General features: G+C 70.8%; 63 protein-coding genes (2 of these 63 running past the window's edge). 24 read left to right on the top strand and 39 right to left on the bottom strand.

Annotation, left to right across the window (positions count from 1 at the left end):
• Window positions 1–305, bottom strand: partial view of a GH12 family glycosyl hydrolase domain-containing protein gene (locus tag IEY88_RS12830; protein ID WP_189154914.1) — the 5' portion only. 823 nt of this gene lie to the left of the window's left edge; 305 of the gene's 1,128 nt are visible here — the first part of the coding sequence; it begins with the start codon at window positions 303–305; its stop codon lies beyond the left edge, outside the window.
• A gap of 112 nt (window positions 306–417) precedes the next feature.
• On the opposite strand from IEY88_RS12830, the gene IEY88_RS12825 reads away from it, so the two are divergent.
• The 5 genes from IEY88_RS12825 (at window position 418) to IEY88_RS12805 (ending at window position 4,445) form a co-directional block, all read left to right on the top strand.
• Window positions 418–1,185, top strand: coding sequence for an IclR family transcriptional regulator (locus IEY88_RS12825; RefSeq protein ID WP_373294075.1), 768 nt, complete (start codon window positions 418–420; stop codon window positions 1,183–1,185).
• A gap of 91 nt (window positions 1,186–1,276) precedes the next feature.
• Complete coding sequence (locus IEY88_RS12820; RefSeq protein ID WP_189154913.1) at window positions 1,277–2,311, top strand: Rieske 2Fe-2S domain-containing protein; 1,035 nt, start codon at window positions 1,277–1,279, stop codon at window positions 2,309–2,311.
• On the top strand, window positions 2,308–2,460 hold the full coding sequence (locus IEY88_RS12815) for a hypothetical protein (protein WP_189154912.1): 153 nt from the start codon (window positions 2,308–2,310) through the stop codon (window positions 2,458–2,460). Before IEY88_RS12820 ends, IEY88_RS12815 begins: the two co-directional genes overlap by 4 nt.
• Window positions 2,457–3,386 carry a PDR/VanB family oxidoreductase gene (locus IEY88_RS12810; protein WP_229693324.1) on the top strand — a complete coding sequence of 310 codons (930 nt, stop codon included), beginning with the start codon at window positions 2,457–2,459 and terminating at the stop codon, window positions 3,384–3,386. Before IEY88_RS12815 ends, IEY88_RS12810 begins: the two co-directional genes overlap by 4 nt.
• Window positions 3,387–3,524: 138 nt before the next feature.
• A complete protein-coding gene (locus IEY88_RS12805) occupies window positions 3,525–4,445 on the top strand; it encodes an extracellular catalytic domain type 1 short-chain-length polyhydroxyalkanoate depolymerase (protein WP_189154910.1) in 921 nt (306 codons plus the stop codon).
• A 53-nt stretch (window positions 4,446–4,498) separates the two neighbouring features.
• On the opposite strand, the gene IEY88_RS12800 is transcribed toward IEY88_RS12805, so the two are convergent.
• Window positions 4,499–6,022, bottom strand: a complete 1,524-nt coding sequence (locus IEY88_RS12800; RefSeq protein WP_189154909.1) for a non-reducing end alpha-L-arabinofuranosidase family hydrolase — start codon at window positions 6,020–6,022, stop codon at window positions 4,499–4,501.
• Between the two features lie 272 nt (window positions 6,023–6,294).
• Here IEY88_RS12800 and IEY88_RS12795 point away from each other — a divergent pair, with 272 nt between their 5' ends.
• Window positions 6,295–6,786, top strand: a complete 492-nt coding sequence (locus IEY88_RS12795; RefSeq protein ID WP_189154908.1) for an SRPBCC family protein — start codon at window positions 6,295–6,297, stop codon at window positions 6,784–6,786.
• 10 nt (window positions 6,787–6,796) lie between these two features.
• Here the strand turns inward: IEY88_RS12795 and IEY88_RS12790 are convergent, their stop codons facing one another.
• Window positions 6,797–6,961, bottom strand: coding sequence for a hypothetical protein (locus tag IEY88_RS12790; RefSeq protein ID WP_189154907.1), 165 nt, complete (start codon window positions 6,959–6,961; stop codon window positions 6,797–6,799).
• Window positions 6,962–7,097: 136 nt separating this feature from the next.
• Between IEY88_RS12790 and IEY88_RS12785 the strand changes: the two genes are divergently transcribed.
• Window positions 7,098–7,307 (top strand): DUF2795 domain-containing protein, encoded by a 210-nt coding sequence (locus IEY88_RS12785; protein WP_189154906.1) that lies wholly within the window; start codon window positions 7,098–7,100, stop codon window positions 7,305–7,307.
• Window positions 7,308–7,321: 14 nt separating this feature from the next.
• Here IEY88_RS12785 and IEY88_RS45060 read toward each other — a convergent pair whose 3' ends face one another.
• On the bottom strand, window positions 7,322–7,456 hold the full coding sequence (locus IEY88_RS45060; protein ID WP_268241230.1) for a hypothetical protein: 135 nt from the start codon (window positions 7,454–7,456) through the stop codon (window positions 7,322–7,324).
• A 162-nt stretch (window positions 7,457–7,618) separates the two neighbouring features.
• On the opposite strand from IEY88_RS45060, the gene IEY88_RS44150 reads away from it, so the two are divergent.
• The gene (locus IEY88_RS44150; RefSeq protein WP_229693323.1) at window positions 7,619–7,768 is read left to right on the top strand and encodes a LuxR C-terminal-related transcriptional regulator; all 150 of its coding nucleotides are present in this window, start codon (window positions 7,619–7,621) and stop codon (window positions 7,766–7,768) included.
• Between the two features lie 16 nt (window positions 7,769–7,784).
• Here IEY88_RS44150 and IEY88_RS12775 read toward each other — a convergent pair whose 3' ends face one another.
• From IEY88_RS12775 to IEY88_RS12765, 3 genes are read right to left on the bottom strand one after another with little or no spacing between them, the layout of a single operon-like run.
• Entirely contained in the window at window positions 7,785–8,852 is a 1,068-nt protein-coding gene (locus IEY88_RS12775) for a spore photoproduct lyase family protein (protein WP_229693322.1), read from the bottom strand.
• A 42-nt stretch (window positions 8,853–8,894) separates the two neighbouring features.
• Window positions 8,895–9,554 (bottom strand): response regulator, encoded by a 660-nt coding sequence (locus tag IEY88_RS12770; RefSeq protein ID WP_189154905.1) that lies wholly within the window; start codon window positions 9,552–9,554, stop codon window positions 8,895–8,897.
• 9 nt (window positions 9,555–9,563) lie between these two features.
• Window positions 9,564–10,517: a sensor histidine kinase gene (locus tag IEY88_RS12765; protein WP_189154904.1), complete on the bottom strand. Its 954-nt coding sequence runs from the start codon at window positions 10,515–10,517 to the stop codon at window positions 9,564–9,566.
• Window positions 10,518–10,834: 317 nt separating this feature from the next.
• On the opposite strand from IEY88_RS12765, the gene IEY88_RS12760 reads away from it, so the two are divergent.
• Together IEY88_RS12760 and IEY88_RS12755 are read left to right on the top strand one after the other, a co-directional pair.
• Complete coding sequence (locus IEY88_RS12760; RefSeq protein WP_189154903.1) at window positions 10,835–11,578, top strand: ABC transporter ATP-binding protein; 744 nt, start codon at window positions 10,835–10,837, stop codon at window positions 11,576–11,578.
• Window positions 11,578–14,037, top strand: a complete 2,460-nt coding sequence (locus tag IEY88_RS12755; protein ID WP_189154902.1) for an ABC transporter permease — start codon at window positions 11,578–11,580, stop codon at window positions 14,035–14,037. The genes IEY88_RS12760 and IEY88_RS12755 overlap by 1 nt, the downstream gene beginning before the upstream one ends.
• A 4-nt stretch (window positions 14,038–14,041) precedes the next feature.
• On the opposite strand, the gene IEY88_RS12750 is transcribed toward IEY88_RS12755, so the two are convergent.
• On the bottom strand, window positions 14,042–14,527 hold the full coding sequence (locus tag IEY88_RS12750; RefSeq protein WP_229693321.1) for a YybH family protein: 486 nt from the start codon (window positions 14,525–14,527) through the stop codon (window positions 14,042–14,044).
• Between the two features lie 80 nt (window positions 14,528–14,607).
• Between IEY88_RS12750 and IEY88_RS12745 the strand changes: the two genes are divergently transcribed.
• The 3 genes from IEY88_RS12745 (at window position 14,608) to IEY88_RS12735 (ending at window position 16,612) form a co-directional block, all read left to right on the top strand.
• Entirely contained in the window at window positions 14,608–15,273 is a 666-nt protein-coding gene (locus IEY88_RS12745) for a TetR/AcrR family transcriptional regulator (RefSeq protein ID WP_189154901.1), read from the top strand.
• 49 nt (window positions 15,274–15,322) lie between these two features.
• Window positions 15,323–15,787, top strand: a complete 465-nt coding sequence (locus IEY88_RS12740) for a hypothetical protein (RefSeq protein WP_189154900.1) — start codon at window positions 15,323–15,325, stop codon at window positions 15,785–15,787.
• An 87-nt stretch (window positions 15,788–15,874) separates the two neighbouring features.
• Window positions 15,875–16,612, top strand: a complete 738-nt coding sequence (locus tag IEY88_RS12735) for a ribonuclease activity regulator RraA (protein WP_189154899.1) — start codon at window positions 15,875–15,877, stop codon at window positions 16,610–16,612.
• A 36-nt stretch (window positions 16,613–16,648) separates the two neighbouring features.
• Here the strand turns inward: IEY88_RS12735 and IEY88_RS12730 are convergent, their stop codons facing one another.
• The 3 genes from IEY88_RS12730 to IEY88_RS12720 all read right to left on the bottom strand — a co-directional run bounded on the left by IEY88_RS12730 (window position 16,649) and on the right by IEY88_RS12720 (window position 20,951).
• Window positions 16,649–18,658, bottom strand: coding sequence for an ABC transporter permease (locus tag IEY88_RS12730; RefSeq protein ID WP_189154898.1), 2,010 nt, complete (start codon window positions 18,656–18,658; stop codon window positions 16,649–16,651).
• A complete protein-coding gene (locus IEY88_RS12725; protein WP_229693320.1) occupies window positions 18,655–20,037 on the bottom strand; it encodes an extracellular solute-binding protein in 1,383 nt (460 codons plus the stop codon). The genes IEY88_RS12730 and IEY88_RS12725 overlap by 4 nt, the downstream gene beginning before the upstream one ends.
• Window positions 20,038–20,207: 170 nt before the next feature.
• Window positions 20,208–20,951 carry a FadR/GntR family transcriptional regulator gene (locus IEY88_RS12720; RefSeq protein ID WP_229693319.1) on the bottom strand — a complete coding sequence of 248 codons (744 nt, stop codon included), beginning with the start codon at window positions 20,949–20,951 and terminating at the stop codon, window positions 20,208–20,210.
• A gap of 71 nt (window positions 20,952–21,022) precedes the next feature.
• Between IEY88_RS12720 and IEY88_RS12715 the strand changes: the two genes are divergently transcribed.
• The gene (locus tag IEY88_RS12715) at window positions 21,023–22,180 is read left to right on the top strand and encodes a mandelate racemase/muconate lactonizing enzyme family protein (protein ID WP_189154896.1); all 1,158 of its coding nucleotides are present in this window, start codon (window positions 21,023–21,025) and stop codon (window positions 22,178–22,180) included.
• Here the strand turns inward: IEY88_RS12715 and IEY88_RS12710 are convergent.
• From IEY88_RS12710 to IEY88_RS12700, 3 genes are all read right to left on the bottom strand, one after another.
• Window positions 22,162–22,335, bottom strand: coding sequence for a hypothetical protein (locus tag IEY88_RS12710; RefSeq protein ID WP_189154895.1), 174 nt, complete (start codon window positions 22,333–22,335; stop codon window positions 22,162–22,164). The genes IEY88_RS12715 and IEY88_RS12710 overlap by 19 nt on opposite strands.
• A gap of 116 nt (window positions 22,336–22,451) precedes the next feature.
• Window positions 22,452–22,628, bottom strand: a complete 177-nt coding sequence (locus IEY88_RS12705; protein WP_189154894.1) for a CsbD family protein — start codon at window positions 22,626–22,628, stop codon at window positions 22,452–22,454.
• Window positions 22,629–22,707: 79 nt separating this feature from the next.
• The gene (locus tag IEY88_RS12700; RefSeq protein ID WP_189154893.1) at window positions 22,708–23,208 is read right to left on the bottom strand and encodes a MarR family winged helix-turn-helix transcriptional regulator; all 501 of its coding nucleotides are present in this window, start codon (window positions 23,206–23,208) and stop codon (window positions 22,708–22,710) included.
• Window positions 23,209–23,266: 58 nt separating this feature from the next.
• On the opposite strand from IEY88_RS12700, the gene IEY88_RS12695 reads away from it, so the two are divergent.
• A complete protein-coding gene (locus IEY88_RS12695) occupies window positions 23,267–24,436 on the top strand; it encodes an FAD-dependent monooxygenase (protein ID WP_189154892.1) in 1,170 nt (389 codons plus the stop codon).
• Window positions 24,437–24,476: 40 nt separating this feature from the next.
• Here IEY88_RS12695 and crtI read toward each other — a convergent pair whose 3' ends face one another.
• Together crtI and IEY88_RS12685 are read right to left on the bottom strand one after the other, a co-directional pair.
• The gene (gene crtI, locus IEY88_RS12690; RefSeq protein ID WP_189154891.1) at window positions 24,477–25,940 is read right to left on the bottom strand and encodes a phytoene desaturase family protein; all 1,464 of its coding nucleotides are present in this window, start codon (window positions 25,938–25,940) and stop codon (window positions 24,477–24,479) included.
• A complete protein-coding gene (locus tag IEY88_RS12685; RefSeq protein ID WP_189154890.1) occupies window positions 25,940–27,016 on the bottom strand; it encodes a polyprenyl synthetase family protein in 1,077 nt (358 codons plus the stop codon). Before IEY88_RS12685 ends, crtI begins: the two co-directional genes overlap by 1 nt.
• Before the next feature lie 143 nt (window positions 27,017–27,159).
• On the opposite strand from IEY88_RS12685, the gene IEY88_RS12680 reads away from it, so the two are divergent.
• Complete coding sequence (locus tag IEY88_RS12680) at window positions 27,160–28,086, top strand: phytoene/squalene synthase family protein (protein ID WP_189154889.1); 927 nt, start codon at window positions 27,160–27,162, stop codon at window positions 28,084–28,086.
• A 10-nt stretch (window positions 28,087–28,096) separates the two neighbouring features.
• Complete coding sequence (locus IEY88_RS12675) at window positions 28,097–29,059, top strand: Rieske (2Fe-2S) protein (RefSeq protein WP_189154888.1); 963 nt, start codon at window positions 28,097–28,099, stop codon at window positions 29,057–29,059.
• 63 nt (window positions 29,060–29,122) lie between these two features.
• Here IEY88_RS12675 and IEY88_RS12670 read toward each other — a convergent pair whose 3' ends face one another.
• The 5 genes from IEY88_RS12670 to IEY88_RS12650 form a co-directional block, all read right to left on the bottom strand.
• The gene (locus IEY88_RS12670) at window positions 29,123–30,661 is read right to left on the bottom strand and encodes an FAD-dependent oxidoreductase (protein WP_189154887.1); all 1,539 of its coding nucleotides are present in this window, start codon (window positions 30,659–30,661) and stop codon (window positions 29,123–29,125) included.
• Complete coding sequence (locus tag IEY88_RS12665) at window positions 30,658–31,353, bottom strand: class I SAM-dependent methyltransferase (protein WP_189154886.1); 696 nt, start codon at window positions 31,351–31,353, stop codon at window positions 30,658–30,660. The genes IEY88_RS12670 and IEY88_RS12665 overlap by 4 nt, the downstream gene beginning before the upstream one ends.
• Window positions 31,340–31,657: a lycopene cyclase domain-containing protein gene (locus IEY88_RS12660; protein WP_189154885.1), complete on the bottom strand. Its 318-nt coding sequence runs from the start codon at window positions 31,655–31,657 to the stop codon at window positions 31,340–31,342. Before IEY88_RS12660 ends, IEY88_RS12665 begins: the two co-directional genes overlap by 14 nt.
• Entirely contained in the window at window positions 31,650–31,973 is a 324-nt protein-coding gene (locus tag IEY88_RS12655) for a lycopene cyclase domain-containing protein (protein ID WP_189154884.1), read from the bottom strand. Before IEY88_RS12655 ends, IEY88_RS12660 begins: the two co-directional genes overlap by 8 nt.
• A 64-nt stretch (window positions 31,974–32,037) precedes the next feature.
• Complete coding sequence (locus tag IEY88_RS12650; protein WP_189154883.1) at window positions 32,038–32,886, bottom strand: YhjD/YihY/BrkB family envelope integrity protein; 849 nt, start codon at window positions 32,884–32,886, stop codon at window positions 32,038–32,040.
• Between the two features lie 21 nt (window positions 32,887–32,907).
• Between IEY88_RS12650 and IEY88_RS12645 the strand changes: the two genes are divergently transcribed.
• Window positions 32,908–33,750, top strand: a complete 843-nt coding sequence (locus IEY88_RS12645; protein WP_189154882.1) for a CDP-alcohol phosphatidyltransferase family protein — start codon at window positions 32,908–32,910, stop codon at window positions 33,748–33,750.
• On the opposite strand, the gene IEY88_RS12640 is transcribed toward IEY88_RS12645, so the two are convergent.
• From IEY88_RS12640 to IEY88_RS12615, 6 genes are all read right to left on the bottom strand, one after another.
• Window positions 33,678–35,150 (bottom strand): phytoene desaturase family protein, encoded by a 1,473-nt coding sequence (locus tag IEY88_RS12640; RefSeq protein WP_189154881.1) that lies wholly within the window; start codon window positions 35,148–35,150, stop codon window positions 33,678–33,680. The two genes, IEY88_RS12645 and IEY88_RS12640, sit on opposite strands and share 73 nt — an antisense overlap.
• Before the next feature lies 1 nt (window position 35,151).
• Window positions 35,152–36,270 (bottom strand): glycosyltransferase family 2 protein, encoded by a 1,119-nt coding sequence (locus IEY88_RS12635; protein WP_229693318.1) that lies wholly within the window; start codon window positions 36,268–36,270, stop codon window positions 35,152–35,154.
• Window positions 36,267–37,082, bottom strand: coding sequence for a carotenoid biosynthesis protein (locus tag IEY88_RS12630; RefSeq protein WP_189155399.1), 816 nt, complete (start codon window positions 37,080–37,082; stop codon window positions 36,267–36,269). Before IEY88_RS12630 ends, IEY88_RS12635 begins: the two co-directional genes overlap by 4 nt.
• A gap of 59 nt (window positions 37,083–37,141) precedes the next feature.
• Entirely contained in the window at window positions 37,142–37,603 is a 462-nt protein-coding gene (locus IEY88_RS12625; RefSeq protein ID WP_189154880.1) for an SRPBCC family protein, read from the bottom strand.
• 79 nt (window positions 37,604–37,682) lie between these two features.
• On the bottom strand, window positions 37,683–38,597 hold the full coding sequence (locus tag IEY88_RS12620; protein WP_229693317.1) for an NAD(P)-dependent oxidoreductase: 915 nt from the start codon (window positions 38,595–38,597) through the stop codon (window positions 37,683–37,685).
• A gap of 11 nt (window positions 38,598–38,608) precedes the next feature.
• Window positions 38,609–40,027, bottom strand: a complete 1,419-nt coding sequence (locus IEY88_RS12615; RefSeq protein WP_189154879.1) for an amidase family protein — start codon at window positions 40,025–40,027, stop codon at window positions 38,609–38,611.
• Window positions 40,028–40,165: 138 nt separating this feature from the next.
• On the opposite strand from IEY88_RS12615, the gene IEY88_RS12610 reads away from it, so the two are divergent.
• Complete coding sequence (locus IEY88_RS12610; protein ID WP_189154878.1) at window positions 40,166–41,947, top strand: N-acetylglutaminylglutamine amidotransferase; 1,782 nt, start codon at window positions 40,166–40,168, stop codon at window positions 41,945–41,947.
• Between the two features lie 34 nt (window positions 41,948–41,981).
• Here IEY88_RS12610 and IEY88_RS12605 read toward each other — a convergent pair whose 3' ends face one another.
• The 3 genes from IEY88_RS12605 to IEY88_RS12595 are packed head-to-tail and all read right to left on the bottom strand — an operon-like array spanning window position 41,982 to window position 44,367.
• Window positions 41,982–42,770, bottom strand: coding sequence for an MBL fold metallo-hydrolase (locus tag IEY88_RS12605; RefSeq protein ID WP_189154877.1), 789 nt, complete (start codon window positions 42,768–42,770; stop codon window positions 41,982–41,984).
• Window positions 42,771–42,790: 20 nt separating this feature from the next.
• Window positions 42,791–43,960, bottom strand: a complete 1,170-nt coding sequence (locus IEY88_RS12600) for a zinc-dependent alcohol dehydrogenase (protein ID WP_189154876.1) — start codon at window positions 43,958–43,960, stop codon at window positions 42,791–42,793.
• Complete coding sequence (locus IEY88_RS12595; protein ID WP_189154875.1) at window positions 43,957–44,367, bottom strand: hypothetical protein; 411 nt, start codon at window positions 44,365–44,367, stop codon at window positions 43,957–43,959. Before IEY88_RS12595 ends, IEY88_RS12600 begins: the two co-directional genes overlap by 4 nt.
• A 144-nt stretch (window positions 44,368–44,511) precedes the next feature.
• On the opposite strand from IEY88_RS12595, the gene IEY88_RS12590 reads away from it, so the two are divergent.
• Window positions 44,512–44,754 (top strand): acyl carrier protein, encoded by a 243-nt coding sequence (locus tag IEY88_RS12590; RefSeq protein ID WP_189154874.1) that lies wholly within the window; start codon window positions 44,512–44,514, stop codon window positions 44,752–44,754.
• Window positions 44,755–44,842: 88 nt separating this feature from the next.
• Window positions 44,843–45,046: a DUF3040 domain-containing protein gene (locus tag IEY88_RS12585; RefSeq protein WP_189154873.1), complete on the top strand. Its 204-nt coding sequence runs from the start codon at window positions 44,843–44,845 to the stop codon at window positions 45,044–45,046.
• On the opposite strand, the gene IEY88_RS12580 is transcribed toward IEY88_RS12585, so the two are convergent.
• From IEY88_RS12580 to IEY88_RS12540, 9 genes are all read right to left on the bottom strand, one after another.
• Complete coding sequence (locus tag IEY88_RS12580; RefSeq protein WP_189154872.1) at window positions 44,980–45,558, bottom strand: TetR/AcrR family transcriptional regulator; 579 nt, start codon at window positions 45,556–45,558, stop codon at window positions 44,980–44,982. The genes IEY88_RS12585 and IEY88_RS12580 overlap by 67 nt on opposite strands.
• Window positions 45,559–45,631: 73 nt before the next feature.
• A complete protein-coding gene (locus tag IEY88_RS12575; RefSeq protein ID WP_189154871.1) occupies window positions 45,632–46,441 on the bottom strand; it encodes an alpha/beta fold hydrolase in 810 nt (269 codons plus the stop codon).
• A 49-nt stretch (window positions 46,442–46,490) separates the two neighbouring features.
• On the bottom strand, window positions 46,491–47,327 hold the full coding sequence (locus IEY88_RS12570) for an alpha/beta fold hydrolase (RefSeq protein ID WP_189154870.1): 837 nt from the start codon (window positions 47,325–47,327) through the stop codon (window positions 46,491–46,493).
• Window positions 47,328–47,392: 65 nt separating this feature from the next.
• On the bottom strand, window positions 47,393–47,920 hold the full coding sequence (locus tag IEY88_RS12565; RefSeq protein ID WP_229693316.1) for a hypothetical protein: 528 nt from the start codon (window positions 47,918–47,920) through the stop codon (window positions 47,393–47,395).
• Window positions 47,921–47,967: 47 nt separating this feature from the next.
• Window positions 47,968–48,627 (bottom strand): response regulator transcription factor, encoded by a 660-nt coding sequence (locus IEY88_RS12560; protein ID WP_189154869.1) that lies wholly within the window; start codon window positions 48,625–48,627, stop codon window positions 47,968–47,970.
• On the bottom strand, window positions 48,624–49,781 hold the full coding sequence (locus IEY88_RS12555; protein ID WP_189154868.1) for a sensor histidine kinase: 1,158 nt from the start codon (window positions 49,779–49,781) through the stop codon (window positions 48,624–48,626). The genes IEY88_RS12560 and IEY88_RS12555 overlap by 4 nt, the downstream gene beginning before the upstream one ends.
• A 3-nt stretch (window positions 49,782–49,784) precedes the next feature.
• Window positions 49,785–50,555, bottom strand: coding sequence for an ABC transporter permease (locus tag IEY88_RS12550; RefSeq protein ID WP_189154867.1), 771 nt, complete (start codon window positions 50,553–50,555; stop codon window positions 49,785–49,787).
• Window positions 50,555–51,472, bottom strand: coding sequence for an ABC transporter ATP-binding protein (locus IEY88_RS12545; protein WP_189154866.1), 918 nt, complete (start codon window positions 51,470–51,472; stop codon window positions 50,555–50,557). The genes IEY88_RS12550 and IEY88_RS12545 overlap by 1 nt, the downstream gene beginning before the upstream one ends.
• Window positions 51,473–51,647: 175 nt before the next feature.
• On the bottom strand, window positions 51,648–52,532 hold the full coding sequence (locus IEY88_RS12540) for an oxidoreductase (RefSeq protein ID WP_189154865.1): 885 nt from the start codon (window positions 52,530–52,532) through the stop codon (window positions 51,648–51,650).
• A 56-nt stretch (window positions 52,533–52,588) separates the two neighbouring features.
• Here IEY88_RS12540 and IEY88_RS12535 point away from each other — a divergent pair, with 56 nt between their 5' ends.
• The 3 genes from IEY88_RS12535 to IEY88_RS12525 form a co-directional block, all read left to right on the top strand.
• A complete protein-coding gene (locus IEY88_RS12535) occupies window positions 52,589–52,810 on the top strand; it encodes a hypothetical protein (protein ID WP_189154864.1) in 222 nt (73 codons plus the stop codon).
• Between the two features lie 14 nt (window positions 52,811–52,824).
• Window positions 52,825–53,457 carry an alpha/beta hydrolase gene (locus IEY88_RS12530; protein ID WP_229693315.1) on the top strand — a complete coding sequence of 211 codons (633 nt, stop codon included), beginning with the start codon at window positions 52,825–52,827 and terminating at the stop codon, window positions 53,455–53,457.
• Between the two features lie 85 nt (window positions 53,458–53,542).
• Window positions 53,543–53,617 carry the start of a PLAT/LH2 domain-containing protein gene (locus IEY88_RS12525; protein ID WP_189154862.1) on the top strand. 351 nt of this gene lie beyond the right edge of the window, so the window shows 75 of its 426 coding nt (coding positions 1–75); it begins with the start codon at window positions 53,543–53,545; its stop codon lies beyond the right edge, outside the window.

Here is a 53,617-nt window from a genome sequence, read left to right as displayed (position 1 = left end):
GACGGGGTGGCGGCGGGCGCACCCTGCGGCGGCACGTCGTGCTCGGCGCTCTCGATCCGCAACGACTGGTCCCCCACCGTCACGCACTGCGGTGTCTCGGCACCCCAGACGTTGTTCTGCGCCAGGTAGTCCCTCCCACCGGCCGGTGCGACGGCGTCCTTCGAGCAGAGCGAGACACTCGCGCTCCCGGACGGCCCGACGTGGGACAGGACCAGGCCGACGAGCGCGGCGACCGACGCTCCTCCCAGTCCGAGCGCCACGAACGCGACGGCGACGCGGAAGGCGATCTGAGCGGCGGGGTTCATCCGTGCTCCTCGGTCGGTGGCCCTGCCAAGGATACGCCCTCACCGCCGGGGAAGTTCACCAGGACCGTGTCCACCCTGGTCAGGACGGTGGTCCACAGTGGAAGATGTCGTGGTGAACGACCGGAGGCGCGGCCGGCCGAGCGGGCCGACGGGCCCGGTGATCAGCCGCGCGCTGCGGTTGCTCGACGCGTTCGACGCCGAGCACCGCGCCCTGACCCTGAGCGACCTGGCCCGCCGCGCGGACATGCCGCTGTCGACCGCCCACCGGCTGGTGCAGGAACTGTGCGCGTGGGGCGCAGTCGAACGCGACGACGACGGGCTCTATCAGGTCGGACTGCGGCTGTGGGAGCTCGGCTCGCTCGCGCCGCGCGGACCTGGGTTGCGCGAGACCGCGCTGCCGTACCTGGAGGACCTCTGCCAGATCACCAGGGAGAACGTGCAGCTCGCGGTCAGGGAGGGCACGGAGGTCGTCTTCGTCGAGCGGATCGCCGGGTTCGGGTCGGTGCCGGTGCTCACCCGCGTCGGCGGCCGGTGGGCCCTCACCTCCACCGGTGTCGGCCTGGTCCTGCTCGCGCACGCGTCGACCGAGGTGCAGGAGGACGTCCTCAACGGACCGATCGAGCACCACACCGCGAAAACCGTCACCGATCCCGTCCAGCTGCGCAGGATGCTCGCCGCGGTCCGGTCGAACGGCTACTCGGTCAGCGACCGCCAGGTCACGATGGACGCGCTGTCGGTGGGCGCGCCGATCCGCCGCGGTGACGGCGAGGTCGTCGCGGCGGTGTCACTGGTCGTGCGGCACGGCAGCACCACCGCGCACGGGCTCGCCGGCCTGGTGCGCACCTGCGCCCAGGCGATCTCTCGCGCTCTCACGCCGTGACCCGGCGAGCCTTCCATTTTCCGGAAACCGCGCTTCGGCTCCGGCGGTGGTCTCCGCCACTCTGTGGCTCCCACCACGAGAAGGAGTGCCGATGTCCTGGTTCCCGCGTGACCAGTGGTACGTCGCCGCCTACGGCTCCGAGATCGCGCACGACCTGTTCACCCGTACCGTCTGCGGCGAGCCGATCCTGTTCTGGCGCACGCGCGACGGCTCGGTGACGGCCATGCCCGACCGCTGCGTCCACCGCCGGTTCCCGCTGTCCCAGCCCTCTTCGCGGCTCGTCGACGACCAGGTGGTCTGCGGCTACCACGGCTTCACCTACGACTCCGGCGGCAAGTGCGTGGCCGTGCCCGGACAGACCCGGATCCCCCGCACCGCACGGTTGCTGCCGTATCCCGTCGTGGAGCAGGACTCGTTCGTCTGGGTGTTCGTCGGTGATCCGGCGAACGCCGACGCCGCGCAGATCCCCCGCGCGCCGTGGCTCGTCGACCCCGCCTACACGACCGTCTGCGGCATGGAACCGTTGGACGCCAGGTACGGCCTGCTCGTCGACAACCTGCTCGACCTCTCGCACGAGACCTACCTGCACGGCGGGTACATCGGGACGCCGGAGGTCGCGTCGACGCCGATCGACACCGCGGTGGACGAGGACGCCGGTGTCATCTCCGTGTCCCGCCACATGGACGACGCGGAGTGCCCGCCGTTCTACTCGAAGTCGACCGGCCTGCAGGGCAGGATCGCGCGCTGGCAGGACATCGAGTACATGCCGCCGTGCCTGTACACGCTGCACAGCCGCATCGGCCCGGTCGGCTCGGTGCCCCGTGCCGACGGGACCGACCCGGACGCGTTCCACGTCGAGGTCGTCTACGCGATCACGCCGGAGACCGAGACCACGACCCACGACTTCTGGGCCGTGGCAAGGGACTTCGCTCTCGGCGACGAGGAGGTCTCCGCGTTCCTCGCGGAGAACAACCGCACCGTCGTCCTGCAGGACGTCGTGGCGTTGAACGTCCTGGAGAAGGTCATCGCGACCGAACCCGAGGGATACCAGGAGCTGTCCATCAACATCGACACCGGAGGACTCGCCGCCCGCCGGATGCTGGCCCGGCTGTGCGAGAAGTCGTGACGACGACCGGCCGGGTGTTCCGCATCCACTGGGTGCCCGGCACCGACCGGCTCCACGCGACGTGCCACTGCGCCGCCGAGCGCGAGTTCGAGGACCCGGTCGAGCTGTGGGAGTGGCTGCTCGGTCACCCGGAAGGGCACACACCGTGAAACTGCTGCTGGACAAGAAGGAACCGGTCGCCGATGGCGTCGTGCTGCTCACGTTGAGGGATCCGGACGACGGTCCGTTGCCCGCGTGGACTCCCGGCGCGCACGTCGACCTGGTGGTCGGCGACGGTGTGGTCCGCCAGTACTCGTTGTGCGGCGATCCGGCGGACAACTCGGTCTACCGGGTGGCGGTGCTGCGCGAACTGGAGGGGCGTGGCGGATCACGGCACGTGCACGACGTGCTCACCACGGGGCAGCTGGTCGAGGTGAGCGAGCCGCGCAACCACTTCGAGCTCGTCGAGGCGAAGCGCTACCTGTTCATCGCGGGCGGCATCGGGATCACCCCGATCCTGCCGATGGTGAGGCAGGCCGAGGCGGCGGGGCAGGACTGGCAGCTGGCCTACGGTGGCCGGACGCGTTCTTCCATGGCTTTCCTGGCAGAACTCGAACACCAGGCCGGCGTCGAGATCCGCCCTCAGGACGAGCACGGGCCACTGGACCTGCAGGCGTTGCTGGGTGACCCGTCGCCGGGGACCGCGGTGTACTGCTGCGGACCGGAGTCCTTGCTGCTCGCGGTCGAGGAGCATTGCTCGGCCTGGCCCCCAGGAACCCTCCACTTGGAACGGTTCTCGCCGAAAACTCTGCTGGTTGAAGGCTCTTCGGACGAGTTCGAGGTCGAGCTGGCTCAGTCGGGAACCGTCCTGCGGGTGCCGGCGGACAGGTCCGTGCTCGAGGTGGTCGAGGACTGCGGCGTGTCCGTGCTGTCGTCCTGCCGGGAGGGCACGTGCGGCACCTGCGAGACGGTCGTGCTCGGCGGCACCCCCGACCACCGCGACTCGGTTCTCACGGCAGCGGAACAGGAGTGCGGTGACGTGATGATGATCTGCGTGTCGCGGTCGCGTTCGACGCGCCTGCTGCTCGACCTTTGAGCAGATCAGGCGTGCTGGGCGCGCCGGTGTTGTTCGTCGAACGCAGTACCCCGATGTTCGTCAAATAATTGACGTCCGTCAGGGATCTGACTACCTTCGGGCCTCTCGAAGATCCGGAACCCTGACCGGAGGTCGAAGATGACCGCACGTGGAACCACCGTCAAAGCACTGCTGGCCGGCGTCCTGCTCGCCGCCTGCACGCTGGTCGCACCACCGGCGTCCGCCGCGTCGCTGACCGAGGTGACGAGCTTCGGCGACAACCCAGGACGCATGCGCATGCACGTCTACGTGCCGGACGTCCGGCCCGCCAAACCCGCCGTCGTGGTCGCGATGCACGGGTGCGGCGGGTCCGGTCCGGGCTTCTACGCGGGCAGCGAGTTCGCCTCGCTCGCCGACCGGCGCGGCTTCGTCGTGATCTACCCGAGCGCCCAGCAGGAGGCCGGGTTCGGCAAGTGCTTCGACACGTGGTCCGCCGCGGCGAAGAGGCGCGGCGGCGGCAGCGACCCGGTGTCGATCGTCTCGATGATCACCTACGTCCAGCAGCGCTACCAGGGTGACCTGAGCCGTGTCTTCGTCACCGGGTCGTCCTCGGGCGGCATGATGACCAACCACATGCTCGCCCTCTACCCGGACGTCTTCAAGGCGGGCGCGGCGTTCATGGGCGTGCCGTTCGACTGCTTCGCCAACGCCGCCGACTACCCGCCGGGCCGCAGCAAGTGCACCGGCGGGAGCATGGACCGCAACCCGAGGCAGTGGGGTGACGCCGTCCGGCGGGTGAACCCGTGGTTCGCTGGCTCGCGGCCGAAGGTGCAGCTGTGGCACGGCGCCGCCGACACGCTCGTGCCGTACTCCCTGCTGCGGGAGTCGATGGAGCAGTGGACCGACGTGTTCGGCCTCAGCCAGACGCCGACGTCCACCGACACCCCGCGCCCCGGCTGGAACCGCAGCCGGCACGGGGACAAGGTCGAGGTCTACAGCATCCAGGGCGCGGGGCACACCCTGCCCTCTGCCGGAATGGCCGCCGTGGCACTGGACTTCTTCGGGATCACCGGCGCCTGACGCCGTGGCCGGAGCGGCAGCCACGAGTCGGCTGCCGCTCCGGTCAGGTCAGGTCAGCGTTGCAGCGTCAGCAGTCCCGGCCGGTACGGCAGGCGGCCGTAGTCACCGCCCGAGTTCGGATCGCGGCCCTGGTAGAGCAGCTGGAGGTTGCAGGGGTCGATGGTCTTGGTCTGGTCGGGGTTGGAGCGGATCAGGTCGCCGTGGCTGATGTCGTTGGTCCAGGTGGCACCGCTGTTGGCCCTGCCGGCGAACGGGTTGCTCTCGGTGGCGGCCTGCGGGGTCCAGGAACCGTTGAGGCTGCTGGAGGTGAACGAGCGGAAGTAGCGCCCGTTGTTCCCCATCGCCTCGACGATCATCAGGTACTGGTTCTGGCCCTGCACCTTGTAGACCTCGACGCCCTCGAACAGGTTCGCCTTGGTGTCGCTCATGATCTGCGTGAACGACGAGCCGAAGCTGCCGGGGAAGTTCCCGATCGGCATGCTCGCGCGGTAGATCCTCCCGTTGTCACCGGCGAAGAACAGGTACATGTTCGTGCCGTCACCGATGATCGTCTGGTCGATCGCGCCCGTGTCGGAGTCGGAGATTCGGCCGGTGAACAGGGTCTGCGGCGACGACCACCCGTTCGCGTTGGTGGGGTCGTTCGAGGTCCGGTAGCTGAAGGTGGTCGATCCCCACTGGTAGGTGAGCACCCAGATGTTCTTCGGTGCGAAGTAGAACAGCGTCGAGGCGACCGCACTGGTGCTCATGCCGTTCTGGCTCGCGGACGCCATGTCCGACCAGTTCGTGAAGGCCCCGAAGTTCATCGAACCCCAGGTCGTCCCGGTGTCGTGCGTGGTCGCGTAGACGATGTGCCTGCCGTTGTGCATGACGTGGGTGAAGTCCTTGAGCGACACCCAACCCTGCTTCGGTTGTGCCAGCGGGCCGGTCGAGGACCAGCGGTAGGTCGACGGGAGCTGGCACGAGCCACCCGGCGTGGTCGTCGTGGTGGTCGGGTTCGTGCCGCCGCCGAGACGGACGAGCTGCCACTGCTGGTTGGCACCGCCCCAGTCGCTGTACTGCACCACGTTGGCGCCGTCCGCGGTCGAGCCGCCCTGGACCTCGACGGCCTTGCCGCTGTTGCGGTTGACCAGCCGCACGTGCCCGCCGTCGGAGTCCGCCAGCCGGAACTGCTGGTTGCTGCCGTTGGAATCGGACCACTGGACGATGTTGCCGCCGTCCGCGGTGGAGAAGTTGTGGACGTCGAGGACCTTGCCCGACAGCCGCGACTTCAGCCGGTAGTAGCCGCCGCCGGAATCGACGAACTGCCACTGCTGCTGGTTGCCGTCGTTGCGGGCCCACTGGGTGATGCGCGCGCCGTCGTTCGTGGCGAGGTTGTACACGTCCAAAGCCTTGCCGCTGTTGCGGTTGACCAGGACGTACCAGGCAGTGGTGTCGACGGTCGCCGCCGACACGGGTGCCGCGCTGAAAGCCGCGAACAGGCCGCCGAGCAGGACGGCGACGGCAGCGGTGATGCCGGCCACGCGACGTCCGCGGGCGCGGGAGACGGAGGTGGGCGGGTGATGGCCTGTTTCGGCCATGGGTGTGCTCCTCTTCGGTGAGGTGGGGGGAGGAATCGCCGGCAGGCGAAGTCCGGTGGACCGCTTGCGCCCAGCGGCCCACCTCGCCCGTTCAAAGCGAGAACGACGGCTCCACGAAGAAGCCACCACGGCGGAAACCGCCGCGTCCTTCACTGTGGTGCAAGGTCTTCGCACGGTCAAGACACGTCGAATCCGTTCGACTGAGGACCCGGACACGGTGCGGCAGCGCTGTTAGCGTGCGTTCGTCGACTCGAGAACCGGAGCGCTCCGCCATGAAGTACACCGTCTCGTTGGAGATCGCCCAGCCGAGGGAACGGGTGGCCCAGCTGCTCGCCGACCCGGAGCAGATGCCGAAGTGGCTGCGGGGCCTGGTGCTGCACGAGCCGCTGAACGGGGAGCACGGTCAGGTCGGCACCGAGTCCCGCGTGGTGCTGAAGATGGGCCAGCAGGAGTTCGAGGCGACCGAGACCATCACCCGCCGGGAACCAGCGGACCTGCACGGGATCCCCAGCGAAAGCGTCGTCCACTTCGAACGCGAGATCGTCGGCAAGGGCATGTGGAGCGCGGCGCGCGAACGCCTGACCGAAGCGGGCCCGGGGACGACGCTCTGGGAGAGCGAGAACGAGTACCGGTTCAGCGGCCTGCTGATGCGGCTGGTCGGGCTGGTGATGCCCGGCACGTTCCGCAAGCAGTCGTTGCAGCACATGCAGGACTTCAAGGCGTTCGCGGAGCACGGCCAGGACGTTCGCGAGGAGACGGCCTGACGGCTCTGCGTCAGCGGTGGCGCAGTGACTGCCTCACCACGTACGCACCCGCCAGGCACGCGCCGAGGAACAGCAGGATCGGCACGACCAGGGGCCATTCGAGCAGCAGGGTGGCCAGTCCGGCCGCGTTGATCAGGACCATCGCCACCAAGCCGTTGCGAACGCTCGGATGCATCTCACTCCCCCGTGGTCAGATCAGCCTCCCCCTCCCTTCCCCGTCACGGTTCCGCTGACACCCACCGATGAGCGTGTTAGGCACCGACGGAGGCGGGTAGCCGGTTGCGTCAGGACAACCGAGCTGGAGGAGAGCGATGAGCGACACGACCACGGTCGACCGGCTGCGCACGGTGCTGACCGACGTCAGCTACCCCGCGGACAAGGGGCAGCTGGTCGACCACGCCTCGCGCAACAACGCCGACGAGGACACCGTGCACGCCCTGCACTCCGTGCCGGAGCGCCTGTACGAGTCGTTCGACGACGTGCTGGGCGTCATCGCGGTCGACGACAGCCGCGAGGCCTGAGGCCCGGCATCAGGTCACGGCGGGAGCACCACGGCCACCGTGACGGCGGCGGTGGGGGCGGCGATCGCGGCCGCGGTCCTGGTGACCGCGGCGCTCACCGCCTCCGCGCCCCAGTTGCCCTTCTGCAGTTCCTTCGCCCGCCGGGCCACCTCGCCCGACCCACGCCGGCTTCGGCCGCGGCACGGGACGCGCGCCGATCGCGGACAGCAGTGCGGTCAGCAGTGCGGTCAAGGCGGCGGTGCGGGCGTCCGGGGTCTCGCCGTCGACTCGCACGGCGCGGATCCGGGCGCCGGACCTCCTCTTCGTGCCGGGTGTCGGTAGCGGGCAGGGCAGTCACCCGGAAGGTCGCCACCCAGCTGTTCATCAGCAAGCGGACCGTGGACGCGCACCTGCGCACCATCTTCCAGAGGCTCGGGGTGACCTCCCGCCGGCAGCTCGAGGACCACCCCGGCCTCCGGTGAGTCTCGGCCGCCTCGGTCAGAAGGCGTACCGGACGCGCAGGTACGGGGCGTGTTCCCCGACGAGCGCGAGGAACGAGTCGAGGAGCTCCCGCTTGAGCCCCCGCCGGTAGCGGACGTTGATCCCGCCGCCCTCGCTGCGCTTGACCTCCTGCAGCTCCGGCCGCCACAGCAGGTCCTCGGCCTTCGGGTGCCAGCGCAGGTTGACCTCGTGCAGCTGTTGGTTGTGGGTGAGCATGATGACCTCGGCGGCCAGCTGGTCGCGGGTGGCGGACGAGGTCGCGTCGCCGAGCGAGGTGAGCAGGTGCCGCCAGTCGTCGAGCCAGCCGTCGTGCACGACCACCGGGCTGAGGTTCACGTGCACCTCGTAGCCGGCGGCGCGGAAGTCGTCGAGGGCGGCGAGGCGTTCGGCGACGGGGGTGGTGCGGATGTCCAGCAGTTTCGCGGTGCGTTCAGGCATCAGGGAGAACCGCACGCGCGTGCGACGCTGAGGATCCCAGTCCAGCAGGTCGCGGTTGACGTACTTGGTCGCGAACGACGCCTTCGCGGTAGGCAGGTCGCGGAACAGGCGCACCAGGTCCCGCACGTTGTCGCTGACCAGCGCGTCCACCGAGCAGTCCGAGTTCTCCCCGATGTCGTAGACCCACGCCCGGTCGTCGATCTGGTCCGGCTCGGTCATCGGGCCCTGTCTCCCGACGTGGCGGGCCAGGTAGCCGGTGATCTGCTCGATGTTCGCGAACACCGTGATCGGGTTCGAGTAGCCCTTGCGCCGCGGCACGTAGCAGTACGCGCACGCCATCGCGCACCCGTTGGCTGTGGACGGGGCGATGAAGTGCGCCGAGCGCCCGTTGGGTCGCGCGCTGAGGGACTTCTTCACCCCGAGGACCAGCGCCTCGCTCTTGATCCGCACCCATCGCCGTGCGTTGGCCTCGTCGCCGTGCAGTTCGGGGATGCGCCAGTGGCTGTCGACCTCGACCCGGTCCGCGTCCGGAAATCTGTCGAGCACCTCGCGACCCCGCGGCAGCAGCGCCGCGGCGGGCTCCACGTAGATCCGGGTCGGGTTCAGCAGGGGTGTCGAGGTGCTCACTCCTCCAGTGTCCACACGACACCGACAAAAAACGTCACCAGCTCAGGAGCACAGCCCCGTTCGCCACGCCCAGGCGGCGATTTCCACACGATTGCGCACGCCGAGCTTCCGCTGCACGTTCGCCAGGTGGGTCTTGACCGTGGCCTGGGTCACGTACAGGTTCTCGGCGACCTCGGCGTTCGTCCTGCCCTGCGCCACCTGCCGGATGACGTCGAGCTCACGGTCGGTCAGCGGCTCGCTCGGCGCGGCGTCCACAGTGGTCTTGTCCGAGCGGTCCAGTGCGAAGTGCGACAACAGCCGGGTGGTCACCGTCGGCGCGATCAGCGTGGCGCCTGCCGAGGCCGCGCGCACCGCCTCTACGAGCAACGCCGGGGACATGTCCTTCAGCAGGAACCCGCACGCCCCGTTGCGCAGCGCGCGGTACACGTACTCGTCCAGGTCGAACGTCGTGGCGATCAGGACGTTGAGCGGGTTCAGCACCCCCGGCCCGGCGAGCATCCTGGTCGCCTCCAGGCCGTCGAGCTTCGGCATGCGGATGTCCAGCAGGCACACGTCGGGACGCAGGCGCCGGGCCTCGTCGACCGCGGCCCGGCCGTCCTCGACGGACGCGCAGACCTCGATGTCGGGCTGGGAGTCGAGGATCATCCGGAACGCCGAACGCATCATCTCCTGGTCGTCGGCGATCAGCACGCGGATGCTCATGACCGCTCATCATGGCAGAGCCGGCGCGAGCGGCAGGACCGCCGTCACGCGCCAGCCGCTGCCCGCCGGACCCGCGGTGAGGGTGCCGCCGGCGGCCTCGACGCGTTCGGTGAGGCCCACCAGCCCGAAGCCGGTGCCGGGAACGTCCGCTGTGGACGGAGAGTCGTCGGCGACCACGACCTCCAGCCGCGCTCCGGGCAGGGTCCGGGCCCGGACCTCCACCGCCTCGGCACCCCGCGCGTGCCGCAGGACGTTCGTGAGTGACTCCTGCACGACGTGGCGGACGGCGTCGACCACGGTGGCGGCCAGGTGCGTCGTGGCGAGGTCGTCGTCGATGTCGATCGTGATCGGCGGGCCCGCGAAGTGACCGACCGGCTCCGCGACCGCCTCGCCCAAGGTGCTGCGGGTCGAGGCCGGTTCGTCGTCGCGCAGCACCGAGATCATGCCCCGCATCGACACGAGGGCCTGCTCGCCGGCCTTCTCGATCCCGGCCAGCGCCCTGTCCAGGTCCTCGGGCCCCGGCTGCTGCCCCGCCGTCGAGATGAACCGGACGGCCTGCGCCTGCACGACCATCGCGGTCACGTGGTGGGCGACGAAGTCGTGCAGGTCACGGGCGTACTCGAGCCGCTGCGCCTGCTTGGCGAGCTCTCCGGCGTCGACGCGGCGCTGGTCGTGCAGCCGCAGGTACATGCCGAGCAGGACGACGAACAGCATCCCCACGGCGAAGAAGCCCACCACGTAGTCGAGCTGCGGCCGTTCGAGCGTGTAGCACCGCGTCAGCATCGACACGACCGCGCCGTACAGGAGCGGGACCACCAGCACCGCACGGCTCGGCCGCAGCTCGATGATCGACCGCGCGCTCAGCCAAGCGAGAGCGGTCAGCTCCACTATTCCGAACGTGTTGTCCAGACCGTCCGGCAACGCCTGCACCAGCAGGGTGAACACGATCGAGACGACCGCCACCGCCGGACCACCGACACCCGCACGGAGGGCATCGCGAGCGCCGCCAGTGAGAGGAGGCCGGTGACCACCAGCCCTGCCCCGGTCGCCACCGTCTCCGCGCTCAGTCCCTCGAACACGACCACCCCGGTGGCGGTGAGCAGGCCGAGTCCCGCGGCCAGGCGCTGTGCCCAGGACAACCTTCTGATCTCCGCCAGCATGACCGTCACGGTAGGACAGTCGGCAGCGTCCGGCCCTCATCCCTTTGGTTGAGCGGCCCCGGAGTCGTTCGTCAGTTCGGTTGAGCCGCCCGGCACGCCGCCCGCGCGAGCATGGCGATCATGAACGAGCAAACGGTGGCCGAGGCGGTTCAGCTCGGCAAGGTCTACGGGGACGGCGACGCCGCCGTCACCGCGCTGGCCGGGGTGACGGCCGGGTTCCGGCGCGGGGAGTTCACCGCGATCATGGGGCCGTCCGGTTCGGGCAAGTCGACGTTCCTGCACTGCCTCGCCGGACTCGACGAGCCCACCTCGGGAACGGCGCGGATCGCGGGCACCGACCTGGGATCGCTGGACGACGAGAACCTCACGCGCGTGCGTCGAGAGCAGATCGGCTTCGTGTTCCAGTCCTTCAACCTGCTGCCCACGCTGACCGCGTGGGAGAACATCGTCCTGCCCCTGTCGCTGTCCGGCCGGACACCGGAGAAGAGCTGGGCGGACCAGGTCGTCGCCGCAGTGGGCCTGGAGAACCGGCTCGGCCACCGGCCCGCGCAGCTCTCGGGCGGCCAGCAGCAACGGGTCGCCTGCGCGCGGGCGTTGATCACCCGGCCCGAGATCATCGCCGCCGACGAACCCACGGGCAACCTGGACTCGCGCTCCGGCGCGCAGATCCTCGGCCTGTTCCAGCGCTGTGCGCGGGAGTGGCAGCAGACCGTGCTGATGGTGACGCACGACCCGTTGGCCGCCGGCTACGCGGACCGCGTGCTCTTCCTGGCCGACGGCGTGCTGGTGGACGAGATGCGGCAGCCGACAGCGGACCAGGTGCTGGCGCGCATGCGCCGGTTCGAGCCGCAGGCGGTGCGCTGATGGTGCGTCACGCGTTCCGATCCGTCCTCGCGCACAAGGCGCGGTTCCTGCTGTCGCTGGCAGGTGTGGTCCTCAGCGTCGCCTTCGTCGTCGGGTCGCTGCTCTACGGCGACGCGGTCACGACCGCGTTCGACCGGGCCCAGGCCCGCGCGCAGGCCGACGTGGCGGTCAAGGTGGAGCCGGACCTGATCTCCACCAAGCTCGGCGACGACGTGGTCGCGCAGCTCCGCGCCCTTCCCGGCGTCGCGCAGGTGCGACCGATCGCCGACGGGTACGCGTTCCTCGTCACCAAGACCGGGGAGATCGCCGGTCAGCCCGATCGCGCCGGTGGTACCAGCTTCGATCCCGGCCGTCACCGGTTGAGCGCCGGGCAGGCACCGGAGAACGAGAATCAGGTCGCACTCGACGAGCTCACCGCCACTAAGACGGGCTATCAGGCCGGCGACCAGGCACGGGTGATCGTGAACGGTGTGGTGCACCTGGTGGAGGTCACCGGAATCTTCGCCGCCGACGATCCGCGGCTCGCCGCGGGAGGCTCGCTCGTCGCGTTCGACCTCAAAACGGCGAGTGAGCGGTTCTCCCCCGTGCCCGGCGGGTACACGGCGGTCGATCTCATCGCCGCACCCGGCGTCAGCCAGGACGCGATCGCCACGAGCGTCCGCGCCGCCCTGCCGCCGACCTTCGACGCCGCGACGGGCGCCTCGCTCAACACCGTCCGCAGCGACGACAAGCTCACCTCGATCCTCCTGCTGTTCGCGAGCGTGGCGTTGTTCGTCGCGGTGTTCCTGGTGGCGAACACCTTCACCATGCTCGCCACAGCGCGTTCCCGGGAGAACGCCCTGTTGCGCGCGGTCGGCGCGTCGCGGCGGTACGTGCTCCGCAGCGTGCTCGCCGAAGCCGCCGTGCTCGGTTTCGTGGCAACGGTTCTCGGCTACGGGCTCGGCATCGGTGTCGCCGCCGTGCTCAACAGCGCGTTCTCCGTGATCAACGGTCCGGAGGTGCCTCTGCGGGCGTTCAGCCTCGGTGCGGTGGCCGCCGCTCTGGGTGTCGGCGTCGGTGTCACGACGGTCGCCGCGTACGTCCCGGCCCGGCGCGCCGCGTCCGTCCCGCCGATCGCCGCCCTGCGCACCGGGCTTCCGCAGACCACGAAGTCGTTGCGCCGCAGGAACATCATCGGTGCGGCGATGTTCCTCGCCGGGGCGGCGGTCACCGCGGCCGCGATCAGCAGCCAGGACCTCATCTACCTGGGTGCTCCCCTGCTGGTTCTCGGCCTGATCGTGCTCACCCCCCAGGTGAGCACGGGCCTGACCAAGGTGCTGCGCGGCCCGCTGACCCGGCTGCGCGGAATGCCTGGCACCCTGGCCGTGGAGAACGCCCGCCGCAACCCGCGCCGCACGGCCGCGACCGCCACCACGCTGATGATCGGGCTGTCGGTCTGCGCCGCCGTCACCGTGGGCATCTCGTCAGTGGCCTCGAAGGACGCGGCGGACACCCGGACCGGGGACGACGCCGATGTCCAGATCGGCACGATCCCCTTCTCCGACCTCAGTTCCAGCACCGTCGCCGACGTCGCGAAGGTCCCCGGCGTCGGGGCGGTCAGCCCGCTCACGCCGGTGTCGATCAAGCTCGGCGAGAGCAGGTTCCTCAGCCTGACCGCCGTGAACGCGGGGAGCGTCGAGGACTTCCTGCCGCTGACGGTCAAGGAGGGCTCGCTCGACCAGCTCGACCGGGGCATCGCCGTCTCGACGGCCACGGCCGGCCGGTACGGCCTCAGGGTCGGCTCCCCGGTCACCGGCGTGCTCCAGGCGTTCGGCGCGGAGGACCAGCCGGTGACCCTGCCGGTCGTCGCCACCTACGACGCACCGGAGGCCGCCGGACAGGCAGCGCTGATCTCGGCCGAGGTCGCTCCGGCAGCGGCTTCACCGCGCACGATCCTGGTGAAGGCCGCGCCGGGGAAGGATCCGGCCGAGTTGCGCGCCCAAATCCAGAAGACGCTCGACAACCCCGTCCTGACGGTGCGGACCAAGGAGGAGGCCGCCGAAGCCGCGACCAATGCGGCGAAGTCGTTCCTGAACATCCTCTACGCACTGCTCAGCGTCTCGGTGCTGATCGGCGCCCTGGGCGTGGTGAACACCATGACGATGTCCACTTTGGAGCGTGTGCGCGAGATCGGCCTCCTGCGCGCGGTCGGTCTGAGCAGCAGGCTGGTCGGGTCGGTCCTGCGGCTGGAGTCGGTGATCATCGCGGTGCTCGGCGCCGGACTCGGACTGCTCGCCGGCACCGGCCTCGGTGTCGTGGGAGTCCTCAGCCAGAAGGGGATTCCCGTGGTGATCCCGTGGGGGCAGCTCGGCGCGTTCGTCCTCGTGACGGTGGTGATCGGGGTGCTCGCGTCCTTGTGGCCGGCCAGGACCGCGGCCCGGACGCCGATCCTGACGGCGATCCACGCGGACACCGAATAGGCAGCTAGCGAGCGACCGCGTCCGTCCTCCACGCCTTCTCCTGGTCGCGTTTCATCGGCGGCGTCTTGAAGTTCGCGTACGAGTACTTGGCGGTGATCGCGCCTTCGGCGTCGAAGTGGAAGACGTCCATCCCGTGCCAGACCATGCGCGGGCCGTGCCTCAGGAAGCCGAGCATCCGCAGCAGAGGATGAACGCTGCGGGTGCGCGGCTTCGAGATGTCGATCCGGCACGCCCAGCGGATCGCCGCCCGCCGGCCGGGTTCGTCGACGAGCTTGTCGTACACGTCGAACCGCATCGCGCCGTACCTGCCGGTGAACTGGGGCGCGAACTCCGCCCGGATCGCGTCCCTGCCGTGGTGCTTCGTGCCGTCGCCCGGCTCGTACTCGGCGTCCTCCGCGAAGTACGCCATCACGCGGTCGAGGTCGTTGTCGTTGAACGCGTCGACGAACTCGTCGACGGTCGTGGACAGGGAACGTGCCTGGTGCGTCACGGATCGGGCCTTCCGGTGTGGTGAGCAGGTGCCCGTACGCTAAAGGAACACCGTACTTTTAGGGTGGGGTGTCATCTCACATGGACGCGTCCTTCCGCCGAGCGCGGCAACCAGCGCAGAAGGAGCAGCGGCGGGAGACGATCCTCGCCGCTGCCCGCGGTCTCGCCCAGGAGCGCGGCGTGGCCAGGGTCAGCCTCGGCGACATCGCGACCGCCGTCGGCCTGGTGAAGTCGAACGTGCTGCGCTACTTCGGCACCCGCGAGGAGATCTACCTGCAGCTCACCACGCGCGACGGCACCGGGTGGGCCGACGCGGTGAGCACCCGGCTGGAAAGCGCTTCCGGCATCGGCCCGATGGCCACCGCGCTCGCGGACTCGTTCGCGGAGCGGCCGCTGTACTGCGACCTGATCAGCCACGCGGAAACGATGCTCGAGCACAACGTCTCCCTCGACGTGCTGCGCACGTACAAGCTCTGGGCGATCGACATGTACGGGCGGGTCGGCGAGCGGATCGCCGCCGTGTGCCCGGAACTCACCACGGCCGAGGGTGCCTCCGTGGTCTTCGCCGCCGGGGCGTTCGTCGGCAGGCTGCACCCGATCACCAGACCGCCGGCGGCACTGGCCGAGCTGTACGAGCGGGAACCCGCGATCGCCGCGGTGTTCCCACCGTTCCAGCCGGCGCTGCGGCACTTCATCGCCGCCACGGCGGCGGGCCTGCCCGCCGCCAGGAACGGGTCGTCCGGCTGATGTGCGATTGTGGCCCTGCGAACAGAACCGTGGCCCTAGGGTCTGAAGCATGAGACTGGTTCCGTTGCAGAGGGCCTCGCTCGTAGTGATCTTCATCGACGCCGTCGTCATCGTCGCCGGGTTCCTGACCGGCAGTGCGTTGCTGCCGCGGTCGGCGAACGTCGTGCTGACGGTGATCTCCATCGCCCTGGTGGCTTCGGCGGGGGTGCTGACCGGAGGCGGGTTCAACTTCGAGAAGCCGACGTTGCCCGCGTGGGCGGTCGCGGTGGGGGTGATCTCCATTCTCGGCGGGGCTTTCCTCTTCGCCTACCCGCTGCTGACGGGCACCGACGCGGGCAGTTTCGAGGAGCGGAACGGGAAGTACCAGGAGTCGAAGGACGGTGTCGTCGTCCGCGAGCTCACCGAGGAGCAGTACGACGCGGTGATGGCGGCGAACCAGCGGGGATGGGCGGGCCTCGCTCTCGCCTTCGCCGGGGGCACGTTCGTGTACGCCGGGATCCGGCACCGCGGATGACGAGTCACAGCAAGGACTTTCCCGGCTAAGCTGAGGTTGAACCTCTCCGTCAGTTGCGCTCAGCGCGGATCCGAGGGAGCTGCCGACGTGGTCGAGACGCACGACATCGTTCGCCCGCCTGCCGAACTGAGTGCGGCCCTCGCGGCCATCGGCAGCGCGACCGCCAGTGCCGAGCTCAGCCGGATGGGCATCCGCAGCGCCTTCATCCGCGGGCCGGTCTCGGTGACGCCCGGCGTGCGGGTGGCGGGACCGGCGCTGACGCTGCAGTTCCTGCCGAAGCGGGAGGACCTGTACCCGGCCGACGAGTACGAGGAGCCGGAGAAGCAGTTGCACCGGCACGTCATGTACCACGCCCAGCCCGGCGACATGATCGTCGTCGACGCGCGCGGCGACATGGGCAGCGGCGTGTTCGGCGAGATGATGCTGACCTACTTCAAGGGTCGCGGCGGTCTCGGTGTGGTGGTCGACGGGTGCCTGCGCGACGTCGGCGAGGCCAAGGAACTCGGTCTCGGACTGTGGATCCGGGGCGCCACACCGAACTTCCACGCCCAGACCGACATCGTGCCCGCCGCCGTCAACGTGCCGGTGGCGTGCGGTGGCACGCTCGTCGAGCCGGGCGACATCGTCGTGGCCGACGACGACGGGGCGGTCGTGGTGCCGGTCAAGCTCGCGCCCGCCGTGCTGGCCGTGGCCCAGGAACACGCGGAGTGGGAGGAGTTCTCCCGCATGCGGCTGGCCGAAGGCGGTGACCTGCGGCGGTACTACCCGCTGTCGGACGAGGCCCGGCCCGAGTACGAGCAGTGGCGTGCCGAGCGGGATCGTTAGCTCCACAGCCGGTCGAGGCCTGCTCCTCCGTGGTGCTCACCCCTTCACCGCCCCTGCGGTGAGACCCTCGGTCAGGAACCGCTGCCCGAACGCGTACATGGTCACGACCGGGATGCTGATCAGCAGCGACGCCGCGGCCAGCTGTCCCTGCGGCACGACGTCACCGAAGATCATCGACTGCATGCCGACGGGCAGCGTCTTGTAGTCGTCCTTGGTGATGAACACGAACGCGAACAGGAACTCGTTCCACGCGTTGGTGAGCGTGAACAGCGCGACCGCGAGCAGTCCCGGTTTGGCCAGCGGCAACACGATCCTGATGAACGCCCCGAACCGCGTGCAGCCGTCGACCAGCGCGGCCTCCTCCAGGTCGGCCGGGATCGACTTGAAGTAGCCGACGAGCAGCCACGTCGCGAACGGCAGGGTGAACGTGGGATAGGCGAGCACGAGCGACCACAACGAGTCGTTGAGCCCGATGCCGCTCATCATCTGGTACAGCGGGATGAACAGCAGCGCGCCCGGCATCACGTAGGTGAGCAGGATCGTCACCGTGAAGCTCTCCGAACCCCGGAACTTCAACCGTGCCAACGCATATCCGGCCAGGGCCGCGCAGACCAGGGCGATCACCGTGGACGCCACCGACACCAGGATCGTGTTGAGGTACCAGGTGCCGAACGCCCTGCCCGTGAAGAGGTTGGTGAACTGCTCGGTGGTCCACGGGGTCGGCCAGAGGTCGTCCGTGCGCGCGACGATCTGGTCGTCGGACTTGAACGCCGTGACCGTCATCCAGTAGAGCGGCGCGAGCACGAAACCCAGCAGCCCCACCAGCGCGATGCCCGAACCGGTGCCGCCGACCAGGCGCGCCGCCAGCCGGTTGCCCCGCGCGGCGAGCACGGAGACGAGCCGTCCGACGGCGGCGGCGAGCACCACGAACACGCCGAGCACGAGCGCGGCCTTCCACACGATGTGCGGCGACGCCCAGACCAGCACCAGCACCGAGAGCACGACGACCACCCACGGCAACGCCCTGCGCTGGGCCGGGGACAACCGCCTGCGTCCCAGGTCGCCCGCTCCCGGCAGGTCGTTGCGGCGCATCATCCGCACGAGGATCACGACGAGCACGGCGATGATCGGCAGCATCACCAGCGTGACCGCGGCGCCCGCGCCCAGTTGCAACTGCTGGATCGCCTTCGAGTAGGCCACCATCACGTACGGGGCCGTGGCGTCGCCCGGTCCGCCCTGGGTCATCAGCCAGATCAGGTCGAAGTTGTTGAACGTCCAGATGGACGACAGCAACACCGTCACGATCATGATGTGCCGCAGGCCCGGCAGGGTGATGTGCAGGAACCGCTGCCAGGGCGTGGCACCGTCCACGATGGCCGCTTCGTACAGGCCGCCGTCGATGGCCTTCAGCCCGGCGAGGAACGTCACCGTGAAGAACGGGATGCCCTTCCACACGTTGACCAGGATGACCGCCGGCATCGCGAGCGCGGGATCGGACAGCCACTCCGCGGGCCACCTGTCGACCAACCCGATCGCGGCCAGCGCGGGCCCGATGCCGGAGTCGGTGAGCAGGACGTTGACGCTGCCGAAGATCGGGTCGAACAGCGACCGCCAGGTGAAGGCCGTGACGACCGTCGGCACCACCCAGGGCAGCAGGATCACGCCGGCGACGATCGCCCGGCCGCGGCGCATGTGGTGCAGCATCAACGCCGCGATGAGGCCGAGGGTCACCTTGAAGATCTCGGCGTACGCGGTGAAGACGAACGAGTTGAGCACTCCCTTGTGGAACACGGTGTCGTCCACAAGAGCGGTGTAGTTGTCGAGGCCGACGAAGACCGTCTCCGCGCCATGGCGTTCGGTGGTGCTGGTGAAGATCGAGTCGGCGATCGGGAACAGGATCAGGCCCGCGACGAGGACCAGGGTCGGCCCGATGAACACCGCGGCGAGGCGCCAGTCCCGCCCGAGCAGCCGTTGCGACGGCGTGAGCGAGGACGACCGGCCCGGCCCCGGGCGAACCGGCGCCGGACGTGTGCGCAGGGTGGTCACTGCTTGTAGCCCTGCTGCTCGAAGACCTGGACGATCCGCGCGTGCGTCGCGGCGACGGCGTCAGCGGGCTTGGCGCCCTGGATGACCGACTGCATCATGTCGGTCAGCAGGTACGCGGCGGTGGCGGCCTGCTCGCCGGGACTGGGAGCCTGCGGGAACTGGAAACCGGTCTTCGTGGTCACCGGCAACGGTGTGCGGGTCTGCTCCCGCAGCGCGGGGAAGGCCGGGTCACCGGTCGTGTAGTACGGGTCGGAGTCCCACACCTTGTCCCACGAGGGGTTGACCAGGCACGGCGCTCCCTTCGCGACACCGAGCAGCGCGGTCCCGCTGACCATGTACTTCGCCACCAGCTTGGCGAGATCGGGGTTCTTCGCCCCCTTGAACACGACGAACGAGTTGGACTCGCCGAACGCGAGCGGCTTGTCGAGCGCCGGTCCGGTGGCGCCGTTGAACGGGTGGGTGTTGGCGTAGACCGGGTTGTTCTTGGTCTTCGAGTCGGCGTAGACGCTGAACTGGTTGAGCGTGAGCCCGAGGATCTGGGCCAGCCAGTTCTCGTTGTTGCTCGAGTCGGTCCAGCTGCCGATCCCCGGCGGCAGCATCGGCGTGTACTTCGGGTTCGTGTAGATGTCGCCGATGAACGTGACGGCGGCGACGGTCTCCGGCGAGTTGAACACCACCTTGGTGCCGGAGTTGTCCGCGATAGCACCGCCGTAGGTGTTGACGACGTTCGCGATGAACCCGTTGGCGTCGCCGGAGCGGTTCACCGTGAGACCCCAGCCGAAGCGCTTCTTCGCGGGGTCCGAGACCTCCAAAGCGTTGTCGCGCAACTCCTCCCACGTGTAGTGGGGTTTGAGCGCGAGCCCCTTCTCCTGGTACCAGTCCTTGCGCAGGTACATCGCGGACGCGATGAAGTGGTACGGGATCGCGAACCAGCGGCCGCCGAACACGCAGTAGTTGGTGGCCTCCGTCGCGGGTTCCCCGTAGAGCTTGCGCATCTCCTCGACGACATCGGTGACGTCGGTGAGGGCGCCGAGGTTGTGGAGCTGGCCGACGAACCGCCGGTCGCTCACGAACGCGAAGTCACGGCTGGTGCCCGCCTTCACCTCGGCGTCCATCTTGGCCACCATGTCGCCGGCGTCCCCGGAGACCAGGTCGTTCCGGACCGTCGTGCCGGTGGCCTGGGCGAAGACCTGCAACGACGCGTCCAGCGCCTTGTTGGCGGCCTCGGAGTACAGCTTCTGCGAGAGCATCCCGACCGACCCGCCGCGAAGCCCGGCCGCCTGGTCGAGCAGGGCCTGGGGCACCTTGACGTCGACCTGCGGCGCGGTGGGGGCTCCTCCCCCGCATCCGGCGAGACCGAGCACGCCGAGCGCGCTCATCCCGAGAAAAGAACGCCGGGTTAAATCCGCTTTCTCTTCCATGACCACTCCTCTCGCGTCCGGGCATGCGGACGCGTACCGACGGGGCGACGTTGCAGCCGGCGGTACAGCGAGGCGTGCGCCGCGCTGCCGGGTCGAGCGGCGAAGACGGCGGAGCGAAGTGCGGTGTGCTAGCGGCGGCGGGAAGCCCGCCTGGTCTGCTTCTCCTTCTCCGCGAGGAGAGCGGAGTTGTTCGCGAGGTGTTTGCGCATCGCCGCGCGGGCACGGTCCGGATCGCGCGCGACGATCGCCTCGTAGATCTCCGTGTGGTCGGCGGTGGCCTTGCGCAGTGCGGCCGGTGCCTCGTTGGTGATGCGCCGGCTGGCCGTGCCGAGCCAGCGGGCCGAGTACATGATCCGGTCGAGGATGCGGTTGTCGGCCGCCCGGCAGATCTCCATGTGGAACTCGTGGTCGACCTCGAGGTAGGCGTTGGGGTCCGCCTCGAGCTCGGCCATGCGGTCGATCCCGGCCTGGAGCCGGTCGAGCGACTCGTCGGTGACGACGGCCGCGGCCATCGCGGCGAGTTCGGGTTCGAGCAGCACTCGCATCTGGTGCAGCTCCTGCAGCAGGTCGCCGACGATCTCCGTCGGCAGCCATTCGATGAGCAGCGGGCTCAGGTAGTCCCACTCGGCGGGAGGACGCACGACGACACGGCGGCCCTGCGCGACCTCGACGATGTCCAGCGAGGCGAGGATCTTGAGCGTCTCCCTCGCCACGACGCGGGAAACGCCGAACTCCTGGGAGATGTCGAGCTCTGACGGTGCGCGGCCGTCCTCGATCTCGCCGCTGACGATGCGGCGGGTCAGGTGGGCCGCCACCTGCACCGGGAGGGTCCGGACCTTGACAGCGTCCAGAGACTCTTGTCCCCTTTGCATGTCATCAGCTTATAGGACAAGTTGGGTTTCGCGACAGTCCGTTCTCATGCACCACCCGACCCGGGAGAGCCATGCGAATCGTGAACGTCACAACGGCGGTGGTCGCCTACCACGGTGAGGCCACGCTCGTGCGGATCGACACCGACGAGGGCCTCAGCGGGTTCGGCGAGGCCAATCCCGACGCCGGCGCGGGTGCCGTCGTCGGAATGATCAACTCCCTGACGCCGCTCCTGATCGGCGAGGACCCGCGCAACGTCGAGCGGTGCTGGGAGAAACTGCGGCGCGCCAAGGTCTTCGCGGGGGCGCAGGGCGGGGTGTTCGTGATCGCCCTGTCCGGGATCGAGCTCGCGCTGTGGGACCTGGCGGGCAAGGCCGCGGGCCAGCCGGTGTACCGGTTGCTGGGCGGCAAGTTCCGCGACCGGATCCGCCTCTACGCGGACTGCGGCGACGGCGACGACCCGGCCGGCTCGGTCAGCGGGTGCGTGGACCGGGCCCAGCGGATGGTCGCGGAGGGGTTCACCGCGATCAAGTTCGACGTCGACGACCTGAGCCACCCGGCCAAGTTCGACGCGTTCAACCACACCGTCAACGCGGCCGAGCTGCGGTCGATGGTCGAGCGGGTGGCGGCCGTGCGGGAGGCGATCGGGCCGGACGTCGACCTGGCCATCGACCTGCACGCCCGCTACGACGTGCCCAGCGCGTGCCGGATCTCGTGGGAGCTCGAGCCGTTCGGCCTGATGTGGCTGGAGGAACCGCTACCGGCGGAGAACGTCGACGCGCTCGTGCGAGTGCGGGAGCAGACCCGCACGCCGATCTGCGCCGGCGAGAACCTGTACCTGCGGTGGGGGTTCCGCGAGCTGCTCGAACGCGGCGCCGTGGACGTGATCGAGCCGGACGTGCCGAAGTGCGGCGGCCTCGCCGAGGCCAAGAAGATCGCCAACCTCGCGGAGCTCCACTACGTGCCCTTCGCACCGCACCTGGTGTCGACGCCGCTGGGCACGATGGCCACGTCGCACCAGTGCGGGGCGATCCCCAACTTCTTCGTCCAGGAGTGGCACGCCCTCGAGGAGCGCGCGGTGTGGGACAGCTACGTCCACGCACCGGACGGGAGCGGCTCGATCGTCAAGGACGGCTACATCACGCTGCCGGACACCCCCGGCATCGGCGTGGAGCTCGACCTGGACGGGGTGCGCAGGCACGCCGTCGCGGGCTACGGGGTGTTCGAGTAGACCTCGGGCGCGGCAGCCGGTTCGTGGAAGAGGTTCGCGCGGTTCTGAGCCACCTCAGCGGACGAGAACGCAGGCTTGACACTGGTGTACTCGGTGTCCGGGTGGCTGAACAGCCCATGTTCGGGCAACGTCTGGGCAACGGGCTGGATCTGCAAGTTCTCGGCTCTCTGTACGACCCGTGCGGGTCACGGGCGGTCGTGCTGGAATTCTCCCACGTAAACGCGATGAGCGTGCATCCGCAGATGCACGCTCATCGCGGGAGACGCGTCGGTCAGTCCTTCTTGAAAGCGTCCTTCACCTTCTCGACGCCTTCCTTCAGGTGACCCTTCGCCTGGTCGCCCTTGCCTTCGGCCTCGAGGCCGTCGTCGTCGGTCGCGGAGCCGACGCCCTCCTTGACCTTGCCCTTGAGCTGGTCGGCCTTGGCGTCGATCTTGTCGTCGGTGCCCATGTGGTCCTCCCTCAACGACTGCTTTCGGTGCTACGCCAGCCGGATGCCCCACTCCGGCGAGCGTCAACCGTCGACCTCGTCACAACTTCTCCCCCGCGCCGAGCCGCCGGTCGGCGTCGGCCGCGGCGCCGGTGATCCTGCCCAGGAAGGCGGCGACGGTGCGGAGCTCGGCCGGCGAGGTCGTGCGGAGGACGTCGGCGATCTCGGCACCGGCGGCGACGAGGAAGCGGCGGGCGTGCTCGCGCGACGCCGGGACGGGTCGCAGCGTGACGCGGCGGCGGTCGGCGCTCTCGCGGCTGCGGACGAGGTGACCGGCGGACTCCAGCCGGTTGAGCAGGATCGTGGTGGCGCCGGTCGTCATGCCGATCTGCCGGGCCAGCTGCGCGGGCGAGAGCGGCGTGCCCGCCTCGGCCGCCCAGACGATCTGCCCCAGCGCGGTGGCGTCGGAGGCGGGCAGGCGCATCCACGTGGCGAGGTGCTGGTTGAGCGCCTCGAACGCGACGACCCAGTCCCGCAGGCCGTGCATCACCTCGACCTGGGCCGCCGACCACGCCTCCACCAGCGGATCCGCATCTGTCATGCACCCTCCTTCGCACCGAAGTAGCTTTGCAGCAAAGCTACCAAGCAGGGAGTTGCACATGACGACACGGCACGCGGTGATCTCCGGCGCGAGCATCGCCGGGCTCTCGGCCGCGTTCTGGCTGCGGCGCACCGGGTGGGAGGTGACCGTGCTGGAGCGCGCACCGGCGTTCCGTGACGGCGGGCAGAACGTCGACGTCCGCGGCACCGCCCGCGAGGTGCTGACCAGGATGGGGCTGTTCGACGCGGTCAAGGAGCAGAACACCACCGAGACCGGCACGGTGTTCGTCGACTCGTCGGGCCGCGTGCGCGCGGAACTGCCCTCGGCAGGCCCGGACGGCGCGACCGCCGAGTTGGAGGTCCTGCGCGGCGACCTCGCCCGCACGATCCTGCGGCACCTGCCAGAAGGCGTCGAGGTCCTCTACGGCGACACCATCTCTCGTGTCGAGGACGGCCCCGACGCGGTCACGGTGACCACCACCGGCCGGACGTTCCACGCCGATCTGCTGGTCGTCGCCGAGGGCGTCCGCTCCACCACCCGCGACCTGCTCTTCGACGACGTCGACCGCCGCGACCTCGGCATCGCGATGGCGTTCGGCACGATCCCGCGCACGGCGAGCGACGACAGCCGGTGGCGCTGGTACACCACCACCGGGGGACGGCAGATCCACCTGCGCCCCGACAACCACGGCACGACGCGGGCCATGCTGGCTTGTACCGGTGACTTCGCCGTGGTTGACCGCGCTGGTGCCCTGAGCCGCTTCCGGGACCGCTTCGCCGACGCGGGCTGGGAGGCCCGCCGCGTCCTCGACGGGTTCGACGTCTCCGACGACGTCTACGTCGACCAGCTCACCCAGATCCGGATGCCGTCGTGGCACCGCGGGCGGGTGTGCCTGGTTGGGGACGCCGCGTGGTGCGTCACCCCGATGGGCGGGGGCGGTGCCTCGCTGGCGCTCGTCAGCGGGTACGTGCTGGCCGCCTCGCTGTCTGGGTCCGGGTCCGGGCTCACCGCCTACGAGGAGTGGATGCGGCCCCTCGTGGACGACGTGCAGAACTTCCCCGGCTGGCTGGTGCCGTTCGCCTATCCCCGGACTCGGCTCGGCCTGCGGCTGCGGCACGTGGCCGACAAGGCGTTCACGTCACGGCTACTGGCGCCGCTGACGGCCAGGATGACCCAGGTCGCCGCGAGTGAGCGGGCTCTGCCGCCCATCGCGGTGCCCCAGGCCTGACCGCAGGATCAGGCCTGGGGAGGTCGGGCTGACAGCAGGGTCAGCGCCGCAGCCGCTCGGCCGCCAGCCGCCCGGAGATCAGCACCGGGGGGATGCCCACACCCGGTGTCGTGCCGCTGCCCGCCAGCACGACGTTGCCGTCGCGGAACGGCAGGTTGCCCGGCCGGAACGGACCCGTCTGGGTGAAGGTGTGCGCGGCCGAGAACGGGGTGCCCGCGGCCTGGCCCTCCCGCGCCCAGTCGTCCGGGGTCACGACGGCGAGCGGTTCGGCGTCGGCGACGAGCTTGCGGGCCGTCATCTCCGCGACGAGCTCCTCCGCGTACCGCCTGGCCTCGACGTCCCAGCGGATCGGGGCCACGTCGAGGTTCGGGCAGGGCGCGAGGAGGTACTGCAGGTGGCGGTCGGCCGGGGCGAGTGCGGGGTCGGTCAGCGTCGGGGTGGTCAGCAGCAACGACGGGTCGCTCATCAGCCGGCCGCGCCGGATGATCTCGTCGAAGGTGCCGTTCCACTGCTCGCCGAAGGAGATCGTGTGGTGGGCGAGGTCGTCCACCACCCTGCGGGCGCTCAGGTGCACGACGACGGCCGAGGGCGACCAGCGCAGCGGCCTCAGCCTGCGCGGCTCCCCGCGCAGCAGCCGGGTGCTCTGGCCGGGACCGGTCGCGAGAACCACCGCGTCGCAAGGGAAGCGGGCTTCCGTCGAACGCACGGCCGTCACCCGGCTCCCCGTGCGTTCGAGGTCGTCGACCTCAACGCCGTAGGAGAACTGCACACCGGCGCGTGCCGCGGCATCGGCCATCGCTTGTGGCACGGCACGCATACCGCCGCGCGGGAACCACACGCCCGCCACAGTGTCCATGTAGGCGATGACGGCGTAGGCGGCCAACGCGTCTCGCGGCGCCACACCGGCATACAGCGCTTGGAAGGTGAACACCCTGCGCAGCCGTTCGTCCTTCAAGAACTTCCCCACGGCGCGATCGAGCGACCCGAACCCGCCGAGCCGGGTGAGCGCCACCAGATCGGGGCCCACCAGGTCGAACGGCGAGTCGAAGCTCGCCCCGATGAACCTGTCCCGCTCGACCTCGTAGAGCCTCGTCAGCCACGCCCGCATGTCGCGGTACCCGCGCGCTTCCTCACCGCCCGCGAAGTCGCGGACTGCCTGCTCCATGCGCTCGCCGTCGGTGTGCACGTCGAGGGCGGTCCCGTCGGCGAACGACGCGCGGTAGGCCGGGTGCAGCGGCAGGAGCTCCAGGTGGTCCTCACGCCGCTCCCCCACCGCCGCGAACGCCTCGTCGAGCAGCTCCGGCATGGTGAGCACGGTCGGACCGGTGTCGATGTGGTGGCCCGCGACGTCGAGCCTGCCCGCCAGGCCGCCAGGGTGCGGCTGCCGTTCGAGGACCGTCACCTCGTGGCCGGCACCGCGCAGGTGCAGTGCCGCTGACAACCCCGAGAGCCCGGCTCCGACCACCACGACCCGGTCGGTCCGGCCCCGTACCCTGCGCGCCATCAGGTCGTCCTCGCCACGGCGCGGTGAGCGAGGCGGACCAGTTCGTCGCAGGCCCGCTCCTCGAGGTCCGCGCGTTCCAGGGCCGCCAGGCCGGTGGCCACGAGCACCTCGATGTGCTCCTCGACCGCGGCGACCGCGCCGAGGTCCACCAGCAACGCGCGCACGTCGTCGACGGTCCGTTCGCTCACCGCGCTGGCGGTGAGGCAGCGGCGCAGCAGCCTTTGCGCGCCGGGGTTTCCCTGTGCTCTCGACAGTGCGATGGCCATGAGCGGTGTCCGTTTGCCTTCCCTCAGGTCCTCGCCCACCGGCTTCCCGCACACCGACGAGTCCCCGAACACGCCGATCAGGTCGTCCCGCAGCTGGAAGGCGACGCCGACGGAGTGGCCGTACTCGCGCAGGCTCTTCACGACGTCGTCGTCCGCTCCGGCGAGGGCGGCACCGAGGTGCAACGGACGCTCCACGGTGTACGCGGCGGTCTTCAGCGCGGCGACCCGCACGGCGTGCTCCAGGGACTCCTCTCGCCGCGCGACGGCCTGCAGGTCGAGGTGCTGACCAGTGATCATCTCGGTGCGCACGTCCTGCCACGGGCGCCAGGCGCGTTGCAGCGCGTCCGCGGGCAGACCGGCCGTCACGAGGGCGTCGTCGGCCCACGCCAGCGCCAGGTCGCCGACCAGGATCGCCGCCGAGTCGCCGTAGTGGCGGGCACTGCCCGCCCAGCGCTCACGCCGGTGCCGTGCCGCGAGAGCCTCGTGCACCGAGGGCTTGCCTCTGCGCGTGGATGAGCGGTCCATCACGTCGTCGTGCACGAGTGCACAGGTCTGCAACAGCTCCAACGCGACGAGAGCGCGCACGACGGCGTCCGCGCGTGGCGCACCGCCTGCCGCACGCCAGCCCCACCACGCGAACGTGGGCCTGATCCTCTTGCCCCCGGCCAAGGTCAGCCTGCGCAGCTCGTCACCGAGCTCGCCGTCGGCGCCCTGCCTCGAGCCGAGGAACTCGCGCAGCGCGTCGTCCAGGAGCACGCCGAAGTCGTCCAAAGGCGACGTGCGAGCGTCCACGCTGGTCAACAGCGACATCGTCGCCCCCTCGAAATCGGCGGAAGTCCGGCTGTCCGAGCTGACCACGGGCGCACCGGGTCTGCATGATGAGCGCCGCCGTTGTGCGGAGGGCAACTCGCCGACTTAGCGTTGGGGAGAACCCTTCCGCGAAAGGACCGCTGATGTCGGCAGAGCGCGAACTGGACGCCGCCGGTGTGACCACCCCGGCCCTGCGCGACGCGTACAGGCGCTGCCGCGAGCTCAACGCGCAGCACGGCCGCACGTACTTCTTGGCCACGAGACTGCTCAGCCCGGAACAACGCCCGGCGGTGCACGCCCTGTACGGCTTCGCCCGCTGGGTGGACGACGTCGTCGACGATCTCCACAGTGGACTCGACGAGAAGATCGCCGAGCTGTCCGCCGTCGAACTGAGGCTGCGCGCGGCCCTGGAGCACGGCACCACGGACGACCAGGTGCTGACCGCGCTGCTCGACACCGTCCAGCGCTACGGCATCCCGGCCCAGCACTTTCACGACTTCATGGCGTCGATGCGGATGGATCTCACCGTCACCGACTACCCCGGGTTCCCCGACCTCGAACGTTACGTCCACGGATCCGCCGCGGTGATCGGACTGCAGGTTCTGCCGGTGCTCGGCACGAGCGTGCCGCGCGAGGAGGCGGAACCCGCCGCCGCGGCTCTGGGTGTCGCCTTCCAGCTCACGAACTTCATCCGGGACGTCGGTGAGGACCTCGACCGCGGGCGGGTGTACCTGCCCGCCGACGAGCTCGCCTCGTTCGGCGTCGACCGCGAGAGGCTCCTGCACGCGCGTGCGACGGGCCAGACGGACAAGCAGGTGCGTGCCGCGTTGCGCGACCAGGTCGGCCGGGCGCGTGACGTGTACACGCGCGCGTTGCCGGGCATCGCGATGCTGGCACCGCGTTCACGGCCGTGCGTGATGACCGCGTACCGGCTCTACGGCAGGATTCTGAACCTGATCGAGGAGGCGGACTACGACGTGTTCTCGCGCCGCGTCGTCGTGTCCAACGGCAGGCGGCTCGCCGTCGCCCTGCCCGCGCTCGCCAGGGCGGTGCTCGCCCGTGCGGCCTGACGAGGGGAGCATGCGGGACCGCATTCCGCTGAAGGTGTACTCGAGCCCGCCGTGGAGGGACCAGCGGCCCACGTGGCAGGACGCCAAGCCCGCGCTGATCGAGGCGGCGCTCAAGCGCGCGGAGGCACGCCCGTCCGGCAACTGGTTCGTCGCGGGCGCGAGCGGGGACGTCGTGCGCGGCAAGGTGGCCGGCCGCACCATCGCGGGGCAGGAGATCGTCCTCTGGCGTGGCCCTCACGGCGTGTTGATGGCAGGTTCCGGGTCGTGCCCGCACCTCGGAGCACCGCTCTGCGACGGCGCTGTGGCGGAGGGAAAGCTGATCTGCCGCTGGCACGGACTCGCGCTCGACGGCACGCGGTTCGGCGCGTGGACGCCTTATCCGGCGCACGACGACGGTGTGCTCGTCTGGGTGCGGCTCGACAAGGCGGGCGGTGAGGAGCCGCTGGACGCGCCCGTGCTGCCGCAACGCCCGCCGGAGGGCTCGATCGACGCCGTGGTCACGCTCGCGGGCCGATGCGATCCCGAGGACGTCGTCGCGAACCGGCTCGACCCGTGGCACGGCGCGTGGTTCCACCCCTACTCGTTCGCCAATCTGAGGGTGCTGGAGACGCCGACCGAGGAGGACGACGTCTTCCTGGTCGAGGTCACGTTCCGGCTGGCCGGACGGGTCGGTGTGCCGGTGGTCGCCGCGTTCACCTGCCCGGACCCGCGCACCGTCGCGATGCACATCGTCGGGGGCGAGGGTGCCGGCAGCGTCGTCGAGACCCACGCGACGCCGATCGGTCCCGGCCGCACCGCCGTGGTCGAGGCCACGATCGCGCACTCCGACCGCAGCGGGTTCGCGGTGGCCCGCCGCGCGGCCGGAGCACTGCGGCCGATCATGCGCCGGGCGGCGGTCCGGTTGTGGCGCGACGACCTCGCCTACGCGGAACGCCGCTACGCCCTGAGGGCGAGCGGCCGCTTCCCCGACTGAGCAAGAGCCCGCGTCGAGGTCTGGTCCGACTGTCGCGGATCAGACCTCGACACAGGCCCCGGGTCAGGACGCTCGACGGTCCGGGCCGCTCAGACGGCGGGCCGCGGCGCGCAGCAGCGGCACGCGCCCCTCGGTCGGCACCGTCCACAGCTCGGTCCCGGCCACACCCCACTGCCGCAGCAGGCGGTTGGCCGCGGTGAACCCCGTGGTGGCGGCGCGTTCCATCAACGCCACGGGCAGGTCGACGCGCACGTGGTCGCCGGCGAGCACCAGGAACTCGTCCGGTGTCCGCACTCCCGGCCGCCGCGCGTACCCGCCGGCCGGGAACAGCGGGCAGTCGTCGCGCAGCTCGTGCCGTTCGTCGACGATCTCCGCCCGCTTGGTCTCCGGGTAGACCTCCGTGAGCTGGTGCCACAACCGGGCCCGCGCGTCGTGTTCGTCCACATCGGACGGCAGCGCGTAGGCGTGCAGTTCGACGACCGAGCCTCCCGTGCGCGCGGCCCACGCCCGTGCCTCGTGCTCGTAGTGGTCGAGCACGCTGATGTTGTCGAGCAGGTCGTGCCCGCTCGTGCCCAGGAACCCGGGCCGGTCCGGGTCCACCGGCCGGTCGAGCCAGTACCGCGACACCAGGAACGGCGGCGCGTTGCGCAGCTCACCGACGCGGTCCCGCCACTGCTCGTCCGCGAGGGACGGTGAGGCACCGACGAGCGCCCGCAGGCCGCGGACGTCGGCGGCCAGCACGACCGCGTCCGCCTCGACCGCTCCTTCCCCGATCTCGACCGAGAAGCGCTTCTGCGTTCCACCGCGCACGGAGCCGACCTCGGTGCCCGTGCAGACCGTCGCGCCGAGCGAGGCGAGGTGCTGCCCCAGCGGTCCCCACAGACCGTGCGGGAACGGGTCCGCGGCCACGTCGAACAGCAGGCCCTCGTTGGACCCGAGGAAGTAGATGTGGAACATCACCGCGAGCTCCGCGGCCGACATCTCGCTGGGGTGCGCGAAGAAGCTGCGCGAGAACACCTCGAACGCCAGCGCGTGCGCGGCTTGGGGGAAACGGATGCGTTCCAGGTAGGACGCCGCGTCGATGCCGTCGAGCGTCTCGTAGACGCGCGGCACGGACACGTCGAACAACGGCATGGCCGCGCGACCGTCCACCTGCGGGAGGTCACGCCACCGGAAGGTCGGGCTGGCGCGCAGGAACGCGAGCGCGTTCCACGGCGCCGTCGTCGGCAGTCCCGCGAACGAGTCGCGGTGGCCGGACGCCTGCTGCAACGGGTAGTCCGGCATCCCGGTCAGCGCGCGCCCGCCCGGATCGACCCTCCGCAGCAACGACCGGAGGTTGTAGTACTGCCGGAAGAACGCGTGGAAGCCGCGGGTCATCGTGACCTCGCTGCCGTCGGAGAGCCGGGTCGCCCAGCCGCCCACGCGTCCGCCGAGGTACTGCTCCCGTTCGCAGAGCACCACCCGCGCGCCGCGTTCGGCGAGCAGCGTCGCCGCGGCCAGACCGGCGATCCCGCCGCCCACGACGACGACCTGCGGGGCGTCCGCACCGAACCGCGCGCGTCCCGCCGGCGCGGCGATCCGCACCGCCTTGCGATCCTTCACCGCTGCTGCTCCTGTTCCGGCGCGTGGCCGAGGAAGGTGTGCACGACCCCGAGCTGGAGGCCGCGGGACGGCGAGCTGCTCACGCCGACGAACCCGTTGCGGCGCAACCGGTCGCGCAACGCGGTGGCCCCGTCGAAGCGCACGACGCTGCGCCACAGGTACGTGTAGAGCGAGCGGTCACCGGTGACGAGCCAGCCGGCCGGAACGATCACGCCGCACAACGCCGTCCACACCGCGGTGCTGACAGCGGAGTCGCGCACGGAGTACTCGTGCAGCACCAGGCGACCGCCCGGCGTCAACATGTCCTTCAGCCTGCGCAGCAACGGATCCGGCTCCGGCAGGTTGCGCACGAGGTAGGCCGCGAACACGGCGTCGAACCGGCCCTCGTCCACGTCCTCGGCACGGCTGTGCACGAACCGCACGCGGTCCGGCCAGCGCTTGCGCCGGGCCCGGTCGAGCATGCCCGCCGACGCGTCCACGGCGACGATCTCGACCCCCGGCGCGGCCAGGACGAGCGCCGCAGTGGACGCACCCGTGCCGCAGCCGAGGTCGAGCACCCGCATGCCGTGCCGCAGCCCCAACGCCCGTGCGGATCGACGCAACGCCGGGTGGTAGCCGGGGTTGAGACCGACGAGCAGGTCGTACCCGTGTGCGGCGCGGTCGAACTTCCCCGGCACCTCAAGCTTGTCCACGTGCCAGCCTTTCCCGTTCCCACAACAACAGAACCGCCGTGACCATCGCGAACCCGTAGAGGAAGTCCTCGACCGGGATGTCCCACGGCACCCGCACACCGCTGATCGCCCAGTCCGCGTACCGCACGATCGGGGCGTCCAGCCTGGTCAGCCATCCGTCCACCAGCACCTGGAAGCCGAGCACGATCACCATCGTCATCCAGTACGCGCGGCGTTTGAACAACCCGGTGCGCAACACGAAAAGCTCCAGCGCCACCACGACGACCACCGCCGTGGCCGCGGCGAACAGGTACTCCTCAACCATCGCGCAGCCAGCCGCGCGTCTGCCCGCGCACCGCCTCGTAGGTCAGCACCGCGCACACCGGGATGACGACGAAGAACACGATCTCCTCGATGGGCAGCACACCGATCCTGACCCCCGTGGTCGCCTCGGGGTGGAAGTTCCAGTGGCCCCGCATGATCGCCACCACGTCCCACGCGGCGAGGACGAGCAGCACCGGTGCGATCGACCGCGCCAGCTCGGATCCGCGCCGGTACACCCCGCGCCCCAGCCATTCCAGGGGCAGCGTGATGAGCACACACCCGCCCATCACGGCTAGGTACTCGAACTGGCTGCGCATGTCGCGGACCTCCTGTTCCGACCGTAGGTCCGCCACGGCGAGCCTGCACAACGACGGGCCTTCGTCACGAGTCGGAGCGGCCGAGGACGTCGCGCACGCTCAGCGTCGTGCGGTAGCCGAGCAGCAAGATGATGTGCAGCGCGAACAGCCACAACCCGAGCGCGGCGACGGTGCCCACCGCCGGCAGCCCTCCGAAGGGGATGGACCAGTCCAGCGGAATGGCCAGGAACAACAGGAAGCCGTGCAGGAAGCCCGTGAGCACGGCGCCGACCGCGACCCCCGACAGCACCGCGGACCTGACCGACAACGTGACCGGACCGGCGAACGCGAACACGAGGGCGACGGCCACGCACACGGGCACCAGGTCGAGGTGGAACGACAGCACGACTCCCCACACGACCGACCAGCCACCGGCCTCGTAGAGCGGCGCCACGTCCGCGGTGAACCGCAGCGGCAGCGCGAGCAGCAGCGGCGCCACCACCAGCACGGGCAGGAACCCGACCCGGCCGGCCTGCCCAGTCCACTTCGACACCGGCCGGTGGGCCACCTGCCCGAGTCCGCGCCGCAACCCCTCGCCGTACAGGGTCGCGGGGATCAGCGCGGCGGCGAGCACCGGCCAGGACGCGTTCACCGCAGCCTCGGCCAGAGTGACGAGCGCCTCGGTGGGATCGTGGGCGCTCGGCATCGACCCGCCGAGGATCCGGGCGCTGTCGAGCACGAACGCCGGTCCGAACAGCAGGGCCGCCCCGCGCAGCGCGAGCAGCAGCATCGGCACCAGGCCGAGTCCCGCGTAGAACGTCAGCCCTGCCGCCCACAGCACCAGGTCCCGGCCGCGCAACGAACCGCGGACGTCCGCCGTCACGGCGCGGAGCACTCCCATGATCACCACATACCCGAACCTGCGTGCCGCCACCCCTCCGTTTACGGTGGTGACGTGACCGGTCACGAGGTGGACCCCGTTGCCGGCTGGTCGCGCCTGCACGGTGAGGACGTCTCCGGCAGCCGGTTGGTCGTCGGGTGGCTGCGGTTCATCCACGCGATCGCGCGGCCGTTCGACCGCGTGCACCCCGACCTGCTGTCCCTCGCGGGAGTGGTGGCCGTCGGCGGAGCCGCGGCCGTGGCCTTCGCGGGCGGACGGTGGCCGTTGCTCGCGCTGGTCCTGGTCCTCGCCGGTGGGGTGCTCGACGGGCTGGACGGCGCGGTCGCCCTGCGCACCGGCCGTGCGCGACCGGTCGGTGCCGTGATCGACGCCGTCGCCGACCGGCTCTCGGACCTCTGTCTCGTGCTGGTGCTGTTCGCGCTGCACGCTCCCGCGTGGTGGTGTGCCGGTCTCGGCGTGGCGCTGCTGCTGCACGAATACGCCAGGGCCAAAGCGCAGAGCGTCGGCATGACGTCGGCCGGGGCGATCACCGTGGCGGAACGTCCGACCAGGATGATCGTCGTCGCCGTGGCCTGTGCCGGCGCGGGGCTGGCGCCGGACGGCACGCCGGGGACCGGGTGGAGCTGGGCCGCGGTCTGCGCGCTCGTGTGGGCGGGGTGCGCGGTGGTGGGACTCGGCCAGCTCGCCGCGGGGATCGGGCGGGAACTGGGCGGACGCGCGTTGCCGGAGGCGGCTCAGGCCGGTCGCGCGCTGCCGGACGCGGATCGGGCCGGACGCGTGCTGCCAGAAGCCGCTCAGGCCAGTCGCGCGTTGCCTGACGTGGCTCAGGCCGGTCCAACCAGGCGCGAGACGATCGCGGCCGACATCCCCACCAGCGGCAGTCCCCCGCCGGGATGAGCCGATCCCCCGACCAGGAACAGTCCGGGGACGGGTGACCGGTTGGCGGGCCGCAGGAGTGCGGCGCGCGGACCGTTGGACGAGGTGCCGTAGATCGCGCCCCCGACGGACCCGGTGTCGCGCTCCCAGTCCGCCGGCGTGCGGATCTCCCGCCACAGCAGGCGGTCCCGCACGTCGAGGCCCCGGTTCGCCATCACCTCCAGGACCCGGTCGGCGTACCGGTCGGCGAGCCCGGGAGCGGTCCAGTCCACCTGCCCCTGCCTCGGGGCGTTCACCAGCACGAACCAGGCTTCCGCGCCGTCCGGCGCCATCGACGGGTCGGCGGGGTGGCAGACGTAGACCGTGGGGTCGGGCACCGGTCGCGGGTCCTTGCCGAAGATCGAGTCGAACTCGGCGTCGTAGTCCGCCGGGAACAGCACCCGGTGGTGTGCCGCGTCCGGTGTCCTCCCCCGCAACGCCAGCAGCAGGACGAACCCGGACAGCGACGGCTCGACCTTGCGCAACGCCCTGCGTGCCCGCCTGGCCCGGCGATCGGGCAGCAGCGCGCCGTAGAGCTGCGCCGCGTCGGCGTCCGACACGACGACGTCCGCGTCCACCCGTTCGCCGTCCCGCAGCACGAGTCCGGACACGCCGCCGGCCCGCGTCTCGATCGTCTCGACCTTCGTGTCGAACCGGAAGCTCGCTCCCAGCAGGACGCACCGCTCGAACAGGGCCTCGCCGAGCCTGCGGAGTCCTCCGAGCACGTACCAGCCGCCGAACCGCTGCTCGATGAACGGCACCACCGTCATCAACGCCGGTGTGCGGCGGGGATCCGAGCCGCTGTAGGTGGCGTAGCGGTCGAGCAGCATGCGCAGGCGCGGGTCTTCCAGACGGCGTTCCCCGAGCCCGCGCAGCGTGCGCCACGGCGCGATCGCCATCAGGTCCCGGACGCTCGCGGAACGACGCACGAGATCACGCACGCCGCCCAGCGGGTTCTGCAAGACCGGTTCGCCGACGAGGTCCCACAACCGTTCCGCGTCGTTCATGACGGCACGCCAGTCACGTGCGGCCTTCGGTCCCAGTGCCCCGGCGATGGCGGCGTCGACGTCGCGTTCGGCGTGCGGCAGGTCGAGCGTGGAACCGTCGGGAAAGCGGTACCGGCACACGGGTTCGACCGGGACGACGTCCACGACGTCGTCGAGCGGCGCGCCGGTCTCGGCGAAGAGGTCGCGGTAGACCTGCGGCAGCGTCAGCAACGACGGTCCGGTGTCGAACGTGAACCCCTCCCGCCGCAGGACTCCGAGCTTGCCGCCGTGCTCCGGGGCCTGCTCGTACACGGTCACGGTGTGCCCGGCGCGGGCCAGGCGCGCGGTGACGGCCAGGCCGCCCATGCCCGCGCCGACGACTGCCACTCGTGCCACGTCAGGTGCTCCCCCGCAACGATCGTCCCTTCCACCGCAGGTCTCCCCGCCACCGCGACCACCACGACCGCGCGACCAGGGACACCAGCACTCCCACCGAGATCGGGTGGGCCAGCGCGTCCGGCCACACCCGGCCGCCCGTGCGCCGCGCGGCCACCGCACGGCCGAGGACGCCGGCGAGGTAACCGGCCGCTCCCGCCCGCGAGCCCGCCAGCGCCGCCACCGCGGGCAGCACGTACAGCCAGGCCAGCACGCCCGACAACGCCACTGCCGACACGGGACTGCCGGTCGCGGACCACAGGGACTTCGCGTAGCCCTCGCGCAGTTCCGACCACCCGTCGTACATCCGGCAGACCGCCACCGAGCTGCCGTCGGCGACGATGCCGCGACCACCACCTCGCTTGATCGCCCGCATCAGCGCGAGGTCGTCGAGCACCGCCGTGGCCACCCCGGCGAAGCCTCCGCAGCGGTGGTAGGCCTCGGTGTCCACGACGAGGAACTGACCGTTGGCGGCGGACAGCGAGGGGCGCGGCGAGCGTTCGGCGAGGCGCAGCGGCAGGAAGGTGAGCCACGACCACTGCAGCAGCGGCTGGACGAGACGGGTCGCCGGGTCGTCCGCGAGCTGCCGGGGGAAGGGCGACACGGCGTCGAGCCGGTTGTCACGCAGCAGGGCGATCGCGGCGGCCACCGCGTGCGGTGCGAGCACCACGTCGGCGTCGACGAAGACGAGCACCCGGCCCCGCGCCATCGCCGCCAGCTGTGCGCACGCATGCGGCTTGCCGGGCAGGTCCGGCGGTGGCGGTTCCCCGGTGACGACGCGGAGCCGGACGTCCCCCGCCGCGACCGAGAGGACCTCGTCGGCGGTGCCGTCGGTCGACCCGTCGTCGAGCACGACGACCTCCATCCCGGGCACGCCCTCCTGGTCGAGCAGGGACCGGATGGTCGGCGCGATGCGGTGCGCCTCGTCCCGCGCGGGGACCAGCACCGACACCTCCTCGCCGCACTCCGGCGGGTGCGCCGGCGGGACCCTCATCAGCCGCGCGTTGACCAGCACGTGCAGCAGCGAGACGGCCGAACCGGCGGCGGCACCGCGCACGGCGGCCGAGAGCCAAGGCGTCACCGATGCGCCTTCCAGACCTCGACCGCGAACGGCACTGCGACGAGCCCCATCAGCAGACCGCCGACGAGCGCACCGGACGGACGCCCGAAGAACGCGGCGTGCGCCCACACCGACGACCCGAAGGTCCACAGGTAGAGCACCGGAGCAGGTCCCACGCGCAGATCCAGCTCACGACCCGCGCTGCCCACCAGCCGGTGCAGCGCCGCCACCATCAGCGTGGCGACGAGGATCCACCCGGCGAAGTTCGTCAGCGGCACATCGTGGATTCCGGGCAGCGCCGGTTCGGGATGAGCCCACGCCCAGTGACCGGCGTCCACCATCTGCGGGTCCAGGAAGAGGTCCCAGCTGACCAGAGCCCAGGCACCGATGCCCACGACGAGCCAGGCCGGTGCACTTCCCCGCCACCGCCGCGCGAGAGCACGGCCGACGAGCAACGCGGGCCAGGACATCATCACCCAGGCCAGCGGAACCACCAGCGGCACCGTCCACAGCGCCGGCCCCAGTGTGCCCGTGTAGTCGTACTGCCCGAACGGGAATCCGGTGTGGACACCGACCGTCTCGGCGAGCAGCCCGCCTCCCCCGGCGACCACCACGAGCGCGACGGCGGCCGCCCTGCCGAAGCGGACGGCCGCGTCGCACACCGATGCCACCGCGAAGGCGGCCACGGACAACAGCGTCATCGGCAGCCGTGCGTCCGGCTCGGTCATCGAGTAGATGATCTGAGCGACCACGACGACGAGGCCGCAGACCCAGGCGGTGCCCGAGACGACCTTGGTCCGACTGCGAACCGCTGACAGGGAGACCGACGTCATGGGCACGAACTCACGCTAACCGGCGCCGACGAGCCCGGCATGACAGCGCGTGGTCAGGACTAAGCGGGACGGTCGACGTCACCGCGCCAGGCACCGGTCTCGGTGCCCCCGCGCTTCTCGACGAACGCCTTGAACCTGTCGAGGTCGCCCTGCACCCGGCGGTCGAGGATGCCGAGCTTGTCGGCGACGTTCTCGACGAAGCCCTCCGGGTCGATGTCCATCTGCACCGTGACCCGCGTGTGCTCGGCGTCGAGGCGGTGCACGGTCACCACCCCGGCGTGCTCCGGGCCCGTGTCGGAGCGCCAGGCGACCCGCTGGTCCGGGTGCTGCTCGGTGATCGTGGCGTCGAACCCCCGCGTCACCCCGGCGATGCTGACCGTCCAGCGGGTGTGGGTGTCGTCGATCTGCTCGATCCGGTCGACGCCCTCCATGAACTGCGGGAACTCGGCGAACTGCGTCCACTGGTTGTAGACGCTGGTCACGTCGGCCTCGACGTCGACGGACTTGGTGATCGTGCTCATGACGGGCGCCTCCTGCTGGTGATGTGGTGGTCACGGCCGCTCCAGCAGTACCCCTCGATTCGACTCAGAAACGATCCAATCAGGGGGTTTCAGAACGCGGGCGCAACAGCGAGCCGGCGAGCTCCTCGAGGTGCGCGATCGCCAGCAGTTCCCCGTCCACCGGCCCGAACCGGGCGGCGGCCCGCTGGTGGACCCGCGTGACCACCTGGGACAGTTCCGACGGGACGCCCCGGTCGCGGAAGAGCTCGGTGACGGCCTCCAGTTCCTCGACGCAGCGGTCCAGCCCGAACAGCGGCAGGTAGTCGCCGGAGAACACGTGCGCCAGGTCGTGCCGCAGGAACTCGCTGCCCGCGGCGCTGTCCGCCAGCAACCCGCGCAACGCCTCGACGTCCAGACCGGCCGCCTGACCGAGCAGCATCGCCTCGGCCGTCGCGACGGCCTGCCCGAACCACAGCAGGTTCACCAGCAGCTTCGCGGTGTACCCCGAGCCGGGCCCGCCCACCAGGTCCACGCGGTCGGCGATCACCTCCAGCAGCGGCAGCAGACGGCGGAACGTGCCGGCGTCCCCGCCTGCGAAGAGCCGGAGGGTGCCTGCGGCCGCCGCGTCCGGGCCGCCTCCCATGGGCGCTTCCAGGAACGCGACACCGCGGGAGCGGGCGTCCTCCTGGATCGGGCGCATCGCCAGGGGCGAGCTGCTCGTCAGGTCGAGCCACACGGCCCCGCTGGGCAACTCGCGCAACAACGACTCCGGCCCGCCCATCAGCGAACTGACCTCCGGGATGCCCGGAAGCACCGTGATCAGCACCTGCGCGTCTGCGGCGGCCGCACTCGCCGACGGTTCCCAGCGAGCGCCGCCGGACGTCACCGCTTCGGCCAGCTCGTGCCGGACGTCGGTCACCACCACGTCGAACCCTGCGGCGGCGAGGTTCGCACTGATCGGAAGGCCCATCCGGCCCGCTCCGACCAGGGCGATCCGCTCTTCTGGGATGTTCACCGGGCCTCCTTTCACGGGATCTCGGGCAGGTAGGAGGGCGTCCGGCGAGCTTGCGACACGCTCTCGAAAGCCGCCGCGAAGCCCAGCAGCGCATCGTCCGCCCCAGGCCCGCCGGTGAAGGACACGCCGATCGGCAACGGGCCCGCGAACCCGGCCGGCACGCTGATGTTCGGGTACCCCGCGACCGCCGCGGGCAGGGCCGTGCGCGGGCCGGCCGGGTCGCTGCCCCGAGCCCGCCACGCGGGCCGGTTCGTCGGCGCCATGACCACGTCCAGGCGGTGGGTGGTGATCACCTCGTCGAGGGATCGGCGGGCCGCCTCGGTCGCGGTGCGCCGCTGGTGGAGGTAGGCCGGATCGGTCAGCGGCCGGGTCTTCTCGGCGTCGTGGAACAGCTCCTGGCCGAACTTGCCCAGCTCGACCGGATCGCTCTCGTTGAACTCGATCAGCTCGCGCATCGTGCGCGGCGCGCCCGGCCTCGCGCGCAGGTACTCCTCCAGGTCGTGCCGGAACTCGGCGACCATGGCCGGCCGGTCGGCCGCGTGGATCACGTCCTGGTAGGGCAGCTCGACCTCGACCAGGTCGGCGCCGTGGTCGCGCAGGAGCTCCACCGCGGACGCCACCACCCGTTCGGCATCAGCGTCGAACCCGGCCCTGCGCCACACGCCGACTCTCGCGTGCCGCAGCGTGCCAGGGGTGAACGAGCAGGCGGCGCCTTCCATGGCCGCCTGGAGGATCGCCGCGTCCACGACGTGCCGTGCCAGCGGGCCGGCCGTGTCCCTGAGCGCGGTGATCGGCACGATGCCCGCGTTGCTGGTCCTGCCCGGCGACGGCTTGAACCCCACGACGCCGGTGTGGCCCGCCGGGGACACGATCGACCCGCTGGTCTCGGTGCCGACCGCGACCTGCGCCAGCGACGCCGCCACCGCGACGGCCGAGCCGGACGACGAGCCGCACGGCGTGCGGTCCAGCACGTGCGGGTTGACTGTCTGCCCGCCCACCGCCGACCAGCCCGACGTGGCCCACGGGGAGCGGAAGTTGCCCCACTCCGTCATGTTCGTCTTGCCCAGCACCACGGCGCCCGCCGCGCGCAGCCGTGTCACGATCTCGGCGTCGGCGCGAGGCGGCACGCTCAGCGCCCGTGAGCCGGCGGTGGTCGCCAGCCCGCTGGTGTCGATGTTGTCCTTGAGCAGCAACGGAATGCCGTCCATGAGCCCGCGTGACTCGCCGCGTGCTCGTCTGCGGTCGCTCTCCTCGGCTTGCGACAGCGCGGTCGGGTCGACGGCGAGCACGGCGCGCAGCACCGGGTCCACCTCGGTGATGCGACGAAGGTACGCGCCGGTCAGGGCGGCCGACGTGAACTCGCCGTCCGCCATCCGGCGCGCGAGCAGCGGGATGGTCGCCCGGTCGAGTTCGGCGGCCGACAGGTCCATGGGTCCCACCTTGCCAGCCCACGTCAAATGGCCGTCGTGGCCGTGCTCACACGCGAGCCGGAGCACAGCGGCACATGATCATCAGCGTTCGGGGTACCCGTTCCGCACCCTGTCAGCCGAACGCCCGAGGAGACGCCCATGTGCGGAATCGCCGGTGAGATCGTCACCGACCAGTCCGGCCGTCCGGACCGCGGCGCCGTGGAGCGCATGACGCGGACCATGTGGTCGCGCGGACCGGACGGCGACGGCCACTGGTCGGAGGGCCGGGTCGCGCTCGGGCACCGAAGGCTGTCGATCATCGACCTGTCCGACGCCGGCGCGCAGCCCATGGTCGACGACGAGCTCGGGCTCGCGGTGGCGTTCAACGGGTGCGTCTACAACTATGAGCAGCTGCGCGAGGAGCTGTCCGGCCGCTACCGGTTCACCTCGACGAGCGACACCGAGGTGATCCTCAAGGCCTACGACCACTGGGGCGAGCGGTTCGTCGAGCACCTCGTCGGCATGTTCGCGATCGCCCTGTTCGACCGGCGGCGCGACCGCGTGCTGCTGGTCCGCGACCGGCTCGGCATCAAGCCCCTCTACGTCGCGGACGTGCGGGGCCGGACGCGGTTCGCGTCCACCCTGCCGGCGCTGCTGGCGGGCGGCGGCGTCGACACCGAACTCGACCGCGTCGGCCTGCACCACTACCTGACCTGGCACTCCATCGTGCCGGCCCCGCGCACTGTCCTGCGCGGGGTGCGCAAGCTGCCTCCCGCGACGATCCGCGTGTTCGACCGCGGGCAGGAGCCGCGTGACCGCGTCTACTGGCAGCCGTCGTACACGCGGCGTCCCGAGCACGCGGACTGGACGGCGCTGGACTGGCGGCAGGCGGTGCGCGAGGCACTGCGGGTCGCGGTGCGCCGCCGCACGGTGTCCGACGTGGAGGTCGGCGTCCTGCTGTCCGGCGGACTCGACTCGAGCCTGCTGGTCGCGCTGCTCGCCGAGCAGGACCAGCGGCCCAGCACCTTCAGCATCGGCTTCACGAGCCGCGGCGACGTCGAGGGCGACGAGTTCGTCTACTCCGACGTGATCGCGCGGAAGTTCGGCACCGACCACCACCAGATCCGCATCGGTGACGAGGAGATCGCCAAGGCGGTCGAGGACACCGTGGGGGCGATGAGCGAGCCGATGGGCAGCCACGACGTCACCGCGTTCCACCTCGTGTGCCGCGAGGTCTCGAAGCACGTCAAGGTCGTGCAGTGCGGCCAGGGCGCCGACGAGGTGTTCGCCGGCTACCGCTACCACCAACCGGCAGCGGACGCGGCACGCGGTGCGGCCGCCGAGGTCCTGCGCGACGCGTTCCACGACCTGGAGCACGACGAGCTCGCGGACGTCCTCGAACCGCACTGGCTCGCGGGCCGGGACGTCAGCGGCGAACTGGCCGCGGACCACCTCGCCGTTCCCGGTGCGGACACCGCGCTCGACGCCGTCCTGCGCACGGACACCCACCTCCTGATGCCGGACGACCCGGTCAAGCGGGTCGACAACATGGCGATGGCGTGGGGGGTCGAGGCCCGCGTGCCGTTCCTCGACCAGGACCTCGTGGAGCTCGTCGCCGCGTGCCCGCCGGAGCTCAAGTCCGGCCAGAACGGCAAGGGCCTGCTCAAGGACATCGGCCGCGACCTGCTGCCGCTCGAGGTCGTCGACCGGAAGAAGGGGTACTTCCCCGTCCCGGCCCTCACGCGGCTCGACGGGGAAGTCCTCGACCTGTTGCGCGCCACCATGAACTCCCCCGCCGCACGCCAGCGAGGAGTCCTCCGCCGAGGCTACGTCGACGAACTGCTCGCCGACCCCAACGGCCGGTCCACCAAGGCGGGCGGGAACGAGCTGTGGCACCTCGGCGTGCTGGAACTGTGGTTGCAGCACCACGGGATCAGCTGAGCGGGCGAGGAGCCTGCCGATCTGACGGAGTGCGTCAGATCGGCAGGCCGAAGGTCTCCCCGCGTGCCACGACCTGGACGACGAGTCCGGCCTCCCGACGCGCGATCTCGCCGGTGAAGTCGGACAGCGGTGACTTCATGACGCCGTACTCCTCGTAGTGCACGGGCACGGTCGTCTCCGGGCCGAGCAGCTCGACCAGGTCGGCGCCCTGCCGGCCGTCCATGGTGAGCAGCAGGCCGAGCACCTTGGTGCCGCCTAGGTGCACGACCGCGAGGTCGATGCCGTCGAAGCGCTCGCGGATCTCGCGCAACGCCGGGTGCACGAGGGTGTCGCCGCTGAGGTAGATCCGGAACGGGCGCGCGCCCACCTGCCGGTACTCCAGCATGGTGCCCATCACCGGAGGCAGCACGCGGGCCAGCGGCCCGAGCGCGTGCCTGCCCGGCAGTGACGTCATCGTCAGCGTCGACGCCCCCTTCGACAGCGTGGCGGTCTCCCAGGTCCGCAACGGCGCGGTTTCCCGGAAACCGCGCCGGGACAGGCGTTTCGCCGCGTGCGGAGTGGTGAAGACGGGCAGGTCGCGGGCGAGCTCGCGGCTCGCCACCCGGTCGAAGTGGTCGCCGTGCAGGTGTGACAGCACCACGCCGTCCAGTTCCGGCAGGGCACCGATCCCGGTCGCGGGATCGGTGAGGCGGCGCGACACGACGCCCTGGCCGATGTGCGTCCACTGTCCTCTGTGGAGGAAGTTGGGATCGGTCAGCACCGTGAACGGCCCCAGCCGGAGCACGGTGGTGGCGTTGCCCACGAAGTACAGCGAGCCGGTCATGTCGTTCCTCCGGGAAGGTGTCAGAGGCGGAACACCGAGCGGACGCAGTCGTCCTCCTTCTTCTTGAACAGCTCGTACCCGCGCGCGCCCTCGCTGAGCGGCATCACGTGCGTCGCCAGGTGATCGGTGACGAGCTCGCCGGACGCGATGCGGTCCAGCAGCATCGGGATGTAGCGCTGCCCGTGCTGCTGCGCGCCGCGGACGGTCAGGCCCTTGTTCATCAACGCTCCCAGCGGGAACTTGTCGACCAGCCCGGTGAAGACGCCGAGGACGAACACCGACCCGCCCTTGCGGCAGTTGTAGATCGCCTCGCGCACGGCGATCGGGCGGTCCATCTCGAGCTTCAGCTTGCTCTTCACCTGGTCGTACACGTACTGCGGACCCGTCGAGTGCGCCTCGCAGCCGACCGCCTCGATGCACACGTCCGGACCACGGCCGCCGGTGGCCTCCAGCAGGGTGTCGCCCACGGACGTCTCGGCGTAGTTGATCGTCTCCACCCCGAACACCGACCGCGCCTGCGCCAGGCGGTACTCGAAGCGGTCGATGATCAGGACGCGTTCGGCGCCGAGCAGCTGGGCCGCCCGTGCCGCCATCTGCCCCACGGCGCCCGCGCCCCACACCGCCACGACGTCGCCCTGCTTGACGCCACCGAGGTCGGCGCCCATCCACCCGGTCGCCGCCGAGTCGGACGTGAACAGGGCGCTCATGTCGTCCACGGCCTCGGGGATCGCGATCGCGGTGTGGTCGGCGAACGGCACGCGCACGTACTCGGCGTGGCTGCCGCGGAAGCCGCCCATGGCGTGCGAGTAGCCGAAGACGCCACCGGGGTCGGAGCCCCACAGGTGCTGGGTGATCCCCGGGTTGGTGTTCGTGTTGTCGCACAACGAGTACAGCTCGTTGCGGCAGTACCAGCACCGGCCGCAGGCGATGAACGAGCACACCACCACCCGGTCACCCGGCCGGTGCTTGGTGACACCGGGGCCGACCTCGACGACCTCGCCCATGAACTCGTGGCCGATCACGTCGCCCGCCTGCATGAACGGGATGTGGCCGGTGAGCAGGTGCAGGTCCGAACCGCACACCGTGCTCAACCCGACCTTGAGGATCATGTCCTGGTCGTTCAGCAACTGCGGATCGGGAACGTCCTGCACGCGGACGTCGTTGATCCCCTCCCAGCACAACGCCTTCACAGCCTGCCTCCTCCTGCCGCCCTGCTCGTCACCAGTTGCAGCACCTTGCCCATCGGTCCCGGATGGGTGGGCGCGGTGTCGGGCCGGACCACCTCACCGGCCTCCAGCACCGACTTGGCCCGGCGCAACGCGAGCCTGACGTCGTGCGCCGACGTCCCGCCGACGGGTTTCGCCCTGAGCTCGGTGCCCTTGTCCCCCGACGCGGGCGTGATCCGGAGCTCGACCTCGTCCTTCCACCGCGTCAGGTCCTCCGGCAGTGATGCCTGCACGTCCGCCGGCGCGCGGTTCACCGTCACGACGAGCCACCGCCCGTCCGGCTGGTCGTCCGGCGCGCGTCGTCGTCGCCTGACCACGGTGACGGCGGTCGCCACACCCGCGGCCAGAAGAGCTTTTCCTGCTGTGTTCATCGTGTTCGGCCTCCCTGCAGCACGAAGGCCGTGGATACCCGGGCCGAAGCGGAACAACCGGACGCACACCAACTTCCGCGACTTCGGTTCGACGGGGTTCACCTGGGTATGACCTCGCTACCGACACACCAAGGGAGGTAAGCGATGGCCACGGGTGAGACCGGTTTCGACGACGTCACCTACGACCTGATCTCCGTGCAGTACCACGCACTCAAGGCAGGCCACGACTACGGCCAGTACGTCCGCGACGCCGACAACGCCGGCCGTCAGGACATCGCCGACTTCTTCCGCCGCGTCATGGAGGAGGACTCGGCGAGGGCCCGGCAGTGCCACCAGTTCATCAAGGAGCTGTCGGGGTCGAGCGACTCGGGACCCGCCGTCAGCTGACCAGCGGTCACGAGGACCAGTCCGGTGATCACCGCCGGCGCGGATGCCTTGCCCGCGCCGGCGGTCCCGCCGACAGCGGGAGTTCCCCGTGTCCACCAGAGAACTCCGGCGGATCGAGCACCGGCTCACGGCCGAGGACCCGGACCTGGCCGCGATCCTGAGCGCACACGGCGCCGCACCGCAGAAGTCGTACCTCCGCTGGACGCGGCCTGCACGTCGCCTGCGTCAGGTCGCGGCGTTCGACCGATTCCGCAGCAAGCCCGAGATCACGGACTCGACGAGCACGCGGTAGCTGCGGTCGACGTCACGGGGCAGTCCGAAACCGCCGGCGCTCTCCAGGCTCGTGAAGCCGTGCAGCGCCGACCGCAGCGCACGGGCGGCGTCGACCGCGTCGTCGTCGTGCAGCCCCAAGCCCGCGAGGATGTCGAAGAGAGCGCGCAACGAGTCGTCGCTGACCTGGCGGTCCTCCTCGTCACCGGGTGCCGGTGCACGAACTGACGCCACGTAGCGGCCGGGGTGGTCCAGGACCCAGCGGCGGTACGCGTCGGCGAACGCGTGGATCGCGTCCGCGCCCGCCTTGCCGACGGCCGCCCTGGCCGCGACGCCACCCAGTTCGCGCTTGGCCTGCAGGGCGATGCCGCGACGGAGTGCGTCCAGGGACTCGACGTGCCGGTAGAGCGACGGCGGTCGCACGTCGAGCCGTTCGGCGAGCAGGCCCATCGTCAGCGCTTCGAAGCCGACCTCGTCGGCGAGTTCCGCACCGGCCGCGACGACGGTGGCCGGAGCGAGGCCCGCCCTAGGCACGAGCGTTCTCGTTGAGGGAGGTCAGCATCAGGAACACCATTCGCTGGGAGTGTCGACGTGCGGCTCGATCATCTCAGGCGCCCACGTCAGTCATGAACTCGTTCAGCAGCGCGGCGAACGCTTCCGGTGTCTCCTGGTGCGGAGCGTGGCCCGCGCCTGGGATCACCTGGACCTCACCGCGCCACAACGCGGGAAAGTCGAGTTCGCGCAGGTAGTCGAGACTGACCAGCTGTTCCTCGGCGCCGTGCAGGACGGCCATCGGCCGGCGGAGTGCCGAGACGATCGCGAGCTCGTCGGCGAACCGGCCGGCACCGGCGCTGGCGCCGAGCCCGGCCCGTGCCCTGCCATCGGTGGCCAGAATGTCGGCGACGAACTCGGCGAGGTCCAATGAGGAGTCCGGCGCGGTGAAGCTCGCCGCGGCCAGCCTCGCCTCGTCCTCGCTGACCTGGTCGGTGAAGAGCGCGCCCATCGCGGGGTTGGGCAGGAACGCCTCGGCCATGTCCGCGGGCGTCGCGACCGGGGGCGCGCCGAAGACGACGAAGCCGCCCGCGTCCGGCAGGCCAGGCGCGGCCTCCATCACGATCTGTCCGCCCAGGCTCCAGCCGACGAAGACGGCGCCGGTCACACCGATCTCCTGGGCGAAGCCGGTGAGCACCGCCGCGTAACCCGGCAAGGAGTAGCCGGCGTCGTCGCGGGCCGGCTCGGACCGGCCGTGACCCGGCAGGTCCAGGGCGAGACAGCGGAACCGGGTGCCGAAGTCCTGCTGCAGCAAGGGGAGCCAGGTTCGTGCCGAGGAGGAGTTCCCGTGGACGAACACCACCGTGCGGGCATCCGCTCGGCCCGGACTCTCGACGTAGGCGATGTGCTGCCCACCGACGTTCACGTTCGACTGCTTCACCAAAAGCCTTTCTGCGGGTGTGGGCGGGCGCCCTTCAGGCGCGCGCCAGGGTCTTGGCCAGGAACGGCAAGGCGAGTGCGAGGACCTCGTCGGGCGTCTGGGCGTGCGGGTAGTGCCCGGCACCCTCGATGACCGCCAGCTCACCGAGCCCCCGGGGCAGGTCGGCGACGACCTTCTCGCCCTCCGCGCGCGGGTCGGCCCAGTCGGGATCGGCGGTGCCGACGACGACGAGGACCGGGCAGGTGACGTTGGCCAGCTGGGCGCCGGCGTCGGCGGGACTGGTCTTGCACATGGCCTGCAGGACCTTCATCCGGCCGGGCTCGCTCAGCTTGGCCTCGATGCGCGCGAGTTCGGCCTGCCAGTCCGCGGGCTTCGCCGGCATCGCGATGTCGAGGTACTTCTTCCAGCCCGTCAGGCTTCCCGCGACCAGGACCTTCGCGAGCTGGGTGTAGCCGGCGCGGTACCGCCGCACGCGCATCAGCCCGCCCAGGTCGAAGGACTGCGCGCGGGTGAACGGCGCGAGCTCGACGACGCCCGCGATCACGTCGGGCGCGGTGGCGGCGGCGATGGTCGCGGCACCGCCGCTGATGGACTGGCCGATGACCACGGCGGGGCCGCCGAGGTGGCGGGCGACGGCGACCAGGTCACCCGCGATGTCGGTGCGGCTGTAGCCGTCCCAGCCGGTGCTGGAGTCACCGCAGCCGCGGATGTCGACGTTCGCCACCCGGTAGCCCCGCGCGGCCAGCGCTGGGGCGAGGAACCGGTAGGAGTGGCGGCTGTCGCCGATGCCGTGGGCCAGCACGACGAGCGGGCCCTGCCCGGTCACGTCGTAGGCGATGGTGTTCCCGGCGATGGTCAGGTGCTCGGTCATGCCGTCCGTCCTCCAAAAGCTAATGCGATTAGCTAAAAGCTAATGGTGTTAGCTAACGCTGTCAACTACCTGCGGACGCGTCCCCACGGCTTGAAGACCGACAGCACCATCGCGAAGCTCAGGAACACCAACGCGCTTATGGCCAGGAACGCGACGAACCACATGTCCTGCAACGGCTGCTCGCCCGAGGACAGCTCGCGGATCGGGCCGAGGAACGCCAGCAGCAGCGCGCACGCCACGACGTTGAGCACCAATTTCACGGCGACCCACCGGTAGCGGACGATTCCCCACTTCGTCGCGATGCCGAGCAGCACGCCGGTGACCAGGCAGACCACTCCCGCCACGAGAGCGGCGAGCAGGAGCGGGACGACGGAGAAGTCCGCGAGCGCCTGGTAGACGACGGTCCGGTCGTCGCCCGACCTCGCCCATCCGATCGCCACGAGAACGGTGGCGGCGACGTCGACACCGATCCAGGCTCCCGCCGCCACGACGTGGGTCACCAGGATCGTCTTGCGCAGCCGGGCCGGGATGGGCCAGCGGACCCGGTTCACCGGCGCGGGCGAGGCGGTGCGTGCTGTCGTGAGAGTGCTCATGGTCGTCCTTGTCCGTGCGGTGGAAGGGGTGATGGACCGAGCGGACGTCAGGCGCGGACCAGGCCGGTCTGGTGTGCCACCACGACCAACTGGGCCCGGTCACGTGCCTGGAGCTTCATCATCGCCCGGTTGACGTGCGTCTTGACGGTGAGCGGCGAGACCACGAGCTCGTGCGCGATCTCGTCGTTGGACATGCCGCCGGCCGCCAGCGCCACGACCTCGCGTTCGCGCTGGGTCAGGGCGTCCAGGCGTTCGGGGTGCACCGGCTCGCTGGGGCGCTGGGCCAGGAACCGGCCGATCAACGCCTTGGTCGCCTTCGGTGACAGCAGTGCGTCGCCTTGTGCCACGGTGCGGATCGCGGCCTGCAGTTCGGAGGCGTCGACGCCCTTGCCGAGGAAACCACCGGCTCCCGCCTCGATCGCCTGGGCCACGTGGTCGTCGATCTCGAACGTGGTCACCACCAGGACCTTCACGCCGTCGAAGTTCTCGTCGGCGGTGATGCGGCGGGTGGTCTCCAGTCCGTCCAGACGGGGCATCCGGATGTCCATGACCACGACGTCGGCGCGGCTCGTGCGCAGCTGGGCGAGCACTTCCAGCCCGTCGGCCGCCTCACCCACGACCTCGAGGTCCGGGGCGGAGTCGATGAGCACGCGGAACCCGGCCCGGATGAGCGGCTGGTCGTCGGCGAGCAGGACGCGGATGGTCATGGGTTCTTCCCGAGGGGCAGGGTGACGTGGACGTGGAAGGTGTCGCCGGGTCCGGGCCCGGTGCGGGCCGTGCCCCCGACGGCGCCGGCTCGTTCCCGGATGCCGATCAACCCGAGGCCCGAGCCGTCCGCGGAAGCGTTGCGGCCACGGGGGTTCACGACCTGCAGCACCAGGTCGGCGGGCGTGTAGGTCACGGACAGGTGCGCGGTGCCGTTCCCGTGGCGGTGGACGTTGGTCAGCGCCTCCTGGATCACCCGGTAGGCGACCAGGTCGACGGTCGCGGGCAGCGGTCGCGGCTCCCCTGCCGAGGTCCAGCGCAGTTCCAGACCGGAGTGCCGGAACGTCTCGACCAGCGGCCCCAGCAGGTCCATGCCGGGGGCGGGTTCGGCCGGTCCGTCCGGCTCACCGGCCCCGCGCAGCACGCCGAGCAGGTCGCGCAGTTCGTCCAGGACGGAGCGGCTCGACCGGCGGACGTGGTGCAGCGCCTCGGCGGCGGCGTCCGGCTGGGAGGTGATCAGGTGTTCGGCCACGGCGGCCTGCACGTTGATCACGGAGATGTGGTGCGCCACCACGTCGTGCAGCTCGCGAGCAATGTGCAACCGCTCCTCCGCCACCCGGCGCCGCGCCTCCTCCTCGCGGGACCGCTCCGCCCGCACCGCCCGTTCCTCGATCGCGGCGATGAACGCGCGCCTGGTGCGCACCGCCTCGCCCGCCGCCGCGGCCATGCCGATCAGGGTGAAGCGACCGAGGTCCTCCCACGCCGAACCGGGCGAGCTGGTCACGATCGCGACGGCCGATACCGCCAGCAGAACACCGGCCGCTGACGCTCGGCGCTTCGTCCACCGATCGGTGTGCACGGTGAAGGTCGCCACGGCCAGCGGAACCAGGAACGGTTCCAGGTCCGCTCCCAGGGCCGTCGCGGTCGCCACTCCGAAAGCCGTGACCCCCAATGTCCACAGTGGCCGCTTGCGGCGCACCGCCAGGCTGGCCGTGACCACCGCCAGCAGGCCGGGCAGCGGAGGAATGCGGATGTCCAGTGCGGACTCCGCGCCGTCCGCCGCGCTCAGGCCGAAGATCACGACGTAGATCACCGCCGCGCTCACCGCGTCCACAACGCGGGGATGCTTTCGCGTCCACGAAAGGATTTTCTCCATCGCTTACACGTCGCGGCGGCGCAACAGCACCGCGGCGGCGAGCAGGGGAACGACGACCCAGGCCGAGAACACCGCGGCACCGGCCGGCGCGCCGAGCAGCCCGGGAGCCGGGGCGACCTGGGTGAACGCCTCCGCCGCCGAGGAAGGCAGGAACTTCACCGCGTTGTCCCGCCACGAGGCCGGCAGGAGAAGACCGCCGAGTCCTGGTGCGAGGAAGACGAGGAAGACCAACGTGGACACCGCGCCCGCGGTGGTGCGCAGGAGTGCCCCGAGCGCGAGACCGAGGACCGCGACACCGGTCATCGTGACGGCCGACCCCACCACCGCGCCGAGCACACCGGCGTCACCGATCCTCGCGGTGGGCAGGCCGGCGTTGCCCATGACGACCTGGCCGGCGAAGAAGACGACGAAAGCGCTCGCCAGCACGGCCGGGAACACGGTGCCGACGAGCACGGCGACTTTGCCCGCGAGCACCGGCAACCGTGAGGGCACGGCCGTCAGCGTCGGCTTGATCATGCCGGTGGCGTACTCGCCGGACATCAGCAGCACGCCCAGCACACCCGTCAGGAGCTGCGCGAAAATCGCGCCACTCAAGGTGATGCCGGCCGGGTCGGTCACCCCGTCGGCACCGTCGGAGTCGGTGCCGATCGTGGCGGCGAAGACCAGCCCCGCCACGATCATCGTCAGCGCCGCGCCCAGCACCGCGAAGCCGCTGGACCGCACCGAGCGCAGCTTCACCCACTCGCCGCGCACCACACCTCCGAAGGTGGTCATCAGGCCACCTCCCCGAGCGAGGCGCCCCGGTACTCGACGACGTCCCGGGTCAGGTCCGCGTAGGCCTCCTCGAGCGACGCCTGCTGCGGGGTCAGCTCGAACAACGGGATTCCGGCCCGCAGCGCCCGTGCCGCGATGTCCTCGACGGACAGGCCGATCACGTCGAGCACGTCGCTGGTGACCGAACTGATCCGCACACCGTTCCCGCTCAGCACCTCGACGAGCTCGCTGGTGCGGGGCGAGCGGACGTGCACACCGCGCTCGACCGAGGTGATCAGCTCCGCCATCGGCACGTCCGCGACGAGCCTCCCGCGTCCCACCACGACCAGGTGGTCGGCGGTCAAAGCCATCTCGCTCATCAGGTGCGAGGAGACGAACACCGTCCGGCCCTGCGCGGCGAGGTCCTTGAGCAGGTGCCGGATCCACCGGATCCCGTCCGGGTCGAGGCCGTTGACCGGCTCGTCCAGCACGACCGTGCGCGGGTCGCCCAGCAGCGCGACCGCGATGCCCAGCCGCTGCCCCATGCCGAGCGAGAAGCCGCCGGCCCGACGCCTCGCCACCTCGGTGAGGCCCACGACCTCCAGCACCTCGTCGACCCGCCTGGCGGAGATGCCGTGCGTGGCACCGATGGCCAGCAGGTGATCACGAGCCGAGCGGCCGGGGTGCACCGCGCGGGCGTCGAGCAGCACCCCGATCTCCCGCAACGGGGCGCGGTGCTCGCGGTAGGGCTTGCCGTTGACCCTGGTGATGCCCGAAGAGGGTGCGGCGAGACCGACGAGCATTCGCATCGTGGTCGTCTTGCCCGCGCCGTTCGGACCGAGGAATCCGGTGACGATTCCGGGTTGGACGGTGAAGGAAAGCCCGTCCACCGCGGTCTTCGGCCCGTACCGCTTGCTGAGGTCCACCACCTCGATCATCGTTCTCTCCCAAGGGGTTCGTCTGTGTTGCACACAGATTCACCGCTCAGGACACAAAGATCGTCCTACTGACGCAGGTAGCTGAATACTGCAGCCGCAGTATATGCAGAGGAAACCGCCGGAAATGCATCTCGCAATTGCCGAATGGTAAATCAGCAATTAACCAGAACGCACTTCACAGCGGGAAGGTCACTCCGGTGAGCCGTTCCGACGTCTCCCACAGCCGCCGCGCCATGACCGGGTCGCTGGCCGCCGCCGACCGGCCGACCAGCGCGGGGTGCCCGTGCAGCTCGAACCGCCCGTCCGGGCCGACGTAGCTCGCGCCCGGCAGGTCCTGGGTCGCCGCGTACAACGACGGCAGCGCGCCCTGCTCCTCGGTCTGCGCGAGGTACCGCCCTGCCACGTGGACGATCTTGACGAGGTGCCGGTTGCGGCCCTTGGTGCCCAAGTTGGACGCCGTGTAGCCGGGGTGCGCGGACAGCGCCCGCACGGACGACCCGGCCTCGCGGCAGCGCCGTTCCAGCTCCAGCGTGAACAGCAGGTTCGCGAGCTTCGAGCGGCCGTACCCCTTCACCGCGGTGTAGCCGGTGCGGGCGAGGTCGAGGTCGTCGAGATCGAGCACGCCCGCCTTGTGCGCACCGGAGGCCACGGTCACCACGCGGTCGGTGATCGAGGGCAGCAGCAGGTTGGTCAGCGCGAAGTGGCCGAGGTGGTTGGTGCCGAACTGCAGCTCGAACCCGTCGGCCGTGCGACCGAACGGGGTCATCGCCACCCCGGCGTTGTTGACCAGGGCGTCGATCCCGCCCTGCCAGCCCTCGGCGAACGCGCGCACCGACGCGAGGTTCGCGAGGTCCAGCTCCCGGACCTCGGTGGTACCCCGCATCACAGCCGCCGCCCGCTCGCCGGCGGCGACGTCGCGCACCGCGAGCACCGTGCGCGCCCCTGCCGCGGCGAAGGCGGTCGCCGTGCCACGCCCCACCCCGCTCGCCGCACCGGTCACCACGACGGTGCGGCCGGTCATGTCGGGAAGGTCCGCGGCGGCCCACCGGTGTTTCGTCATGATCGCCAGCTTAGGCGGTTCGATCCGTCGACCCCTCGGACGACGAACGAACCGGTGTGAACCTCAGCGACCGGATCACCGCGGCCACGATGCACGCCACCGCACGCTGGACCGTGCGCTACGGCGAGGTGCTCCGCTTCGCGGGCTCGGACCTGCCCCGGCCCAGGGCCGTCCGGGTGCCCACCCGGCACGGACGCGTCCGCGTGCACGTCTACCGCCCGCACTCCGAGCCGGTGCCCGGCGCCGCGCACGTCCACTTCCACGGCGCGCGTTCCTGATGCGCTACCCGTTCATGGACGACTGGTGGTGCCGCTACCTCGCCGCGACGGCCGAGGTCCTCGTGCTCAACGTCGACTTCCGCGCCGCGCCGTACGTCACCTATCCCGTCGCCCACCACCAATGCCACGACGTCGCGGCGTGGGCCGCGGCAGGCGGAGGCGACCTGCACCTCGACGGCGACCGGATCTCGGTCGGCGGGTTCTCCTCCGGAGGCAACCTGGCGGCGTCGGTGAGCCTGCAGGCCCGTGACGGCGGACGCTGGCTGCCCGCGTTGCAGGTGCTCGGGATTCCCGTGCTCGACTTCGGCCACGAGCCCGCCGACGAGCCGGGGATGATCACGCCGGAACTGCGCGGGCTGGTGCGCCGCACCTACTTCCCCGACGCCGCCGGCCGCCTGGAGCCGTGGGCTTCCCCTTTGCTCGCACCAGATCTGTCCGGCCTCCCGCCCGCCGTGGTGCTGACCGCCGAGCGCGACGTGCTCCGCCACGACGGCCGGCGCTACACCGCACGCCTGCGCGAGGCCGGTGTACCGGTGCTCCACGACGAAACCCCCGGCACCGACCACTACTTCCTGACCGAGGCCCCCGTCCGTGCCCGCACCACCATGGCGATGGTCGCCGAGTCCGTCCGCGCGGCGGTGTCCTGAGCTCGGCCGCCGAACGACCGCCACGCGACCACCGGGCCCCGGCACGGTATCGGCGTCACGACACGCGTCGACAGGAAGAGAGAAGATGAAGATCCGCACTGTGCTGCTCTCCGCGGCACTGGCCGTTCTCGGCTCGCTCACGGCGGTCGTCCCCGCCTCC

Origin of the sequence: Lentzea pudingi, from assembly GCF_014646255.1 — a bacterium.
In the GTDB taxonomy this organism is placed as follows: Bacteria; Actinomycetota; Actinomycetes; order Mycobacteriales; family Pseudonocardiaceae; genus Lentzea; species Lentzea pudingi.
Note: the sequence above shows the minus strand (reverse complement) of the source record. Positions and strands in the feature narration are given on the sequence as shown.

Coding starts and splice junctions, on each gene's coding strand:
- IEY88_RS12820 (WP_189154913.1), top strand. CDS start 1,277: ATGTCCTGGTTCCCGCGTGACCAGTGGTACGTCGCCGCCTACGGCTCC.
- IEY88_RS12805 (WP_189154910.1), top strand. CDS start 3,525: ATGACCGCACGTGGAACCACCGTCAAAGCACTGCTGGCCGGCGTCCTG.
- IEY88_RS12800 (WP_189154909.1), bottom strand. CDS start 6,022: ATGGCCGAAACAGGCCATCACCCGCCCACCTCCGTCTCCCGCGCCCGC.
- IEY88_RS12795 (WP_189154908.1), top strand. CDS start 6,295: ATGAAGTACACCGTCTCGTTGGAGATCGCCCAGCCGAGGGAACGGGTG.
- IEY88_RS12790 (WP_189154907.1), bottom strand. CDS start 6,961: ATGCATCCGAGCGTTCGCAACGGCTTGGTGGCGATGGTCCTGATCAAC.
- IEY88_RS12785 (WP_189154906.1), top strand. CDS start 7,098: ATGAGCGACACGACCACGGTCGACCGGCTGCGCACGGTGCTGACCGAC.
- IEY88_RS12770 (WP_189154905.1), bottom strand. CDS start 9,554: ATGAGCATCCGCGTGCTGATCGCCGACGACCAGGAGATGATGCGTTCG.
- IEY88_RS12760 (WP_189154903.1), top strand. CDS start 10,835: ATGAACGAGCAAACGGTGGCCGAGGCGGTTCAGCTCGGCAAGGTCTAC.
- IEY88_RS12755 (WP_189154902.1), top strand. CDS start 11,578: ATGGTGCGTCACGCGTTCCGATCCGTCCTCGCGCACAAGGCGCGGTTC.
- IEY88_RS12745 (WP_189154901.1), top strand. CDS start 14,608: ATGGACGCGTCCTTCCGCCGAGCGCGGCAACCAGCGCAGAAGGAGCAG.
- IEY88_RS12740 (WP_189154900.1), top strand. CDS start 15,323: ATGAGACTGGTTCCGTTGCAGAGGGCCTCGCTCGTAGTGATCTTCATC.
- IEY88_RS12725 (WP_229693320.1), bottom strand. CDS start 20,037: ATGAGCGCGCTCGGCGTGCTCGGTCTCGCCGGATGCGGGGGAGGAGCC.
- IEY88_RS12720 (WP_229693319.1), bottom strand. CDS start 20,951: ATGCAAAGGGGACAAGAGTCTCTGGACGCTGTCAAGGTCCGGACCCTC.
- IEY88_RS12715 (WP_189154896.1), top strand. CDS start 21,023: ATGCGAATCGTGAACGTCACAACGGCGGTGGTCGCCTACCACGGTGAG.
- IEY88_RS12705 (WP_189154894.1), bottom strand. CDS start 22,628: ATGGGCACCGACGACAAGATCGACGCCAAGGCCGACCAGCTCAAGGGC.
- IEY88_RS12700 (WP_189154893.1), bottom strand. CDS start 23,208: ATGACAGATGCGGATCCGCTGGTGGAGGCGTGGTCGGCGGCCCAGGTC.
- IEY88_RS12695 (WP_189154892.1), top strand. CDS start 23,267: ATGACGACACGGCACGCGGTGATCTCCGGCGCGAGCATCGCCGGGCTC.
- crtI (WP_189154891.1), bottom strand. CDS start 25,940: ATGGCGCGCAGGGTACGGGGCCGGACCGACCGGGTCGTGGTGGTCGGA.
- IEY88_RS12685 (WP_189154890.1), bottom strand. CDS start 27,016: ATGTCGCTGTTGACCAGCGTGGACGCTCGCACGTCGCCTTTGGACGAC.
- IEY88_RS12680 (WP_189154889.1), top strand. CDS start 27,160: ATGTCGGCAGAGCGCGAACTGGACGCCGCCGGTGTGACCACCCCGGCC.
- IEY88_RS12675 (WP_189154888.1), top strand. CDS start 28,097: ATGCGGGACCGCATTCCGCTGAAGGTGTACTCGAGCCCGCCGTGGAGG.
- IEY88_RS12660 (WP_189154885.1), bottom strand. CDS start 31,657: ATGGTTGAGGAGTACCTGTTCGCCGCGGCCACGGCGGTGGTCGTCGTG.
- IEY88_RS12655 (WP_189154884.1), bottom strand. CDS start 31,973: ATGCGCAGCCAGTTCGAGTACCTAGCCGTGATGGGCGGGTGTGTGCTC.
- IEY88_RS12630 (WP_189155399.1), bottom strand. CDS start 37,082: ATGACGTCGGTCTCCCTGTCAGCGGTTCGCAGTCGGACCAAGGTCGTC.
- IEY88_RS12625 (WP_189154880.1), bottom strand. CDS start 37,603: ATGAGCACGATCACCAAGTCCGTCGACGTCGAGGCCGACGTGACCAGC.
- IEY88_RS12615 (WP_189154879.1), bottom strand. CDS start 40,027: ATGGACCTGTCGGCCGCCGAACTCGACCGGGCGACCATCCCGCTGCTC.
- IEY88_RS12610 (WP_189154878.1), top strand. CDS start 40,166: ATGTGCGGAATCGCCGGTGAGATCGTCACCGACCAGTCCGGCCGTCCG.
- IEY88_RS12605 (WP_189154877.1), bottom strand. CDS start 42,770: ATGACCGGCTCGCTGTACTTCGTGGGCAACGCCACCACCGTGCTCCGG.
- IEY88_RS12595 (WP_189154875.1), bottom strand. CDS start 44,367: ATGAACACAGCAGGAAAAGCTCTTCTGGCCGCGGGTGTGGCGACCGCC.
- IEY88_RS12590 (WP_189154874.1), top strand. CDS start 44,512: ATGGCCACGGGTGAGACCGGTTTCGACGACGTCACCTACGACCTGATC.
- IEY88_RS12570 (WP_189154870.1), bottom strand. CDS start 47,327: ATGACCGAGCACCTGACCATCGCCGGGAACACCATCGCCTACGACGTG.
- IEY88_RS12565 (WP_229693316.1), bottom strand. CDS start 47,920: ATGAGCACTCTCACGACAGCACGCACCGCCTCGCCCGCGCCGGTGAAC.
- IEY88_RS12560 (WP_189154869.1), bottom strand. CDS start 48,627: ATGACCATCCGCGTCCTGCTCGCCGACGACCAGCCGCTCATCCGGGCC.
- IEY88_RS12555 (WP_189154868.1), bottom strand. CDS start 49,781: ATGGAGAAAATCCTTTCGTGGACGCGAAAGCATCCCCGCGTTGTGGAC.
- IEY88_RS12550 (WP_189154867.1), bottom strand. CDS start 50,555: ATGACCACCTTCGGAGGTGTGGTGCGCGGCGAGTGGGTGAAGCTGCGC.
- IEY88_RS12545 (WP_189154866.1), bottom strand. CDS start 51,472: ATGATCGAGGTGGTGGACCTCAGCAAGCGGTACGGGCCGAAGACCGCG.
- IEY88_RS12540 (WP_189154865.1), bottom strand. CDS start 52,532: ATGACGAAACACCGGTGGGCCGCCGCGGACCTTCCCGACATGACCGGC.
- IEY88_RS12530 (WP_229693315.1), top strand. CDS start 52,825: ATGGACGACTGGTGGTGCCGCTACCTCGCCGCGACGGCCGAGGTCCTC.